This window comes from Frigoribacterium sp. CFBP 8754, assembly GCF_014841815.1.
GTDB lineage: Bacteria > Actinomycetota > Actinomycetes > Actinomycetales > Microbacteriaceae > Frigoribacterium > Frigoribacterium endophyticum.
In genome coordinates this window covers 1-54,665 of the sequence record NZ_JACYUO010000006.1, presented here as the reverse complement: position 1 = coordinate 54,665, position 54,665 = coordinate 1, and the positions used below count along the sequence as shown (strand labels likewise).

Below are 54,665 nucleotides of genomic sequence, written 5' to 3'. Positions count from 1 at the left end.
TCCCGGCACGGCCCCGGCGAGGTCGACCGGCGACTGGCGCAGGCCGGTCGCGCAGGTGCTCCAGGCGCTCGACAGCGAGCCCCACCGGTCGGGCCCGGTCTCGCCGCCGTAGCTCCAGGTCGCGCTCGCGGGCGGCACGCGCACGGGGTCGAACGGGGCCTCGGCCCCGCCGCCGGGCAGCGAACAGCCCGCCAGGGCCGCGACCGCCAGCCCGGCGCCCACGGCCAGGGGCAGCCGGCGTCGTCGTCGGCCGTCGGCTCGACGGTCGACCGTCGACCGGTCGTCGTTCCGGCCGCGCGCGGAGCGGGAGGCGGAGGGGGAGGAGGGGGAGGTCGAGGAGGCGCGGGGCACGTCGGATCCGATCGTCGAGCAGGTGCGGCGCACCTTGTGGAATCGGAATATCATACGTAGAGTCAGTGATGAAGAAGTTCACGGGCCCGGCCGAGAGGTCGGCACGGCCCGTCCCCGCCGGCACCCGCTCCGCGCCGGTCCCCCCGACCCGCATCCGCCCCACCAGCGGCCGCCCTCCCGAGAGGTCCCTCACCATGTACTTCGCCCACGCGCCCAAGCTCGTCCTCACCGGCTCCTCCGACCTGCTCCGCCCCCTGGGCGACCGGGCCGCCGTGCTCGGGGCCGAGGTCGTCGTCGTCGCCGCCGACCCCGGCCTCCCCGTGGGTGACGTCGACGGGTTCGACGTCGCCGTCGTCGGCGTCGGCGGCGTGGCCGAGGCCGCCCGCGACCTCGGGCGTGCGACCGAGGTGCTCGCGCCCGGCCTGCGGCGCGGCGCCCTGCTGATCGTCAGCTCCCCGGCCGGCCTCCGCTCGCTCGAGAGCGAGGGCCGGGCCTTCGCGGCCTGCCTCGCCGAGCGGTCCGGCCTCGACCTCGGCGACGAGTTCTCCGTCGTCGCGAAGGAGGGCGACGCGATCACGTGGCACACGGGCGAGGAGGGCGCCGAGGTCGCCCGGTACCTCGTGTCGCGCATCGCGGCCGTCCCGACGGTCTGAGCCCCTCGGGCTGAGCCCTGAGCCTCGCGGGCTGAGCCCCGCGGGCGCCGGTCGGCGTCGCAGGGCCGCCGCCTGCGCGAGGATGGACGCATGGGCGGAGTGCTGATCGGGTTCGCGATCATCGGCGCGGTCATCGCGACCGGCTGGGTGGTCGGGCGCATCGACCTGCTCGGCCCCACCGGCCACCAGGTGCTCTCGCGCCTCGTCTTCTTCGTGCTGACGCCCTGCCTGCTCTTCTCGACCATCTCGCAGGCCGACGTCCACGTCCTCTTCTCGCGCCTCCTCGTGGTGTCGGCTAGCGCCTCCCTGCTGGCGGCCGTGATCTCGGTGCTCGTCCTGCGCCTCGTGCTGCACCGCTCGGCGGCGGAGACGACCATCGGCACGATGGGCGGGGCCTACGTCAACGCCAACAACATCGGCCTGCCGGTCGCCACCTACGTGCTGGGCAGCGCGACCTTCGTGGCCCCCGTGCTGCTGTACCAGCTGCTCGTGATCACGCCGGTCGTCCTCGCGGTCATGGACACCGTCACGAACCGGGGCAGCAGCCTCGGCCGGACGATCGTGCGGCCCCTCACCAACCCGCTCCTGATCGGCTCCGCCCTCGGCGTGCTGGTGGCCGTCACGGGCCTCGAGATCCCGGCGCCGGTGCTCGAGCCGTTCCTGCTCGTCGGCGGGGCGGCGGTGCCCGTGGTGCTGCTCTCGTTCGGCATGTCGCTCTCGGGCACGCGCCCGTTGCAGGCTCGCGAGGGGCGCCCCGACGTCGTGCTCGCCACGGTGCTCAAGCTCGGGGTGATGCCGGTCGCCGCCTGGCTGCTCGGCGACTTCGTGTTCGACCTGAGCCGCGACGAGCTCTTCGTGGCCGTGGTGCTCGCCGGCCTGCCGAGCGCGCAGAACGTGTTCACGTACGCCCAGCGCTACCAGACCGGCGTGGTCGTGGCCCGTGACACGGTGCTCGTGACGACGGTGCTGTCGGTGCCCGTCCTCGTGCTCGTCGCGGGGCTGCTGGCCTAGGTGCCGGGGCTGCGGGCCACCGCCACCGCCACCGCCTCCGCTCCCGCCTCCGCCTCCGCCTCCGCCTCACGGTCGTGGCGGCGGGCGGCCGTCACCACCAGCAGCAGCAGCGCTCCGTAAGAGACCGTGCCGGCCGTGACGAGCGCCGCCACCGTCTGCACGGGGGTCGCTCCGAGCGTCGCCACGACGCTGACGCTGCCGAGCGTCGCCACGAGCCGCGCGGCGTCCCAGCAGAGCTGACGCCCCTGCCTCTCGAGCAGCGTCAGCACCCGCCCGACCGGCACGACCGCGAGCTGCGCCGCGCACGAGACGGCGAGCAGCTGGATGTACGGCACGGCCGGGGCCCAGGCCGCCCCGAACACCGGCACGACGACCAGGGGGGAGGCGGCGGCCACGACCCCGGCACCGGCGACGCCCGCCGTGCCGGTCCGGAGCACGCTCGTCACGACCAGCCGCGTGAGCCCCGCGCTCCGTCCCCTGACCAGCACCCCGACGCGCCCGTCGACGTGCTGGCCGAGCACCTCGGCCAGCAGCCCGACCGGCGTCGCGACGACCCTCGAGCCCAGCGCCACGAAGCCGAGCGCCACGGGCCCGGCCGCGGCCGCCAGCACCGCGGTGGGCAGCTGCAGGCCCGCGGAGTTCAGCAGGCCGGACCAGGTCGACACGAGGGGGAAGCGGCGGTACCGCCGGGCTGCGGTCGCGACGGCCCGGCGGGTGGGCACCGCGCTGCGCGCCGCCGGGTGCGGGGTCGACGGTCGGCGGGACCTCGCGCCCGCGGAGCCGAGCAGGCCCGCCGCCCGCCCGGCCGCGAGCCCGAGCACGAGCCCCAGCGCGCCTCCGGCCGGTGCCAGCAGCACGCTCGTGGCCACCTGGCCGAGGCCCTGCGCCGCCGACCGCGCGGCCGCCGACCGCCACGCGCGTCGACGGGTGAGCAGGGCGCCCACCGTGCGCTGCGCACCGATCAGCGCCACGACGAGGGGCAGCACCCACCAGAGCTCGACGAGGGCGGGCGAGCGGAGCCACTCGGCCGCCCGGTGCCGGAGGGCGCCGCTCAGCACGGCCACGACGACCGTCACGAGCAGCGTCGACAGCCCCGCGAGGCCGACCAGCGCGCGGGCGAGCGCGTCGGATCGCGCCGCCACCACGGCGCGGTCCCAGCCGGTCGTGGCCACGGCCCCGCCGATCGCCGCCAGGCTCGTCACGAGGGCGAGCACCCCGAGGTCGGCCGGCGAGTAAAGCCGGGTGAGCAGGGGGGAGGCGGCCAGCACGGCCCCCTGGCCCACCCCGGTGCCGAGGAGCAGCACGGCGACGGGACGCCGGGCGAGAGCGCGCAGGCGGGCGACGAGGCGACGATCGCGCGCGCTCATCGTGGCGCCCCGGCCCGACGGGGCGACCAGCCCGTGCGGGGCGCGACGGCGAGCAGCACGGCGGCCGCGAAGACGCCGTGCGTGAGCATCGACGTCAACAGGGCGGTCTGTGACAGGACGATGCTCGGCATCACGACCAGCACCGCCGTGACCGGCACCGGCAGGCCCGCCGAGCACCGGTCGAGGAACCTCAGGTAGACGGCGAGGACGGCGACGGCCCCGGCCACCCCGGCCCAGCCGAAGTTCGAGAAGCCGTCGGCCACGAGGTTGGCGTTCGCGGCGAGGCCCGAGCCGGGGAGGAGCTGGTCGCCCACCTCGAGAGACGGGGGCAGCCGCCCGTGCCCGCCCGTCCAGGGCCCGAGGACGGAGTGCGCCAGCAGGGCGGGAGGCGCGGTCGAGTAGTGCTCGACGAACGCGGCGGAGAGGGTGCCCGGCGTGACGAGGAACCTCCTCGACAGGACGCTCGTCCAGGTGTCGCCGCCCTGCGCGGCGTCGGCCGCCGTCGCGCCGACGAGCACGGCGACCGGGGCGACCGCGAACCCGGCGGCCCGGAGCCGGTCGAGGCGCAGCAGCACGAGGGCCCCGACCAGGATGAGGGGCGTGGAGAACAGGACCATCTTGAACCCGGTCGCCGAGAAGATCAGCACCTGCCCGAGCGCCCCCGCCGCCACGAGCCACGGACTGCGCGTCGCCACCCCGCGCACGACGAGGTAGGGGTTGACGACGTACGACTGCGGGCTGAGGAGGTAGCCGAGCGGCCCCGCGTCCGCCATGGCGTCGCGGAACTCGTCGCGCACGTCGTAGATGGAGTCGAGGCTCGGCACCCGGAGGCGCAGCCCCGTCGTCACGGCCATCAGCCCGTACGTCGCGGCGGAGAACGCCCCGAGGACGACGCCCAGGGCGCCCGGCGTCAGGGGAGGGACGAGGGGGGTGCTCGGCAGCGGGCGCCGCACCGTCCACCCCACGGCGGCCCACAGCGCCCCGACGACGAGCGTGAGGGTGAGCGCCGTCCGCGTGTCGAGGTAGCCGGAGTAGTGCGGCGTCAGCATGGTCGGCACGACGGCGACGCCGAAGACGATCCAGGTGACGGCGTGGGAGGGGCGCTCGACGCGACGGGGGAGGCTCGCCGCCACCGCGGCCGCGGCGACGACCGCGAGCACGGAGACCGCGGGAGGGCCCGGCACGTAGGAGTACCCGAGGTAGCCGAAGGTCGGCACGATCAGGTGCTCGAAGACGTGGCGGAGGGTGAGCGCGTAGACGACGAGGCAGCAGCCGACCGTGACGGCGTGGGCGGTCAGGCTCCGAGCCGCCGCGACCTCAGCGACGACGGGCACGGAGGGCACGGCCGGCTCGGCCGCCTCGACCGTTCACCGGGCGGGGCCGGGGCTGGTGGCGCCGGGGCGCGCCCGCACCGAGCCCGGGGCGACGGGGCCGTCGCCGACGGCCGCCCGGTCGGGGGCGCCGAGCGCGGCCCAGACGCCGAGCAGGGCGGGTTCCTCCTTCGCCCAGTCGAAGACCTCGACCGCGGCTCGTCGGGCCGCGGCGCCCTGCCGGGCCAGCTCGTCGGGGTGCTCCGCGTACCACGCGAGGGCCCGGGCGACGGCGTCCGGGTCGGTCGGGTCGACGAAGCGCACGCAGCCGTACGGCTCGACGACCTCCCGCCAGACGGGGAAGTCGGAGCACACCACCGGGAGGCCCGCGGCGAGGTACTCGAAGAGCTTGGTCGAGAAGACCTTCTCGTAGGCCGTGCCGGGCTGCAGCACCACCACGCCGACGCGGGCGTCGAGCAGGAGGTCGCGGGCGTCCTCGGGGGAGAGCAGGCCGTGGACGGTCGCCCGCCCGGCCGCCACGGCGTCGTCGAACACCGAGAGGGCGTCGTCGGGGTAAGGCCCGCCGGCCACGTCGAGGTGCCACCCCGCGGGGAAGGCCGGGCTCGTGGCGGCGTCGGCCATCACGCGGGAGCCGCGGGCCTCGCTCACGACGCCGATGAACGCGGCGCGCGGCGCGCGGTCGGCCAGGGGCCGGAGGGCCTCCTCCTGGGCCCGCAGCCGCGGGAAGTTGTGCACCACGGTGGTCTTGTGGGCCGGGTAGTCGCGGGCCGTGATGGCCGTCGCCACCACGACGTGGTCGCAGGCCCGGCCGGCGAACCAGACGAGGAGGCGTGACAGCAGGACGAAGGGCCGGCGGAGAGCCTCGGGAACGTAGTCCTTGTCGGCGGTGGCCTCGCTGATCACCTCGTGGGCGTCGAAGACGACCCGTCGGCCGGCGAGCTTCAGCACGGGGACGACGAAGAGCAGCTCGGGGTCGTGCAGGTGGACCACGCCGGCGCCGGAGCGGAGGGCCAGGAGCGCTGCCCGCGACGTCGAGAGCACGACCCTCGCCGCTCGCCGACGTCGGGGCAGCAGGACGACGTGCACGCCGGTCTCGGGGACGGTGGTGGGGCTGTCGACGGCCACGAGGAGGGTCCGGTGGTGCTTCGCCGCGGTGGCGGCCTCGCGCATGTGCACGCGGTTGTCCGTCCAGCGGTGGACGCTGCTCAGGTGGGCGACGTCGAAGGCGGGCCCGCGGCGGCCGCGGAGCAGGCGCCGCAGCGCTCGAGCGATACCGGGTCGACCGGCCTCGGGGACGGCGAGGGCGGGAGGGGACGAGGTCATGCGGGCTCCTGGTGGGCGTCGGCGGGGGGCTTCGGGGGGAGGAACTCGGCGGAGGTCGCCTGGCCGTGCTGCGCGGTGCCGCGCCGCCCGAGGACGACGCCCACGGTGCGCGCGAGGACCAGCAGGTCGAGCCGGGTGCTCCGGCCGTCGACGTACGCGACGTCGAGCGCGAGGCGCTCGGGCCAGTCGAGGGCGTTGCGCCCGCCGACCTGGGCGAGGCCGGTCACCCCGGGGCGCACGTCGTGGCGCCGCGCCTGCTCGGGGGAGTACCGGTCGAGGTAGCGGACGGGCAGGGGGCGAGGCCCGACGAGGCTCATGTCGCCGCGCAGGACGGCGACCAGCCCGGGCAGCTCGTCGATGCTCGTCGACCGGAGCAGGGCCCCGAGGCGGGTGAGGCGCTCCGCGTCGGTCTCGTGCCCCCGCGAGGGGTCGACCTCCCTCATCGTCCGCAGCTTGGCCAGCGTGAACGGGGAGCCGTGCAGGCCGGCGCGACGCTGTCGGAAGACGACGGGCCGTCCCAGGTCGACGGCGACCGCGGCGGCGGAGGCGGCCAGCAGCGGAGCGGTCACCACCAGCACCAAGGTCGCCCCCGTGACGTCGAGGGCGCGCTTGGCCCCGTCGCGGAGGGCGGCGCGGACGCGCCCGCCTCCCGCGCGGGAGGCGTCACGCGCGGCCACGGTCACCGGCTCCGGGTCGGGAGAGGGCGGTCGCGAGCGCGGTCAGCACGTGGTCGAGGTCGTCGTCGTCGAGCGACGACCCGCTGGGGAGCGTGAGGCCCGTGGCGAAGAGCTCGTCGGCGACGCCGGAGACGCGGCTCCCGGAGGCGTGGAAGGCGCCCTGCCGGTGCAGCGGCTTCCAGAGGCGTCGCGTCTCGATGCCCTGCTCCGCGAGCGACCGGGCGACCTCCGCCGGTGCGAGGCCCGACGCCGGGTCGAGCACGACCGACGTCAGCCAGCAGTTGTCGTCGGCGTCGTCGTCGGCCGCGAACAGGTCGACGCCGGGCACGGCCCGCACGAGCTCGCGGTACGCCCGCCGCACCGACCGGCGCCGGGCGGCCATCTCGGGCAGCCGAGCGAGCTGGGCCCGGCCCAGCGCGGCGAGCACGTTGCTCAGCCGGTGGTTCCAGCCCACCTCGGCGTGCTCGTAGTGGTCGACGGGCAGACGGGCCTGCGCGGCGAGGCTGCGGGCCCGCCCGGCGATCTCGTCGTCGTCGCAGGTGACGGCGCCCCCGCCCGAGGTGGTCACGATCTTGTTGCCGTTGAACGAGATCGCGGAGGCGAGGCCGTGGGCCGCGGCGGGGCGGCCGGCGTGGCGGGCCCCCAGCGACTCCGCGGCGTCGACGACCACCGGGAGGCCGTGGCGCGCGGCGACGGCGGCGATGGCGTCGTGGTCGGCGGCTCGGCCGTAGATGTCGACCGGGAGCACGGCCGAGACGGGCACTCCCCGACGGCGGAGGTCGTCGAGGGAGTCGGCCAGCAGGGCCGGCGAGAGGTTGCCCGTGTCGCGGTCGACGTCGACGAAGAAGGGGCGGGCGCCCGCGTGGTGGATCGCGTTGGCGGTCGCGGCGAAGGTGAACGTGGAGGTCGGCACGACGGTGCCGGGGCCGACCCCGGCGACGACGAGCGCCAGGTGGAGGGCGGCCGTGCCGGACGACGTCGCGACGACGTGCGCCCGGTCGACGGTCTCGGCGAGCTCCCGCTCGAAGGCGTCGACCTCGGGGCCGAGCGGGGCGAACCAGCTGCCCTCGCCCACCCGACGGAGCGCCTCGCGCTCGAGCGGCCCGACGTCGGGCGGTGACAGCAGGACGGTTCGGCGCATGGGGCTCCTGACGCTCGGTCGCCCGCTCGTCAGGCTCCTCGTGATGCGTCAGTGTACTACGTGACATTTCACGCGTCGACCGATCCGTCTGCCCTGGCCCGCCGATCGTGCGGTCAGCCCGGCGCGCGCGGGGTCAGAAGATCATGGGCCGGTCGTCGTCGAGCTCCGTCTCGAGCTCGAGGTCGACCACCACGGGCACGTGGTCGCTCGGGGCGTCGCCCTTGCGCTCCTCGCGGTGGATCGCCGCCGCGGTGACGAGGTCCGCGAACGCCGGCGACCCCATCACGAAGTCGATCCGCATGCCCTCGTCGCGCGGGAACCGGAGCTGCTTGTAGTCCCAGTACGTGTAGCCCTCCGGCACGAGGGGCCGCACCACGTCGCGGAGGCCGACCCGCTCGAACTCGGCGAAGGCCGCCCGCTCGGGCTCGCTGACGTGGGTGTGCCCCTCGAAGACCGCGACGTCCCAGACGTCGGCGTCGAGCGGCGCCACGTTCCAGTCGCCCATCAGCGCGAGGGGCAGGTCGGGGCTCTCCTCGAGCCACCCGCGGGTGCGGTCGGCGAGCTCGGCGAGCCAGTCGAGCTTGTAGGCGTAGTGCGGATCGCCGAGCTCCCGCCCGTTGGGGACGTACAACGACCACATCCGCACGCCCTCCACCGTGACGCCGATGGCCCGCGCCTCCTTCGGCTGGTCGGGCCCTTCCTGGCCCTTCAGGAACCCGGGCTGGCCGGGGAAGGTCACCTCGACGTCGTCCATGGGCAGCCGGCTCGCGAACGCGACGCCGTTCCACTGGCTGAGGCCGTGCAGCTCGACCTCGTAGCCCGCCTCGCGGAAGGCCTCGTACGGGAACTGCTCCGGCTTGCACTTGATCTCCTGCAGGCCGACGACGTCGACGTCCTCGCGGACGAGCCAGTCGACCACCCGCCCTGCTCGGGCGCGGACGGAGTTGACGTTCCAGGTGGCGACACGCATGCGCCCACGCTAGCGGCGGGCGTGCCGATCGGTACGGGAGGCCCCCGGGGAGGCGCGGTGGCGGCCCCCCGGTCCAGACCGGTCCGACCCCGGCTCACAGCAGAACAAAAGATTTCACGTGACGGCGTGGCGAACGCCCGCTACAACGGTGACATGACAGCACAGGAGCGACAGGTGTCGCCGGGCCCCGCCGGGACGGTCGACGAGAGGCTGGCCCGGGTCGCGCAGGGGGTGGTGCGGGTCCAGGACTTCTTCTGGCCGCCCCTCACGCTGGAGGTGCTGGAGGCGTGCACGTCCCGGTGGCTCCGCTCCCGTCGCGACGGCGAAGGGCCCGACGTCGACGGCGGCGACGACGGCGACGGCGGCGGCCTCGACGGCGGACTCGACGGCGTCGCGGGCCCGGGGGGTGCGCCGTGCCCGTCCCGCTGACGCCCCGGCGGATCCCGAAGCGCGACGACGCCGCGGGCCGGGCCTACGGAGAGCTGCGCGACGCCCTGCTCTCCGGCGTCCTCCGGCCCGGCGAGCGGATCGACCTGGGGGCCGTCGCGCACTGGCTCGACATGTCGCGGACCCCGGTCGACCACGCCATCACGAGGCTGTGCACGGACGGCCTCGTGACCGTCGAGCCCTACCGGGGCACCTTCGTCCGGCCCGGCGACCCGGAACGGTTCGAGGCCACGGCGCAGGTGCTCGACATCGTCCACGACGCCGTGCTCGCGACCGTCGGGGCCGCCATGGGCCCGGCGGAGCGGGGGCGCCTGCTCGAGGTGACGGCGTCGGCGGCCGTCGCCGCGGTCGAGGAGGCGCCCGAGCGCCACGACCGCTGGCTCCTCCTCATGGCCGACCTCGCGGGCCGGGTGGGCAACGACGTCCTCGCCTCCGAGGAGGCCCGGCTGCGCACGCTCGTGCAGCACGCCCGGGTGGGGGCCCCACCGGAGGTGCTGACGGCGCACGCGCGGCGGCGCGTCGAGTCCCTGCGGGCCCGGGGCGCCGGGTGGCTCGGCGGCGGCCTCCCGGGCGACGTCGACGGAGCGTCCCTTCCGATCTGACACATCACATCCAGGATCCCGGGCTATCATCGCCGGACCGATCCCGGAGGTCCGATGTCCCGCAGGAGCCAGAGGTCCGCGTCGCCGACCCCGCCCGTCGAGGGGCCGTCCGTCGCGAGGTCGTCGAGGTCGTCCCTGCGCGACCACGTCGTGGCGGCCCTCTGCTCGGCGGTCCTGGTCGTCGGCGGCGTCAAGGGCAGCCCGGCCCTCGCGGCGGTGCCGGTCGACCTCACGGTCGCCCTCGCCGCTGCCCTGTGCATCGGGGCGGCGTTCCACCTCGCGCCCCGCCTCCGGGTCGTCCGGGTGCCCCCGGGCGCCGTCCTCGTCGTCGTCGCGCTCCTCCCCGGAGCGCTCGTCGAGGTGCCGCAGGGCTACCAGGGCGCGAAGCTGGCCGGGATGGCCCTGACGCTCGTCGTCGTGGCGACGAGCGTGGTGCTGCTCTCGACCCGTCGGCGGCGGAGGCTCTGGCTCGCCTGGACGGCGGGGTGGGGGCTCGCGACGGTGGCCGCCCTCCAGGTGCTCCCGCGCGACGAGTCGCAGTGGGGGCGAGCGGCGCTCGAGGGGTCGAACACCATCGCGGCGGGGCGGGCGACCGCCACCGCGGCGCTGATCCTCGGGGCCGTGCTCGTCCTGCCCGGCCGGCGACCCCGCCTGCGGCTCCTCGCCGGCGCGGTCGTGGCCGCGCTCGCCGCCGTGGAGACCGGCTCCCGGGGCCCCGTGCTCGCCGCGGCCGTCGCCCTGGTCGTCGTCGCGCTCGTCGTGCGGGAGGGGCGCCGCCGCCGGCTCGGGGGGCTGGCCGTCGCCCTGGTCGTGGCCGGCGTCGGCGTCGTCGTCAGCGACTCCCCGGGCGCCGACCGGCTGGGGCTCGTGCTGACGGGCGACGTGACCGGCGCGGAGGGCCGGCTCCCCCTCTGGCGAGCGGCGGTCCGGGCGATCCGGGAGGGGGGCCCGGGCGGCACCGGGTGGGGCGGCTTCGTCACGGTGCTCGGGGAGTCCGAGGCCGTGCCCACCTCCGGAGACCGTCAGTACGCCCACAACCTCGTGCTCGAGGCGTTCGTCGAGGGCGGCTGGCCGGCCGGCGCGGCGGTGCTCACGGTCGTCGTCGCCTCCCTCGTGCGGCTGCTGCACCACGCACGGCGCGGCGCGGAGGGAGGCGGCGTCGACGGGGTGGCCGTCGTCCTGCTCGGGGTCGCGGTGGCGGCGGTGCTCAACGCGTCGGTCTCCGGAGACCTCTCGGGCAACCGTCTCGCCTGGGTCGCCCTGGCGCTCGCCTGGTCGGGGCCCCCGGGCGGGCGGCCGGATCCGCGCCGCCGAGGGTCGACGACCGCCGGGCGCGCTCGGAGCCACCTGCTCTACGCTGGTCAACCGTGACCGACGCACGCACGCAGCTCATCCAGTTCATCGGCTCCGAGGCCGTCTTCCACGGCGACTTCACGCTCACGAGCGGCAAGAAGGCGTCGTACTACATCGACCTCCGGAAGGTGAGCCTCGACCACCGCGTCGCGCCCCTGATCGGCCGGGTCATGGTCGATCTGATCGACGAGGTCCCCGACGTCTTCGCCGTCGGCGGCCTCACGATGGGCGCCGACCCGATCGCCGCCGCCGTGATGCACCAGGGCGTGGCCCTGGGCAAGGACTACGACGCGTTCGTCGTCCGCAAGGAGCCCAAGGACCACGGCCGTGGTCGGCAGGTCGAGGGCCCCGACCTGGCGGGCAAGCGCGTGGTCGTGCTCGAGGACACCTCGACGACCGGCGGCTCGCCCCTCACCGCGGCCCGGGCCCTCGAGGCCGTCGGGGCCGAGATCGCGGCCGTCGCCGTCGTCGTCGACCGGAGCACCGGAGCCCGTGAGGTGATCGAGGCGGCCGGCTACCCCTACTACGCGGCCATCGGCTTGGCCGACCTGGGGCTGGAGCCGTGACCGACGATCGGCCCGGGCGCGACGAGGCGCCCGAGCCCGACGACGCCAGCGACTGGCTCGCGGCCCAGTTCGACGGCGAGGGCGTGCCGACCGACGAGGAGCTCCCGCCGGAGGGCGGCACCTCGACCGACGGGGGCGACGAACCCGACCTGCCCGACGAGCCCGTCGTGAGCCCCGAGCCCGACGCGGCGACGACCGCGCTCTCGTTCTCCTCCCAGGCCGACGCCGTCCCGACCGAGGCGCCCCGCGCCCCGCTCGCCGTCCCGCCGCCGCCCGCGGCTGGCGACGACGTCCCGCGGAGCGGAGGCCATCCCCTGGCGCTCGACCTGGGCGCCCTGGCTGGCATCGTCCCGCCGGCGACGCCTTCCGGGCCCGTCTCCGGGAGCGAGCCCGGCGGAGAGCACGAGCCGCAGCCCCAGCCCGAGTCCGCGCCCGAGCCCGGCCCCGACGGAGCCGCCGAGGTCCCCGGCCCGTTCACCGCCCTGCTCGCGGCGGCCCCGGCTGCGGGCTCCGCGCCTCCCGCGTCGTTCGACTGGGAGGCCCTGCCGCCCGCCTCGGCGCCCGCCGGCGAGGCCCCCGAGGAGTCGCGGGTCGAGACCGACCTGCCGACGCGCGCCCTCGAGGTGCCCGCGACCCCGCTCCCCGGGGCGGCGGCTGCGGCGACGCCCGAGCCCGAGCCCGAGCCGGAGCCGGAGCCGGAGCCGGAGCCCGAGCCCGAGCCCGAGCCCGAGCCCGAGCCCGAGCCCGAGCCCACCCAGGACGCCGCGGGCTCGACCGCCCCCTGGTGGGTGGAGGAGCACCACGAGATGACCCGCCGCGAGCGTCGCCTCGCCGAGGCGGCGGGCGTGGCCGTGCCTCCGGCGCAGCCCCTTTCGCCGCCGCCCCCGCCGCTGCTCGACGATGACGGCGCCCCCGCCCCCTCCGCCGCGCCGGTCGTCCAGCCAGCCGCGTCGGCGCCGGTCGTCGAGCCCTCGTTCACCCAGATCCTCGGCATCGTGCCGCTCGCGGGCGGGGCCGCCGAGCGTGACCCGTCCGGCGACCCGGGCGCCCTCGACGACGTCCCCGGCGAGGTCGAGTCCGACGCGGGCCGTGACGATCCGGTCGTCGAGGACGTCCCCCTCGAGGTCGACCGTCTCGACGCCGAGACGCTCGGCACGCCCGGCGCCGACGACGCGGTGACGAGATCGTGGTCGCTGGGCGGCGACGACGCCGCGCACGACGAGGCCACGCCGACCGACCTCGGGGGCGCGGCCCCTGCCGCGCCTCCCGCCGCCGCCGCCTCCGCCTCCGGGTTCCCGGAGCCCTACCGCCCGCCCGTGGCCCCGTCCGCTCCCGCCGAGCCCGTCGAGCGTGCGCGCACCGCGCCGCCCGAGGCCGCGGGCGAGCTCCCCGGCCTCTCGTTCGGGGCAGGGGCTGGTGCTGAGAGCCCGGCCCGCGCCTCCTCGGCCTGGGTGCCGCCGACGGCGGCGGGTGCTCACGACGAGCGCCGCGGGCGCCGGGAGCCCGCGGGCCGACTCGCCGCGGTCGTCGGATCGCCGCGCGGGCGACTCGTGCTCTTCGTCGTCGGCGCCGCGGTCGTCGTCGTGCTCGCGCTCGTGGCGCTCTTCTTCCTCGGGCGCTCGCTGTTCTCCGGCGACTCGGCCTCCGCCGACCCCGCCGCGACCAGCGAGCCCGCCTCGGCGCCGACCACGGTGACGGCCGACCCGGCCCCCGTCGAGAAGCCCGCGGTCGCGACCGGACCGCTCCCGGCGGGCAGCCACCCCTGGAGCGACCTGCAGGGCGGAGAGTGCTTCTCGTCGTTCGAGGACGCGTGGCAGCAGGACTACGACGTGGTGGACTGCGCGGCCCCGCACGTCGCCCAGTTGGCGTCGCAGGGCGCGCTGCCCGGCGACGCCGGGGCGCCGTGGCCGGGCTCGGAGACCCTGCAGAACCAGATGTCGGTGCTGTGCACGTCGCCCGAGGCCCTCGACCTCACGGCCGCCGGGGCGTACCGCGACGTCCAGTTCGTCGCGAGCTGGCCGGTCACGGCCGCCGACTGGGACGCGGGCGACCGCACCTACTCGTGCTTCGTGACACGCTCGAGCGGCGAGCCCTTCACCACGAGCCTCGCGCCGACGGCGGGCTGACGCCCCAGCCGGGGGTGTCGACGGCGCCTAGAGCTCGGAGGGGACGACGTCGCTCTCGAGCGGCTCGGCCCGGACGAGCTCGTGCACGCCGCTGAGCACCTCGTTGGGCCGGAAGGGGTACCGGTCGATCTCGGCCTGGTCGCTGATGCCCGTCATGACGAGGATGGTGTGCAGCCCCGCCTCGATGCCGGCCATGATGTCGGTGTCCATCCGGTCGCCGATCATCGCGGTGTTCTCGCTGTGCGCCCCGATGCGGTTCATCGCCGACCGGAACATCATCGGGTTCGGCTTGCCCACCACGTAGGGCGTCTTGCCCGTCGCGGCCTGGATCATCGCGGCGATGGCGCCCGTGGCGGGCAGCACGCCCTCGGCGCTCGGCCCCGTCGCGTCCGGGTTCGTGACGATGAAGCGGGCCCCGGCCCGGATCAGCCGGACGGCCTTGGTGATGGCGTCGAAGGAGTAGTTGCGGGTCTCGCCGACCACGACGTAGTCGGGGGCCGTCTCGGTCATGATGAACCCGGCCTCGTGCATCGCGGTGGTCATGCCCGCCTCGCCGATCACGAAGGCGGAGCCGCCGGGCATCTGCGACCGGCAGAAGTCGGCCGTCGCGAGGGCCGAGGTCCAGATGCGCTCCTCGGGCACGTCGAGGCCGGAGGCGCGGAGGCGCGCGGCCAGGTCGCGCGGCGTGAAGATCGAGTTGTTGGTGAGGACGAGGTACGGCGTGCCCTCGTCCTGCCACTGCTGGATGAGGTCGGCCGCCCCCGGCAGGGCGTGGTTCTCGTGCACGAGCACGCCGTCCATGTCGGTCAGCCAGCACTCCACGTCGCTTCGATCAGCCATGGCGACACCTTACTGATGCCCGGTGGGCCCGTGCCCAGCGGCTCGGGGGCATCTAGGCACAGTGCCTCCAGGGGGCTACACTATGTTTCACATGTCACCGGAGGAGAACCATGCACACGTCCGACCTGCTCGACACCCTCGCCTCGGCGGCCCTCATCGACCGGGAGCGCGTCCGGCCCGGGGTCGCGCTCGCCGACCTCGGCTGGGACTCACTCACCGACGTGACCCTGATCGTCGAGCTCGAGGTCGGGCGCGGGCTCGTCGTCCAGCCTGCTGACCTCGCGGCCTGTCGGACGGTCGACGACGTCCTGGCGGTCGTCCGCGCCGCCGGCCCGACGGTCGACGGCGCCCCGTGACCGCACCCGTCCACGCCCAGCTGGCCGCCCTCTCGTCGTACCTCCCCGAGGCCGTGCTGACGGACGACGACCTCGCCGCCCAGCACCCCGGCTGGGACGTCGCGCGCGCTGCGGCGAGCACCGGCGTCCACGCCCGGCACGTCGCGGCCCCGGGGGAGTGGACGTCGCACCTCGCGGCGTCCGCCGTCCGGCGGCTGCTCGCCGAGCACGACCTCGACCCCGCGAGCGTCGACGCCCTGATCGTCTGCACCCAGAGCCCCGACCTCGTCCTGCCCGCCACGGCCTGCCTCGTCCAGGAGCGCGCGGGCCTCGGCTCCCACGTGGCGGCCCTCGACGTCTCCCTCGGCTGCTCGGGCTGGGTCTACGGGATCGCCCTCGCGCGGGGCCTCGTCGAGACGCGGCAGGCCGAGCGCGTGGTGCTCGTCACCGCCGACGCGCTGACGCGCCTCGTGAACCCGGGCGACCCGCAGCTCCGGGTGCTCTTCGGCGACGCGGCGACGGCCGCCCTCGTCACCGGGGGCGCCGAGGGCCCGCGGTTCCTCGGCGCCACCTTCGGCACGGACGGGCGGGGGGCCCGACACCTGCTCGCGGTCAACGGCGGCCTCGCGCCGGGGGAGGAGCGCGCGCCGGGGTCGTCGCCGGAGGCGCGGGGCCTGACGCCGTCGGGCCGGGACGTCTACATGGACGGCCCCGAGGTGTTCGCCTTCACCCTGCGCACGGTCCCGGGGGCCCTCGACACCTGCCTGCGGCGAGCCGGGCTGACCGTCGACGACGTCGACCTCTTCGTCTTCCACCAGGCCAACGCGGTGATGCTGGAGAGCCTCCGGCGTCGCATCGGCCTCCCCCCGGAGAAGTTCGTCGTCGACCTCGCCACGACGGGCAACACGGCCTCGTCGTCCGTGCCGCTCGCGCTGCAGGCCGCCGTCCGCGCCGGGCGCGCGGGGCCGGGCGACCGCGTCGCCCTCGTGGGCTTCGGCATCGGCTACTCGTGGGCCGCCGTCGTCGTCCAGCTCTGAGAGCTACCGGTCGGTCGACCCGCCTGCTAATGTATCAATTGCACATCAGCCATGTCCCCACGCGGGGCTCGACCCGAAGGGCCCTCCCGTGGAGACCTCCGACCTGCTCGCCCTCGTCCACGACCTCGTCGAGGCCGACGACAGCGCCACGGCGCTCTCGCTCGACGACGAGCTCGACGACCTCGGGTGGGACTCCCTCTCGAACGTCGAGTTCATCGCCCGGGTCGACGTCGCGCTCGGCGTCACGGTCGACGCGCAGCGCCTCGCCGACTGCACCACCATCCGCGACCTGCACGACCTCACCCTCCCGTCCGTCGCGTGACCGCGTCGCCCGCCCCGCTCGTCCTCGTCACCGGCGCCTCGTCGGGCATCGGGCGGGCCACCGCGCTCGACCTCGCCGCGAGGGGCCACCGGATCGCCGCCGCCGGCCGTGACGTCGACCGGCTCGCCGCCGTCCTGGCGGAGCTCCCGGGCGAGGGCCACGCCTCCTGGGTCGCCGACCTCGCCGAGCCCGACGCCTGCAGCAGCCTCGTCGACCGCGTGGTCACCGAGCAGGGGCCCCTGAGCGGGCTGGCACACTGCGCCGGAGTCCAGGCCGTCCAGCCCGTCCGCGCGTCGTCGGCCGAGCTGGTCGACCAGATGCTGACGATCAACGTGCGGTCGGCGCTGCAGCTGACGCGGGCCTTCCGTCGGCGGTCCTGCCGGGTCCAGGGCGCCTCCGTCGTCCTGGTCTCGTCGGTGCTCGGCCTCGTCGGCCAGCCCGGCGCAGCCGCGTACTCGGCCTCGAAGGGGGCCGTCGTCACGATGACCAAGTCGTTGGCGCTCGAGCTGGCGCGGGAGTCCATCAGGGTCAACTGCGTCTGCCCGGGCACCGTGGTGACGCCGATGATCGACCAGCTGCGGCGCGCCATCGGGCCGGAGGGGCTCCAGCGGGTCGTCGACGCCCACCCTCTCGGCCTGGGCCGCGCGGAGGACGTCGCGGCCGCCGTGCGCTTCCTGCTCTCCGACGACGCGAGGTGGATCACCGGCAGCTCGCTCGTCGTCGACGGCGGGTACACCGCGCGATGACCCCGTCACCGTCCGCCTCCGGCGCCGCCCGTCTCGTCCTCGTCGGGGCCGGGGGCGCCGGCCACGAGGTCGCCGCGATGATCTCGTCCGCGGTCGGCTGGCGTGACGCACGGGGCATCAGCGACGTGGTGTTCGTCGACGACGTCGCCCGCGGGCCGGGCGTCGTCTCGACCGTCGAGGCGCACGTGCCCCGGCCCGGCGACCTCGTCCTCTGCACCATCGCCGACCCGTCCGCCCGGCGCCGGGTGACGGGGGCGCTCGCGGAGAAGGGCGCCGTCTTCACGACCTTCGTGCACGAGACCGCCATCCTCCTGGCCGGGGCGGAGCTCAGCCACGGATCGGTGCTCTTCCCCCACGTGGTCGTGTCGACCTCGACCCGCATCGGCCGTCACGCCCTGCTCAACACCGGGGCCCTCGTCGGCCACCACGTCGTCGTCGGCGACCACGTCTCCGTCCACGGGTACGCCCAGCTGCTGGGCGCCGTGACGGTCGGCGACGGCGCGGTGGTGGGCAGCTCGGCCACCGTCCTGCCCCGGGCACGCGTCGGGGCCGGTGCGACGGTCGGGGCCGGGAGCGTCGTGCTCCGACGGGTCGCGCCCGGCGACACCGTCTTCGGCAACCCGGCGGTCGTGGTGACGCCCGCCGGCCGCGCGGCAGGGCGACCGTGACCGCGCCGAGGCGGTTCGCCGCCCTCCGAGCGGTGGCGGGGCACGTCCCCGACACCGTCGTCGACAACGCCCGGCTCGATGCTGAGCTGGCCCCGGTCAGCGTGGCGAAGATCGCGGCGAAGACCGGGATCGACAGCCGCCGCGTCGTCGCGCCCGGCGAGACGACCGCCGACCTCGCCGTGGCCGCCGCGGAGGCCCTCTTCCATGAGCAGGGGCTGGAGAGGGCGAGCATCGACTTCGTGCTGCTCTGCACCCAGACGCCCGACTACGCCATGCCGTCGACCTCGTGCCTCGTGCAGGACCGCCTGGGCCTGCGCACCGACGTCGGCGCGTTCGACCTCGGCATGGGCTGCTCGGGCTACGTCTACGGCCTCGGCGCCGCGTCCGCGCTCATCGACTCGGGGCAGGCCGACTCGGTCCTGCTGCTCACCGCCGACACCCTGAGCCGCTACGTGAACCCCTCCGACGCCCCGCTCCGCACGATCTTCGGCGACGGGGCCAGCGCGACCCTCGTCGCCGCGTCGGCCGGGTCGCCGACGTTCCGGGGCTTCAGCTACGGGACGGACGGCTCCGGCGCCCGGCACCTCATCGTGCCCACCGGCGGCCTCGCCGACGGCGATCGTCTGGCTCCTGCGGCGTCGCCGGGGGCGCGGGGCCTCGAGAGCAACGGCCACGACCTCTTCATGGACGGCGCCGAGGTCTTCGGCTTCGCGCTGCGGGCGGTGCCGCGAGCGATCGCGGAGACCCTCGCCCGCGCCGATCTCACCCTCGACGACATCGACGCCGTCGTGCTGCACCAGGCGAACGCCTTCATGCTCGAGACGCTGCGACGCAAGCTCGACCTCCCGACGGAGAAGTTCGTGGTGGAGATGAGCGACGTGGGCAACACGACGTCCTCGTCGATCCCCCTGGCCCTGGCGGCGGCCCTCCGGACGGGCCAGGTCCGCCCGGGCATGCGGCTCCTCCTGGTCGGCTTCGGCGTCGGTCTCTCCTGGGGGGCCGTGGTCGTCGACCTCTGACGCCCGCTGAGCCAGGAGGAGGATCGACGCCGCGCCCGGTTCGTCAGCGCGGATCGAGCACGAGTCGGGCCGGACCGTCAGGCACGGCGCTCGTCGTCGGCCCGGCGCGGTGCCGCGCGGCGACCGCGGGCGCGACGCTCGGAGCCCGTGGAGGCGGGGCTGGTCACCGGGGGCTCAGACGCCGCCGAGACCGGCGCGTAGGGGGCGCTGTAGGCACCTCCCCGGCCGACCGGGTGCATGGTGAGGACGACGCCGACCACCCGCGTTCCGATGCGGTGCAGGTGGGCGAGGGCCTCCTCCAGGCGGGCCCTCGGGGTGTGGCCGAGCGCGGCGACGACGAGGGCTCCGTCCGCGACGTGGCTCAGGACGGCGGCGTCCGTGACCGGCAGCAGCGGGGGTGCGTCGAAGAGGACGTAGTCGTAGGTCGCCCTCAGCTCGACCAGGAGCTCGCGCATGCGCGTCGAGCCGAGCAGCTCGCTCGCGTTCGGCGGCACCTGGCCCGCGGCGACGACGTCGAGGCCGTCGCGGCCCCAGGGCTGGGCCACGTCGCGGAGCCCCGCCCGGCCGATGAGGACGTCCGTCAGGCCCGCGGCGCCCTCCAGCCCCATCATCTCCGCGAGGCGTGGCCGGCGGAGGTCGGCGTCGACCAACGCCACCCGGGCGCCGGTCTCCGCCAGCGTCACGGCGAGGTTCGCGGTGGTCGTGGTCTTGCCCTCGCCGGGCAGCGCCGAGGTCACCACGACCACGCGGGCGTCGCTGCCCGCGTCGGCGAACTGCAGGCTCGTCCGGAGCGAGCGGTACGCCTCCGCCCGCGTGCCGCGGGGGTCGTGCTGCACGGTCAGCGGGCGGAGCTGGGCGTCGGGGTCGTGGAGCGTGGCCCCGAGGACGGTCTCGCCCGCCGCCTCGACGTCGTCGCCGGACCGCACCCGGGTGTCGAGCAGGTGCCGGGCGAGGGCGCCCAGGTAGCCGACGGCGGCGCCGAGGGCGAGGCCCAGGGGCAGGTCGCGGGAGGTGCGGGGCGAGACGGGCGCGCTGCTCGCGACCGCGGGCTCCAGCACCTCGAGGCCGACGAGGCTCGCCCCGCCGTCGGGCGAGGCCTCGAGGCTGCCCACCACGACGTCGCGGAAGCTCTCGCTGACCGCGTCGGTGATGAGGGCCGCGCGGGCGGGGTCGGTGTCGCGGACGCTGATGGTCAGGGCGACGCTGTTCGCGGCCACCGTCGCGGTGACGGCCTCGGCGAGCTCGCTCGTGCTCATCGGCAGGGCGAGCCGCAGCACGACCGGCTCGAGCACGCGCGAGCTGGTGACGACGTCGGTGTAGCTGCGGACCTTCTGCTGCGCGGCGGCGCTGCCCTGCCCGACCTCGATCGCGGTGCTCGTGCTCGTGCCGCGCACCGAGACGAAGAGCTGCGTGCTCGACTCGTACACCCGCGGGGAGGCGCCCGAGACGACGGCCGTGACCGCCAGCCCCAGCAGGGTCACGAGCGCGACGAGCCACCAGGAGCGGCGCAGGACGTGGAGGTGGTCGGACAGGGACATCGGCTCTCGCTCCGATCGGGTGCGGACTCTCGACGGCGAGCCGAGCAGTCGGTATTGTACATGTGCAACATCACAGGCGGGGGAGTGCCCACGACCTGCCGTCTCCGTCGGAAGGCCGTCGTGCGCGTCGTCTACCTCCACCAGTACTTCCTCACGCCTGCCCAGGCCGGCGGGGTGCGGTCGTTCCACGTCGCGACGGCCCTCGCGCGCCGCGGGCACGACGTCCACGTCGTGACGGCCACGCCGCCCGTCGACGCGGCCCCCGCGAGCGCGCACGGCGCTGACGCCGACGAGGTCCACGACGGCGTGACGGTCCACCGCGTCCCCGTCGACTACGCCGCCGCCATGGGCGACGGACGCCGCATCGTCGCGTTCGTCGCCTTCGCCCTGCGCTCCTCGCTGCTCGCCCGGTCGCTCCGCGGCGACGTGGTCGTCGCGACCAGCACCCCGCTGACGATCGCCGTGCCGGGCATCGCGGCGACCCTCCTCCGCCGGGCGCCGCTCGTCTTCGAGGTGCGTGACAGCTGGCCCGAGGTGCCCATCGCGATGGGGGCGCTGCGGCACCCCCTCCTGAGGGCGGCCGCGCGCCTCCTCGAACGCGCGGCCTACGCGTCGTCGTCGACCGTGGTCGCCCTCTCGCCCGGCATGGCCGACTCGGTCGTCCGCGCGGGTCACCCGCGCGACCGCACCGTGGTCGTGCCGAACATGAGCGACCTCGAGCGGTTCGACCCGGCCCGCGCCCGGCCGGAGGCCTTCACGGGCCGCCACCCGCGCCTCCTCGGGCGTCGCCTGGCCGTCTACTGCGGCACCTTCGGGCGGGCCAACGGGCTCGACCACCTGGTCGACGTCGCCGTGGAGCTCGACCGGCGGGGCCACGACCTGGTCGTCGTGCTGCTCGGGGCGGGGGCCGAGAAGGAGGCGGTGCGCGAGCGGGCGCGCCGGCTCGGGGTCCTCGACCGGTCGCTCGTCGTGCTCGACGCCGTGGCCAAGGCCGACCTGCCCGACGTCCTGGCGGCGTCGACCATCGCGCTCAGCTCGTTCGCCGACGTGCCGGCCCTGCGGGCGAACAGCGCGAACAAGTACTTCGACGCGCTCGCCGCGGCGCGGCCCGTCGCGGTCAACGTCGGCGGCTGGCAGGCGGAGGCGCTGGTCGAGACGGGCGCGGGCCTGCAGCTCGACCGTGACCCCGCCCGTGCGGCCCGTGCCCTCGCCGACTTCGTCGACGACGCCGCCGGGCTCCGGCAGGCCGGGCGGGCGGCCCGGCGGCTCGCGGAGGAGCGCTACGCGCAGCCCCTGCTCGTCGCCCGGCTCTGCGACGTCGTCGAGCGCGACGCGGCGACCGCGGCGACCCGTCCGCGTCGGGGCCGAGGCCGCTCAGCCCGCCGCGACTAGGCCGCCGCGACTAGGCCGTCCCGCTCAGGCCGTCGCGACGCGGCGCTCGCCCGCGGGGGGAGGACCGTTCGTCATCGACCGGACGTCGAGGTCGTCGGCGGCGAGGGGCGGCACCACGGTGTGCGAGATGAGCGGGTGGACCGGCCGCTCGTCGACCTCGCCGACGCCGGTGAGCTCCTCGTGGAGCTTCTCGCCCGGGCGCAGGCCGGTGAACACGACCTCGACGTCACGCCCCGACAGCGCGATCATCCGCTCGGCGACGTCGAGCACCCGCACGGGTTCTCCCATGTCGAGCACGAGGACCTCGCCGGGCCCGCCGATGGCCCCGGCCTGCAGCACGAGCTGGCACGCCTCGGGGATGGTCATGAAGAAGCGCGTCGCCTCGGGGTGCGTGACCGTGAGGGGTCGACCCGCCGCGATCAGGTCGCGGAACAGCGGCACCATGCTGCCGCGGCTGCCCAGGACGTTGCCGAACCGCACCGAGAGGTAGCGACGGCCGGTGGCCTCGGCGGCGTGCGCCGTGAGCCGTTCGGCCACGCGCTTCGAGCGGCCGAGCACGCTGGTGGGGTTCGCCGCCTTGTCGGTCGAGATGGTCACGAACGTCTCGACGTCGACGGCCTGCGCGGCCTCCAGCACGTGGAGCGTGCCCATCACGTTGGTCTGCCAGGCCTCGCCGGGGTACTGCTCGAGCAGCGGCAGGTGCTTGAGGGCTGCGGCGTGGAACACCACCTCGGGGCGACGGGCCCGGAAGACGGCTCCGAGCGCCACGGGGTCGCGGATGTCCGCGAGGACGACCTCGCGGGTGTCGAGCAGGCCGTGGCCGGCGAGGGACACCTGGACCGACTGCAGGGCGGTCTCGTCACGGTCGAGGAGGATGAGCTCCGCCGGGCCGAGCGCCGCCAGCTGGCGGCAGAGCTCGCTGCCGATCGAGCCGCCCGCGCCCGTGACGAGCACGCGACGGCCCCGGACGCTCGCGGCGACGGCCGCGACGTCGGTCTCGACCGGGCGTCGCCCGACGAGGTCCTCGAGCGAGACGTCACGGAGGTCGGTGACGCCCGACCTGCCCTCGAGGATCTCGTCGATGGTGGGGACGGTCAGCACGCGGAGGCCCGCCGACTCGCCGTGGTCGGTCAGCTCGCGGACCAGGGCGGCGTCGGCCCGGGCCATCGCGAGCACGAGGGTGCCGGCGCCCGTGCGGGCCGCGGCCTCGGCCAGCACCTCGCGCCCGCCGAGCACCTTCAGCCCCGCGATCCGCATGCCGTGCGTGGCCGGGTCGTCGTCGAGCAGCGCGACCGGGCGGTGGCGGCAGCTCGGGTCGGTGAGCATCCGCCGGACGACGTGCTCGCCCACGGAGCCCGCACCGAGCACGAGGGCCGGCGTCGGAGCGCCGCGGGGGCGGAGCCGCGCCTCGAGACGGCCCCGGAGGAGCGCCCGGGCCGAGCCCATCGCGAGGGCGGCGACGCCGAGCGCGACGAGGGGCAGGGCCGGCGGCCAGTCGATCCACGGGCCGAGCCGGGAGGGCGAGACCAGGGGCAGGAGCGAGACCGCGGCCGCGGCCACCGCGGCGCAGGCGACGAGGCCGCGGGCCTCCGCGGCGCTGCCGGCGACCCACCGGGGGCGGTAGAGGCCCCAGGCCGTGCCCACGGCGAGCTGTGCGACGGCGGCTGCGCCGGCGCAGGCGGCGACGTGCGGTGCGGTGCCCGGCCCGACGAGGTCGACGAGCAGCGCCACGGTCGCGACGGCCACGAGCCAGGCCGCCGCGTCGGCCGCCACCAGCGCTCCGCGGACGGCGGCGGCGCTGCCCGGCCAGCCGTGACGCGGAGGGGGAGAGGGGTCGAGGTCGGTCTCGCTGATGGGGCACCTCTGCGGGTCGGGCCGGCGCTCGTCGATCGGCTCGAGCAGGGTAACATTCCACGTGTCACACGTGCAATGACCGATCGGTCTGCGGGCCACGGCACCGGCCGACGTACCCTGGGGTCGTGCCCGTCGACGACCCGCGTCCCTCCCCGCTCCCGGACGACCCCGACGAGCCCCGTCTCGCCCACGGCGTCGGCCCGTGGCCCGGGGGCGAGGCCGCCTGGCCCGACGACCCCCGCTACGACCGCGAGCTCCTCCGTGACGGCGACTCCCGCAACGTCGTCGACCGGTACCGCTGGTGGAGCATGGAAGCGATCGTCGCCGACCTCGACGAGCACCGGCACCCCTTCCACGTCGCCGTCGAGAACTGGCAGCACGACATGAACATCGGCTCCATCGTGCGCAGCGCGAACGCCTTCGCGGCCGACACCGTGCACATCGTCGGTCGCCGCCGCTGGAACAAGCGCGGCGCGATGGTGACCGACCGCTACCAGCACGTCGTCCACCACCCCGACGTCGAGACGTTCGTGGCCTGGGCGCGCGACCACCGCCTCCCCGTGCTCGGCGTCGACAACGTCGAGGGGTCGGTGCCCGTCGAGACGTTCGACCTGCCCGAGCGCTGCGTGCTGCTCTTCGGCCAGGAGGGCCCGGGCCTCAGCGAGGAGGCGGTGGCCGCCTCGGAGGCGCTGCTCGCGATCTCGCAGTTCGGCTCGACCCGCAGCCTGAACGCGAGCGCGGCGGCGGCCGTGGTGATGCACGCCTGGGTGCGGCAGCACCGCTTCTGACCCGCGCCGCGGCGGGCCGGGGGGAGTCGCGGGCCGGGTCGTCCGGGAGCACGGGCTACCGTGGGGGCATGCCCTCCCAGAACCTCCTCGGCGTGCCCGAGACGCTGCTGCCCGCCGAGCCCGACGTGCTCGCCGACCTCGACACCCTCGAGCTGGCCGAGGTCGTCGTGGCCCACCCGACGTCGTCGCTGGCCTGGGCGCTGCTCAGCGACGAGGCCGCCGCGCGCGGCGCCGATCTCGAGGCCTACGCCTACGCCCGCGTCGGCTATCACCGCGGTCTCGACTCGCTGCGCCGGGCGGGCTGGCGGGGCCAGGGGCCCGTGCCGTGGTCGCACGAGCCCAACCGCGGCGTGCTGCGCTCGCTCTGGGCCCTCCGCCGCGGCGCCGCCGCCATCGGCGAGGCCGACGAGGTCGAGCGCCTGACGACCTTCCTCGACGACGCCGACCCGGCCGCCGCTCCGGCGCTGGAGGCCGAGCGCGCCTGAGGCCCGGCCGCTAGCCGATCAGCGACGGCCGCAGGTCGCGCAGCGTGCGGCGACGGGTCATCCGCCGCGCCGCGAGCAGCGAGAGCAGCAGCGCGCCGAGGCCCCACAGGGCGAGGACGCCCGCGTCGCCCCAGGCGGTGGCCGTGCTGCCGCCGTACATCAGCTGGCGCAGGCCGTCGGTCGCGTAGCTCATCGGCAGCACGAAGTGCAGGGCGGCGAGCGGCGCCGGCAGCGTCTGCCAGGGGAAGGTGCCGCCCGCGGTCACGAGCTGCACGACCATGAGCACGAGGCCGAGGAACTGCCCCACGCTGCCGAGCAGCACGTTGAGCGTCATGATGATCGCCGCGAACGTGACCGAGGCGAGGGCCATCAGGCCGATGGTCGCCCAGGGGTGCACGACGTCGAAGCCGAGCGCGAACCGCACGATCGTGAAGAGCGCGAGCATCTGGACGACGCCGAGCAGCGCGGGGGCCGCCCAGCCCGCCACGACCACGCGCCCGGGGGCGCGCACGGCCGTGACGGCGCGCTTCGAGAAGGGCTTGACGATCAGGAACAGCGCGTAGATGCCGATCCAGGCCGCGAGGCTGATGAAGAACGGCGCGAGCCCCGCGCCGTAGGTGCCGGCGCTGGTGACGGCCTGGTCGGAGACGGACACCGGGTCGCTGATGGCCTCGGACTGCGCGTCGCGGGTCTGCTCGGTGCTCGCGGGGATCTCGCCGAGGCCGGTCTGCAGCCCGTCGCGGAGCTGCGTGGCGCCCGTGTCGAGGGTGCCGAGGCCCTCTCGGAGGCTCACCGTGCCGTCGCTGAGGGTGTGCAGCCCGCTGGAGAGCCCGGCGGCGCCGGTGTCGAGCGTGCCGAGCCCCGTGGCGAGCGTGTCCGCGCCCGTCGCGGCGGACGCGGCGCCCGTGTCGAGCTGGCGCGCCCCGGCGGCGGCGTCCGAGATGCCCGTGGCGAGGGCGGGGGCCTGCGCGTCCAGCGCCGCGGCGCCGTCCGAGACCTGTCGCGCGCCGGTGGCGAGCTGCCCGACCTGGGCGTCCAGCCCCTGCACCTGGGCGTTCGCGTCGCTCAGCGACTGCGAGAGCGGGGCGAAGTAGCTCGCCACCTCGGCCGCTGACGCCGCCGCCTCCTCGGGGGTCTGGCCCTGCCCGACGAAGTACTCGACGAGCTGCTGCCCGATCGCCTGCTGCGTGGCCGGGGCGGCGTCGATCGCGGCCTGGCTCGCCGTGGCGGCCTGGGCGACGCCGGCGGCCAGGGCCTCGTTCCCGTCGGCGACCTGGTCGGCGCCGGTCGCGAGCTGGTGTGCGCTGCCCGGCAGCGTCGACGTCGCGGTCTCGAGCTGGTCGAGCCCGCTCGACAGGGTCGAGGCGCCGGCGCTCAGCTGGTCCGTGCCGTCGGAGAGCGCCCGGGCGCCCGCCGCGGCCGACGAGGCCCCGGCCGAGAGCTGGTCGGCTCCGGCGGACGCGTCCGAGGCGCCGGTCACCAGCTGGTCGGTGCCCTGCTCCGCGGAGACGACGCCGCCGACGAGCTGGTCGGCACCGTCCGCCGCGTCGCCGAGCGACGTCCGGATGTCGGCGAGCCCGACGAGCAGCTGGGCCGCCGCCTCCTTGCCGACCTTCTCCGTCACCGAGGCCCGGATCGTCTTGCCGGCCTGCCCGGCGATCGTCGTCGCCAGGTAGCTGTTGGTGTCGTTCGTCGCGAGGGTGATCTGCGCCCGCGTCGGGTCGTCGGTCGTGGCGCTGGTGAGGTCGGCGCTGAAGTCGCGCGGGATGGTGAAGGTGAAGTCGTACGTGCCGTCTCGGAGGCCGGCCGCGGCCTCCGCGGCGCTGACCGTGTGCCAGTCGAAGTCGCCGCCGTCGACGACCTCGTCGGTCACCTCGTCGCCGTAGTTCGTCGCCGTGCCGTCGACGGTCGTGCCGGCGTCGTCGTTGACGAGCGCCGCGGGCACCTGGTCGAGCTTCGCGTACGGGTCCTGGTTCGCCCAGAGGTAGAGGCCGCCGTAGAGCAGCGGCACGGTCATCAGGGCGACGAGGGCGAGGCGGGCGAGCCCGGTCGACGTGAGCCGCTGCAGCTCGGAGCGGACGAGGGCGATGATCTTCACGAGCGGGAGCTTCCTGGGGTCGGGGCAGCGGTGTCGTCGTCGGGGCGGGCGGCGGGGTCGTCGTCGGGACGGGCGTCGAAGTGGGTGTCCTCGTCCTCGCCGGGCGCGGCCTCGGCGTCGTCGTCCTCGTCCTCGCCGAGGTCCGGGGCGGGCAGGGCGCGGACGGTCGCCAGGGCGGCGACGCCGGTCACGGTCAGCACGACGACCCCGCGGCGGGCCAGGTCGTGCACGACGCCGAGCCAGGCGGCGACGTCGCCGCCGTGCCGCTCGGGGCTGGTGAGCACGAGGCCCTCCACGCCCGGGCGCAGCAGCGCCAGCTCGCAGAGCAGCCGGACGCGCAGCTCGGTCGGCAGCGACGCGAGTCGGGTGCGGCGGTGCTCCGTCAGCCCGACGACGTCGAGGAACTCGGCGACGGAGGCGCGGTCGGCCCGGTGGCCGGCCAGCGCCAGCTCCTCCCGGGTCACCTGCGCCACGGTCAGCGTGCTGAAGGGCTCGGCCACCGTGGGGGTGTCGACGAGGGCGAAGGAGGCGCGGACCGCGTCGGCGTCCTCGCTCCCGTCGAGCGTCACCCGGCCGCGGTCGGGGGCCATCCGCCCGCCGGCGACGAGGGAGGCGAGCGTGGGGGCGCCCTCCGTCTCGACGGCGACGAAGCCGGGGGCGCGGCGGTCGGCCACCACCGAGACGGCGGGGAGCGGAGCGCCGGGGCCGTCGCCGAGGGCGACCTGGTCGAGTTCGAGTCTCATGCGGAGGGCTCCGGGGTCGGGGTGGGGCGGGGGTCGGCGGTCGAGGGGTCGGCGGGCGGCGGTGCGAGGGCCAGTCCGGGCGTCGCCCTCACCAGCTCGTCGGCCTCGCGCCAGCCGAGCCCGACCATGGCGAGCACGGCGAGCATCACGAGGCGGTGGCCCTCGGCGCGGTCGAGGTCGCGGCCGGTCGCTTCGTCGAGCACGGTGAGCGCAGCGCCCTCGACGAGCCGGGCCAGCGTGTCGACCGCGATGTCGTCGCGCATGCGCCCGTCGGCGACGCCGCGACGCACGGTCTCGCGGAGGAAGGCCCGCAGCGGCGCCAGCGCGCCGCCCACCTCGGCGGCCAGGGGCCCGCGCACCGTCAGCTGGGCCAGCACGCGCACGTGCTCGACCTCCGACCACAGCCGCGCGCCGAGGGCGGCGAGCTGGACGACCGGGTCGTCGACGTGGTCGGGCAGCGCGGCCACGCCGATGCGGGCGGCGCCGCGCAGGGTGACCTCGCGCACGAGGTCGTCGCGGGTCGCGAAGTGCCCGTAGACGCTGCGACGCGACAGGCCCGCCTCGGCGGCGATCGCCTCGAGGGGGGCGGCGGCGTCGACGTTGAGGAGCCGGACCGCGGCGGCCATCAGGGCCTCGCGGTTGGCGGCGGCGTCGCGGCGGGGGGCTCGCGGGGTCTGCTCGGTCGTGGTCACGAGGTCCATCGTACGATCTTGCACACTGCTGTGCAAGATCAGATCGTGGACGCGGCGACAGGGCAGGGACATGCCCCCAGTTGGCGGGGTGGGTGGATGGTCGCCGAGGCGCGTCCCGCGGGGCGCGCCCGCGCCTCCTCGGGTCTTCGTGGGGCTCTGACCTGGACTTTCCCTCGAGGCGTGTCCTCCTTTCGGCCGACCCAGGTCCATGCGTCCGCATTGTCCAGGAAGCGCACCGGCCGCCCGCGGCGCCCCTCCGGCGGCGACACTCGAGACGGGCCCCAGGACGGGTCCGCCGAGGAGACTCGGTCACCGCACGGACGCAGGACACGATGGACCACCGCACCGCCCCCGACGACGCCCCGACCCCGCTCGTCGCCCCCCGCCGCCACCGAGGCGTGCCGGCGCCCCTCGCCGCGCTGCTCGTCGGCGCGGCTCGACCGCTCTTCCGCGTGCACCTGGAGCTCTACCGCCGCGAGATGGCGTCGTCGATCTTCCCGCGCGACGAGCGCGCCCCCCTCATCGCCGGGCCCCGGCCCGAGCGGCTCGCCTTCATCGGCAGCGTCGCGGTCTCCGGCCTCGGCGTGCTGAGCCACGGCATGACGACGTCGAGCCAGACCGCGGCGCGGGTCGCCGACCGGCGCGGCCGCGGCCTCAGCTGGAGCGAGCTCACCTCGCCCGTGCTCACGATGCACACGGCCGCGACGATGCCCTCCCTCACGACGGAGGGCGCCGACGTCGTCGTCGTGCTGCTCGGCATCGCCGACGTGCTCGCGGCGACCAGCGCGACCTCGTGGGAGGCCGACCTGCGCCTGCTCGTCGACCGCGTGCGCCAGGAGGCCGGCCCCGAGGTCGGGGTCGTGGTGGCAGAGCTGCCGCCCATGGCCGAGTTCCGTCCGATCCCGCCCGTCGCCCGCCGCCTCATCACCGCGCAGATCGCGCGCCTCGACGCCGCGAGCCGTCGGGTCGCCGCCGACGACGACGCGGTCACCGTCGTGCCCTTCCCCTCGTGGAGCCTCGACGGCCTCTACGTCCAGGAGCTCTTCTCCTGGGCCTCCATGCACCGCAAGTGGGCCGAGGCCCTCGCCCCCGGGGTGGTGGCCGCCCTCGAGGCGGTCGACGACCGTCGGGCCGCCCCGACGGGGCGGCACCGCGCGGCGTCGGCGCTCGCCGGGGCCGTCGCTGCGGAGCTCGCCGGCCTGGCGAGCGAGGTCGGCGCCGGTGATCCGGCTCCCGTCCGGCGCCGCGCACGGCGACGCGCTGCCCGCGCCGCCGCCGGGGCGCTCTCGGCGTCCTGATCGCCCGCGTCGAGGCCGCTCTCCCCTGACCCGCACGACCTGCTCCCCTGCCCGGAGCGTCCGTGCTCCCCGGCGGCCGGTCGGCCGTGCCGGTCGGCCGTGCCGGATGGGTACGGTCGATCGATGACCCTCGCCGACGCCGCCCAGCAGCTCTACGCCCTGGTGCCCGGCGAGTTCGTGGCGGCCCGGGACGCGCTCGCCGCCGAGGTGCGCCGCTCCGGCGACCGCGACCTGGCGGGCAGGATCCGCCGGCTGCCGCGTGCCGCCCCCGCGGCCTGGGCGGTGGACCTGCTCGCCCGCGACGACGCCGGGCGGGGCCTCGCCGGCGCGGCGGCCCTGGGCGACCGGTTCCGCGCGGAGCAGGCGGAGGGCGACCGGGCAGCGCTCGCGACGCTGGCCGACGAGCGGAAGGCCACGCTCGCGCAGCTCCTCGCCCGTGGCCGTGAGCTCGCCGAGCAGGCGGGCGCGCCCCTGGCCGGCCCGGCCGTGGTGGCCCTCGAGCAGACCCTGCGAGCCGTCGTGGCCGACGCCGACGCGGCGGAGGCCGCCCGGTCGGGTGTGCTCGTCCGCCCCCTCGCGGCGGACGGCCTCGAGCCCGCCGACCTCGACGGGGCCGTGGCCGGCGAGGCCGTCGACCGGCCGCGGCCGCGCCGCGCGGGTGCCGGGGCCCCCGGCGGGCCCGAGTCCGCGGGCGGCCCCGACCGACGGAGCCGGCAGCGGGACGCACGGCGCGTCGCGCGGGAGGAGCTGCGGCGCGCCGAGCAGGCCGCCGACCGGGCCGAGGCAGACAGGGACGAGGTGGAGTCGCGGGTCGCGGAGCTGGACGACGCTCGCGACCGCGTCGCCGACGACCTGCGTCGGCTGCGCGACGAGTTCTCGGCCGCCGAGGCTCGTCGGGCCGAGCTCGACGACCGCGAGCGGTTCCTGCGCCGGGAGCGCCGTCGGGCCGTCGAGGACGCGACCGGAGCCCGGCGTGAGGCGGAGCGGGCCCGCGAGGCGCTCGAGGGGCTCGACGCCGACTGATCGACGCGGCCACGGGTCCAGACTCCCGCCGACTGGCCGGGGGAGAGGTCAGTGGGCGTGCAGCCACGCTCCGAGGCGGGCCCGCCAGCCCCGGGGAGGCGCGGTGACGGCCTCGCCCGCGTCCCGCTCGGCCCGCGGCGGGAACGAGATCGCCTGGCACCGAGTGCAGACCTGGATCTGCCGGTGCACCGAGAGCCCCGTGCCGAAGTAGGGGTTGTCGGCGAGGCGGGCCGGTGCCCGGCAGATGCGACAGCGGAGCTCCGCAGCAGCGCCCTCGACCATGCGACCTCCTCGTTCGAGGGACACCATCGGACGCCCTGGTCGCTCGGTCAGCAGCGGAGGGGGATCGTACGCATCCCGGACAGGCCGTGCGCTGCCGTGCGGGACGGCGGGCGTGGCGACGCCCGGCCCCGAGGGTCGGGGCCGGGCGTCGTGGGTGTGGCTGGCGCTGGCGCGCCTGCTCCTAGCTCCGTCTGACGCGCCAGGGCGCGTCAGCGCACGCGGCGCAGTCGCTGGCGCGCCTGCCCTCAGTCGCGTCTGACGCGCTGGGGCGCGTCAGCGCACGGAGCGCAGTCGCTGGCGCGCCTGCTCCTAGCTCCGTCTGACGCGCTGGAGCGCGTCAGCGCGCGCCACGCAGTCGCTTCGCGCCTGCTCTCAGTGGCGTCTGACGCGCTGGCGCGCGTCAGCGCACGCGACGCAGCCGCTTCGCGCCTGCTCCTAGTCGCGCGCGCCCATCAGGTGCTCGAGGGCGAGCTGCTGCAGACGGACGAAGCCGTAGCCGTGACCGCCGAAGTGGGCGGAGGCGTCGTACTCCTCGTAGGAGGCACGGTCGGCCAGGAGCTGCTCGTAGCCCTCGCCCTCGCCCAGGGTCGGCACCGAGAGCTCGGCGACCTGGCTGGCGGCCAGCGCCTCCTGCACCTCGGGGTCGGCACGGAAGGCCTGCGCGCGCTCCTTGAGCAGCAGGTACATGCGCATGTTGGCGGCCGCGGACTCCCAGACGCCGTCGATCGACTCGGTGCGGGAGGGCTTGTAGTCGAAGTGGCGAGGCCCGTCGTAGGAGGGGCCGCCCTGGGGGGAGCCGTGCTCCAGCAGGTCGACGAGCGAGAACGCGTTCTGCAGGTCGCCGTGGCCGAAGACGAGGTCCTGGTCGTACTTGATGCCGCGCTGGCCGTTGAGGTCGATGTGGAAGAGCTTGCCCTGGTAGAGCGCCTGGGCGATGCCGGCGGTGAAGTTCAGGCCCGCCATCTGCTCGTGGCCGACCTCGGGGTTCACGCCCGCCATCTCGGGGTGCTCGAGCGTCTCGATGAACGCGATCGCGTGGCCGAGCGTCGGCAGCAGGATGTCGCCGCGGGGCTCGTTCGGCTTGGGCTCGATCGCGAAGCGCAGGTCGTAGCCCTTGTCGAGCACGTACTGCGAGAGCATGTCGACGCCCTCCTTGTAGCGCGAGAGCGCCGCCTGGACGTCCTTGGCGGCGTCGTACTCGGCGCCCTCGCGGCCGCCCCACATGACGAAGGTCTTCGCGCCCAGCTCGGCGGCGAGGTCGATGTTGCGGAGCACCTTGCGGAGCGCGAAACGGCGCACGCCGCGGTCGTTCGAGGTGAACCCGCCGTCCTTGAAGACGGGGGCGCTGAAGAGGTTGGTGGTGACCATCGGCACCACGATGCCGGTCGCGTCGAGGGCGCCCTTGAGGCGGTCGATCTGCGTCTGGCGCTCCGCGTCGGTCGAGCCGAAGGCGAAGAGGTCGTCGTCGTGGAAGGTGAGGCCGTAGGCGCCGAGGCGGTCGAGGTTCTCGACGGCCTCGACGACGTCGAGGTCGGGGCGCGTGGGGCCGCCGAACGGGTCCGCGCCCGTGTAGCCGACCGTCCAGAGGCCGAACGAGAACTTGTCTTCGCGAGTGGGGGTGACGGACATCGATGTCCCTTTCCGAGAGTGCGTCTGCGACGAGGCCTGGTCGTCGCGACGGGGCCGCGACGAATGTTGTGTGCCTCAACATATCCGGTCCGCGGCCTGAACGGAAGCCCGGTCGGCATTTGTCGTCCGCGGCAACGAAACACTTGCGCTGGCCGTCGCGGCTGTCGTAGTGTCTCGAACCGCGAGCAGTCGAAGCGCTTCCGCACCGAGCGGGAGAGCGTCGGTCTCGCGTCTCTCCACCCACCAGACAGCGAGGTCCCGATGGCGACGATCCACGACGTGGCAGAGGCCGCCGGCGTGTCCATCTCCACGGTCTCGTACGCCCTCTCCGGCAAGCGCTCGATCGCGTCGACGACGCGTCAGCGCGTGACGGAGGCGGTCGACCGGCTCGGCTACCGCCCCCACGCCGGGGCCCGGATGCTGGCCGGAGCCCGCACGAACATCCTGGCGCTGAGCGCCCCGGTGCGGCCCGACAACCACCAGCCCACGCAGATGCGCTTCGTCACCGCCGTCGTCGAGGCTGCTCGTCGTCGCGACTACGACGTGCTGCTGCTCGCCACCGACGACGAGGTCTCGGGCATCCGGCGCGTCGCGTCGAGCTCGCTGGTCGACGGCGTCGTCGCGATCGGCGTCGCCACGGTCGACGAGCGCGTCGACCTCGTCCGGGAGCTCGCGCTGCCGGCCGGCTTCATCGGCATCCCGCAGGGGGCCGACGACCTCGCCTGCATCGACCTCGACTTCGAGACCGCCGCCGCGATGAGCGTCGACCGCCTCGCCGACGCCGGCCACCGCGTCGTCGGCGTGGTCGGCCACCCCGCCTCCTACCAGGAGCGCGACACGGGCTTCATCCGGCGCTTCGACGACGCGTTCGCGGCGCGGGCCCAGGTGCGCGGCCTCGAGACCGTCACCATCCCGACCGACCTCAGCCGCGCCTCCGGCGGGCGGGCCTTCGACGAGCTGCGGGCCCGCCTCCCCGGCATGACCGCGCTCGTGCTGCACTGCAGCGAGCCGACGGCCGAGGCCGTGCTGCAGCGCATCCGGCAGCTGGGCCTCGAGATCCCCCGCGACCTCTCCGTGCTCGCCGCCGCCGCGAGCTACGCGGCCGACGAGCTCGAGCCGGCGCTCGACATGATCCCGCTGCCGATCGACGAGATGTGCCGCCGCGCGGTCGAGGCCGCCTTCGAGCGCATCGACGGCCGGCTCGACCGCGGGGTCGAGCTGATCGCCCCCGTCTACCTCGCGCAGGGCTCGGTCACCGTGCCGACCCGCGCCTCCTAGCCTTCCCTGTCCCTCATCCACCAGCACCACCGCACCACGCACCACCACCGCACGACACCGCAGATCACCGCCCCGCGACGATCGTCGAAACGCTTCGACGACGCGAGGGGCCTCTACGAGGAGGTAGAACCATGAAGAAACGACGCGTGCTCGCAGTCGGCACGGCCCTCGCGGCCACCGCCGGGCTGCTCACCGGCTGCTCGGCCGGCGGCGGGTCCTCCGACCCCGACACCCTGAAGCTCTGGCACTTCGAGAGCGAGACCAGCGCGATGGGCATCGCGTGGGACCAGGCCATCGAGACCTTCGAGGAGGAGACCGGCGCGACCGTCGAGTTCGAGGCGAAGAGCTTCGAGCAGATCCGCTCGACGGCCAGCCAGGTGCTGAACTCCGACGAGGCGCCCGACATCCTCGAGTACAACAAGGGCAACGCGACGGCGGGCCTGCTCGCCAGCCAGGGGCTGCTGGCGAACCTCGACGACGCCGTCGCCGAGTACGGCTGGGACGACGACCTCGCCCCGTCGATCGCCACGACGTCGAAGTACGACGAGCGCGGCATCATGGGCTCGGGCAGCTGGTACGGCATCCCGAACTACGGCGAGTACGTCGAGGTCTACTACAACAAGGACGCCTTCGCGGCGCAGGGCGTCGAGGTGCCCACGACCTACGACGAGTTCGAGGCGGCGCTGCAGACCTTCGCCGACGCGGGCATCACCCCGCTCGCCGAGGCGGGCGCCGAGTACCCGCTCGGGCAGCTCTTCTACCAACTGGCCCTCTCGCAGGCCGACCGCTCCTTCGTCGACGACTACCAGCTGTACGAGGGCGACGTCGACTGGCAGGGCCCCGAGCTCAGCTACGCGGCCGACAAGCTGCAGGAGTACGTCGAGAACGGCTGGATCTCGAAGGACGTCACCGGCATCAAGGCCGAAGACATGGGCACGACCTTCATGAGCGGCGGCGCGCCGATCATGGTCTCCGGCAGCTGGTGGGCCGGCCGCGTCGCCGACGAGGCGACGTTCGACTGGGGCACGTTCCTCTTCCCCGGCAGCGAGATGGCTCCGGGCTCGGGCGGCAACCTCTGGGTGATCCCCGAGAACGCCGCCAACAAGGAGCTCGCCGAGAAGTTCATCGACATCACGATGCGCCCCGAGATCCAGAACCTCATCGGCAACAACGGCGGCGTGCCCGTCAAGGCCGACCCGGCCGACATCACCGACCCGAAGAGCCAGGAGCTGATCGCGAACTTCAACACGCTCCTCGAGCGCGACGGCCTCGCCTTCTACCCCGACTGGCCCACGCCGACCTTCTACGACCAGCTGGTCGCCGGCACCCAGGAGCTCGTCAACGGCTCGGCCTCGCCGGAGGAGATGCTCGAGACCCTGGGCGGGCAGTACCAGAGCGGCGTCGACGACATCACCGGGGAGTAGCCGGCCATGACCTCCCTCGACACGAAGGAGGCGCGGGAGACCCGGGAGGGCCGGCGCGCGACGTCGGCCCTCCCGGGCTCCGGCCCCCGCGCCGCCCGCACCGCCCGCCCGGCCCGCCCGGCGGAGGAGAGCCTGCTGCCGGGCTCCGGCCGCCGTGGCTTCTGGCTGTACCTCGTCCCCGGCTTCGCGCTGTTCGCGGTCGTCGTGCTGGTGCCCCTGGTCTGGAACGTCTACCTCAGCTTCACCGACTACCGCGGCATCCGTCCGCCGACCTGGGCCGGGCTCGACAACTGGCGCGAGCTGATGGCCGACGAGCGCTTCTGGACGTCGTTCCTCAACAGCGTCTTCCTGATCATCGCCATGGTCGTCGTGCCGACCCTCCTCGGCCTGCTCCTCGCCGCGATGCTCTTCGACCTGATCGGGCGCAAGTTCGGCGGCCGCCTGGCGTCGTTCCTCCGGGCCACCTACTACCTGCCGCAGATCCTGCCCGTGGCCATCGCCGCGATCGTCATCGGCTGGATCCTCCGGCCCGAGAACGGCGCGCTCAACAGCGTCCTCGACGCCGTCGGGCTCGGCGCCCTCCAGCACAACTGGCTCGGCAGCCCCGACACGGCGCTGCTCAGCATCATGGTGGTGATGGTCTGGGTCCAGCTCGGCTACCCGGTGGTCATCTTCATGGCGGCCCTCCAGCGCGTCGACCCCGAGCTCTACGAGGCCGCCGAGCTCGACGGCGCCGGCTGGTTCCAGCGGTTCCGCGCGATCACGGTGAGCATCATCCGCCCCGAGATCTTCGTGGTCGTGCTCACCTGCACCATCGCGGCGCTCAAGGTCTTCGGGCCGATCTACGCCCTCACCCGCGGCGGCCCCGGCGACTCCACGATCGTGCCGAGCTACTACGCCTACAGCGAGTTCTTCCAGAGCCAGCAGGTCGGCTACGGCGCCACCATCGCGACGGCGCTGACCCTCGTCATCGTCGTCATCACGATCTTCTTCATCCAGGCCCAGAACCGGGTCGAACGAGCAGAGAGAGGCCGCTGATGGCCACGACCGTCGTCCCGCCGGTGGAGGGCGACCGCATCCGCCCTGCGGTGCCCAGCCCGCGCCTCCCGAAGGCCAAGCAGCGGAAGAGGAAGAAGACGGTCACCGACTGGGTGATCCTGGCCGCGGCCCTGCTCTTCGGGCTGCTGATCGCGCTGCCCTTCCTGCTGATCCTGGTGAACTCGTTCAAGTCGCCCGCCGACTACACGAGCGGCGGGCCGCTGAGCCTGCCGACGTCGCTGTACTTCGACGGCCTCGTGAACTTCTGGAACAGGGTCGAGTTCCCGACGAAGCTCTGGAACAGCTTCGTCATCGCGGGCCTCGTCGCCCTCTTCGCCGTCGTCATCTCGGTGTTCAACGCGTACGCCCTCGGCATCGGCCGGGTGCGCGGCCGCACCTGGATCATCGTGCTCTTCCTGCTCGCCAACATGCTCCCGCAGGAGGCGCTGCTCTACCCGCTGTACTTCCTGTTCAAGCAGGTGGGGCTCTACGACAACATCTGGGCCGTCATCATCATCTTCACGGTCATCCAGAGCGCCTTCGGCACGTACCTGCTGTCGAGCGTCTACGGCACCTTCCCGAAGGAGGTGCTCGAGGCCGCGTCGCTCGACGGGGCCAGCCGGTGGCAGATCCTCTGGCGCGTCATCGTGCCGATCAGCCGCCCGACGCTGTCGGTGCTCGCGATCTTCTTCTTCATCTGGACCTGGAACGAGTTCCTCATCCCGTTGACGTTCCTCGTCTCGAACGACAACCAGACGGTGCCCGTCGCCATCACGGCGTTGCAGGGCGACCGCCTGATGGACGTCACGACGACGAGCGCCTCGGCGCTGCTCGGGCTCATCCCGACGCTCGTCTTCTTCCTGCTGTTCCAGCGCACGCTCACCCGCGGCATCACGGCCGGAGCCGTCAAGTGACCGGGCTCCCCGCCCGCCGCGCTCCCCGGCCCCTCGCCCCGCGACTCCCCTCGAAAGGCACCGCATCGTGAAGTTCACCGACGGCTTCTGGCAGACGCGCCCCGGCGTCTCCTCCCTCTTCGCCCAGGAGGCCTACGACGTCGAGCAGGGCGCCGACGGCCGCTCGCTCGTCGTGACGGCCCCGACCAAGGTCATCGCGTCGCGGGGCGACACCCTCAACCGCCCGGTCATGACCGTCACGCTGCGCTCGCCGATGGAGGGCGTGATCGGCGTCACCGTCGAGCACTTCTCCGGCGGGCGCGACGAGATCGGCTTCGACCTCGTCGGGGCCGAGGGCGGCGAGGCCGGGGTCGGCACGGCGACGGCGACCGAGGGAGGCGCCACCCTGACCTCGGGCCGGCTCACGGCCACCGTGGGTCGCGGGGCCCCCTTCGACCTCTCGTTCAGCGACGGCGACACCGTCCTCACCCGCGCGGGCGCGAAGTCGGTCGGCTACCACTCGGTGGCCGCCGACGCGCAGCTCGACGGCGCGATGGTGGGCAACGCCCGGGCGGGCACCGCGCGGGCGTTCGCTCCGCACTACGTGTCGCAGCAGCTGTCGCTCGGCGTCGGCGAGTTCGTCTACGGTCTCGGCGAGCGCTTCGGCCCGCTGGTGAAGAACGGCCAGACGGTCGACGTCTGGAACGCCGACGGCGGCACGTCGAGCGAGCAGGCCTACAAGAACGTGCCCTTCTACCTGACGAGCCGCGGCTACGGCGTGCTCGTCGACCACCCCGGCCACGTCTCGTACGAGATCGGCTCGGAGGCCGTCGAGCGGGTGCAGTTCTCGGTCGCGGGCGAGGGGCTGACGTACTACGTGATCGCGGGGCCGACCCCGGCCGACGTCCTCGACCGGTACACGCGCTTGACCGGCCGCCCGGCGCACGTGCCGGCCTGGTCGTACGGGCTCTGGCTCTCGACGTCGTTCACGACCGACTACGACGAGGCGACCGTGACCTCCTTCGTCGACGAGATGGCCCGGCGCGACATGCCGGTCAGCGTCTTCCACTTCGACTGCTTCTGGATGCGCGAGTTCCAGTGGTGCGACTTCGAGTGGGATCCTCGGGTCTTCCCCGACCCCGAGGGCATGCTCTCCCGCCTGCACGAGCGCGACCTCCGCGTCTGCGTCTGGATCAACCCCTACATCGGCCAGCGGTCGGCGCTCTTCCGCGAGGCGGCCGACGCCGGCTACCTCGTGCGGAACCCCGACGGCAGCGTCTGGCAGTGGGACCTCTGGCAGGCCGGCATGGGCCTCGTCGACTTCACGAACCCCGAGGCCACCGCGTGGTTCCAGGGCAAGCTCCGGGCGCTGCAGGCGCAGGGGGTCGACGCGTTCAAGACCGACTTCGGCGAGCGGATCCCCACCGGGGTGGTCTGGCACGACGGCTCCGACCCCGAGCGCATGCACAACTGGTACACGCAGCTGTACAACGAGGCCGTCTTCGAGGTGCTCGAGGAGGTCCGCGGCGAGGGCGACGCCGTCGTCTTCGCCCGCTCGGCGACCACGGGCGGTCAGCGCCTGCCGGTGCACTGGGGCGGCGACTCGACGTCGACCTTCGAGTCGATGGCCGAGACCCTCCGCGGCGGCCTCTCGATCGCGATGAGCGGGTTCTCGTTCTGGAGCCACGACATCGGCGGCTTCGAGGGCACCCCCGACGCCGAGGTCTACAAGCGCTGGACGGCCTTCGGCCTGCTGTCGAGCCACAGCCGCTTCCACGGCAGCGGCTCGTACCGGGTGCCGTGGGCCTTCGACGAGGAGGCCGTGGAGGTGACCCGGCGCTTCACGACGCTGAAGCTCTCGCTGATGCCGTACCTCTACGCCGCCGGGCTCGAGGCCTCCCGCACCGGCCTGCCGGTGATGCGGCCGATGGCCCTGGCCTTCCCCGCCGACCGCGCCGTCGCCCACGTCGACACGCAGTACATGCTGGGCGACGACCTGCTGGTGGCCCCGGTGTTCTCCGCCGACGGCACCGTCGAGGTCTACCTGCCCGCCGGCCGCTGGACGAGCTGGTTCACCGGCGAGGTCGTCGACGCGGGCACCGGCACCTGGCGCACCGAGGTGCACGACGTCCTCTCGCTGCCGCTGTACGTCCGCGAGGGCGCCGTCGTCCCGGTCGGCGGTCGCGACGACCGCCCCGACCACGACTACCTCGACGGGCTCGTGCTGCGGGTCTTCCCCGGGGGCGACGGCGACCGCACGGTCACCGTGACCACGCCCGACGGCGTGAGGGCCGACTTCGTCGTCCGGCGTGCGGGAGGCGCGGTGACGGTCGAGACCACCGCCTCCGGCTGGAGCCTGGACGAGGTCGGGGGAGACCCCGCGTCGCAGTAGGGTCGGAACGACGAAGGGGGGGCGGCATCGTGACGATCGACCAGGTCGCGCGGACGGAGGGCGCTCGCCAGTCGAACCTGGCGGCCGTGCTCGGCCTCGTGCACGCTCGTGGCCCGCTCTCCCGGTCGGAGCTGACGCGCCTGACCGGCCTCAACCGCTCCACCATCGCGACGCTCGTCGGCGACCTCGTCGACCGGCAGCTGGCCCACGAGGCGGACCCCGTGGGGGTCTCGCGCGTGGGGCGGCCGAGCCCGGTCGTCGAGGCGCGCTCCGACGTCGTGGCCTGGTCGGTCAACCCCGAGATCGACGCGGTGACCGTCGGGGCCGTGGGCCTCGGCGGGGCCGTCCGCGCGAGGGTCCGTCGCGAGACGGCGAGCGTGCCCACGGCCGCCGAGGCCGCCGCGCTCGCCGCGGAGACCATCGACGAGCTGCGCCAGGTGCTGCGGAGCAGCGGGGGAGTGGTGGCCGAGGTGGGCGTCGGCGCCGCGGTGCCGGGCCTCGTCCGGGCCGATGGCGGCCTGGTCCGCCTCGCGCCGCACCTCGGCTGGGTCGACGAGCCGTTCGCGGCCCTCGTCTCGGAGGCGACCGGCCTGCCGACCGAGGCGGCCAACGACGCGTCGCTCGCGGCGATGGCCGAGGGCCGCTTCGGGGCCGGGCGCGGGGTCGACGACCTGGTCTTCCTCAACGGCGGCGCGAGCGGCGTCGGCGGCGGCGTCATCGCGGCGGGCCGACCGCTCGCCGGGGTGGGCGGCTACGCCGGCGAGATCGGCCACACCCTGGTCAACTCGGTCGGCCGGCTCTGCCACTGCGGCGCCACCGGCTGCCTCGAGACCGAGGTGGGCCAGGCCTCGCTGCTCGCCGCGACCGGCCTGTCGCGCGCGCAGGCCGACGAGCTCGACGCGGCCCTGCAGGAGGCGCGCCCCGGCTCCGAGGCGCGGGCCGAGGTCGAGCGCCAGGTCGACCAGCTCGCGGTCGCCCTGCGCACGGTCGTCAACGCCTTCGACCCGTCGATGATCGTGCTCGGCGGGTTCCTGGGGTCGCTGCTCGCCGCCGCCCCCGATCGCCTGCTCGACCGGGTCACGCGGCAGGCGCTGCCCGGCCCGGCCGACGACGTCAGCATCGTGCGGGCACAGCTGGGCGCGGACCGCCTGGTGATCGGGGCGGCCGAGCTCGCCTTCGCGCCGCTGCTCTCCGACCCGGCGTCGGCCTCGCTGCCGCGCACGGCGCGCTAGGCCCGGCCCCGGCCTGCGGCCCGGCCTGCGGCCCCGTCCTGCGGCCTGCGCCGGCCCGGTCAGGACGGCGGCCCGATCCGCCTCCGCCCGACGGGCGGCGTGGTCAGGCGTGCGTGTGCGGCTCGGAGTTCGCCCACACCGACGAGGCGGCCGCGCCCGCGAGCTCGACGGTGCCGAGCGGCCGGTCGTGCACGTCGGTCAGCACGACCTCCATCGACCCCGCGTAGTCGCGGCGCTCGCCGACGCGCACGTGGGCGCCGACGCGCAGGTCCAGCGAGGCGAGGTAGCGCAGCAGCTCGGGCTCGTCGTCGGAGACGCGGACGACGAAGCCGCACTCGCCGCTCGCGAACTGCTGCAGCGGGTGCGCGACGGGCCGGGTCACCGTGCCGTCGGCGGCAGGGATGGGGTCGCCGTGCGGGTCGGCGGCCGGGCGGCCGAGCTCGACGTCGAACGCCTCGAGGAGGCGGTCGCTGACCGCGTGCTCGAGCACCTCGGCCTCGTCGTGCACCTCGTCCCAGCCGTAGCCCAGCCGCTCGACGAGGTAGGTCTCGATCAGGCGGTGGCGGCGGACCATGCCGACCGCGACGCGCCGCCCGAGCTCGCTCAGCGCGATGCGCCTGTAGGGCTCGTAGTCGATGTAGCCGTCGCGCTCGAGCTTGCGCAGGTTGCCCGACACGGTCGAGGCGCCGACGCCGAGCGTCGCCGCGATCTCGTTGGTGGTGATGCCCCGGTCGCCCTCGCCGGCGGCCCACTCCTCGGCCTTCCAGATGACCTTGAGGTAGTCCTCGGTCATCGTGGAGGGGGTCGGCTGGGCGTCCGTCGGCATGTCACCGATCCTAGGTGTCGCCGCCCGGCCGACCCGGCCCGCGCCTCCTGGCCCGCCCGCTCGGCGGCCGACCCGGCCCGCGCCTCCGGCCCGCCTCAGCCGCGGGGCAGCGACCCGAGCTGCTGCGCCGCGCGGTACCGCGCCGCGATGGCGGGCACCGGCGACGCGTCGGCCGACGACCGGATCGCGACCTCCCACCGGGGGCGGCCCCCGGTGAGCGCCCACGCCGCCTGGCGTGCGGCCCCGTCGGCGACGTACTCGCCCGGCGACGGCACCGAGACGGGCACGTCGAAGACCTGGGCCGCGACGGCCTGCACGGCCGGGTTGAGCGCGGCCCCGCCGATGAGCAGCACGCGGTGCACCTCGACGCCCTGGTCGCGGACGGCGGCGGCGCCGTCGGCCAGCGCCGAGAGCATGCCCTCGACCGCGGCGCGCGCGAGGTTCTCGCGGGTCGTCGAGGCCAGGGTCAGGCCGGCGAGGGTGGCCGTGGCGCGGGGCAGGTCGGGCGTCCGCTCGCCCTCGAAGTAGGGCACCAGCGAGACCCCGCCCGAGCCGGGCTCGGCGGCGAGGGCCAGGCGGGCGAGCTCGTCGTGGTCGACGCCGAGCAGCGCCCCGATCGACGAGAGCACCCGGGCGGCGTTGAGGGTCGCGACCAGGGGCAGGAACCCGCCGGCCGCGTCGGCGAAGCCCGCGACCGTGCCGCTGGGGTCCGCCACGGGGTGGTCGGTGACGGCGAAGGCGGTGCCGCTCGTGCCGATGCTGATCACGAGGTCGCCGACCCCGGCGTCGAGGCCGAGCGCGGCGCCCGCGTTGTCGCCGGCGCCGGCCGCGACCACCAGCCTGGCCGGCACGCTCGCGTGGGCGACCGTCGTGCCCGCCGCCTCCGACGGGCCGAGCACGCGGGGCAGCACGACGCCCGTGCCGTCGCCGCCGGCCACCCGGCCGGGGCGGCCGAGCGCGCGCTCGAACAGCTCGAGGTCGTAGCCGTCGTCGGCCGGGCTCCAGTACGAGGTGCCGCTCGCGTCGCTGCGGTCGGTCACGAGCTCGTCGAGGTCGGGGCCGAGGGGCGAGGAGTCGCGGGGCCCGTACCCGAGCAGCCGCCAGGTCAGCCAGTCGTGCGGCAGCGCCACCGCGGCCACGCGCTCGGCGGAGGCCGGCTCGGCGTCGCGCAGCCACCGCAGCTTCGTCGCGGTGAAGGAGGCGACCGGCACCGTGCCGGTGCGCCGGGCCCACTCGTCGGCACCGAGCTCGTCGACGAGGTCGCGCGCGGCGTCGGCGCTGCGGGTGTCGTTCCAGAGGAGGGCGTCGCGGACGACCTCGCCCTCGGCGTCGAGGGCGACCATGCCGTGCTGCTGGCCGGCGACCGAGATCGCGTCGACGTCGTCGAGGCCGCCCGCCGCGGCGATCGCCTCGAGCAGCGCGGCCCACCAGGCCGACGGGGCGACCTCGGTGCCCTCGGGGTGCCGCGCGCTCCCGGAGCGCACCAGCGCACCCGACGACGCGTCGCGGACGACGACCTTGCAACTCTGGGTCGAGGAGTCGACCCCGGCGACGAGACTCATGGTGGGTAGTTTGTCGTACCGCGCAACGAATGCGCCAGCCCCGGCCCCGACCGGCGTGGCGCACCTGTCGGTAGACTCAAGTGCACCTCACCCGGTGCAGTCCCCCGACGTGAGGAGCCCCCCATGCCCGCAGTAGTGATCATCGGTGCCCAGTGGGGCGACGAGGGCAAGGGCAAGGCCACCGACCTGCTCGGCAGCCGCATCGACTACGTCGTCAAGTTCAACGGCGGCAACAACGCCGGCCACACGGTCGTCATCGGCGACCAGAAGTACGCGCTGCACCTGCTGCCCTCGGGCATCCTCTCGCCCGGCGTCACCCCGATCATCGGCAACGGCGTCGTCGTCGACATCGAGGTCCTCTTCGACGAGCTCGACGCGCTGATCGCCCGCGGCGTCGACGTCTCGCGCCTCAAGGTCAGCGCCAACGCGCACGTCATCACGCACTACCACCGCACGCTCGACAAGGTGACCGAGCGCTTCCTCGGCAAGCGCCAGATCGGCACGACCGGTCGCGGCATCGGCCCGACCTACGCCGACAAGATCAACCGCGTGGGCATCCGCGTGCAGGACATCTTCGACGAGGGCATCCTGCGGCAGAAGGTCGAGGCGGCCCTCGACCAGAAGAACCACCTGCTCGTCAAGATCTACAACCGCCGGGCCATCGAGGCCGACGAGATCGTCGAGTCGCTGCTCTCGTACGCGCCCCGCCTGAAGCCGATGGTGGCCGACACGGCGCTCGAGATCCACCAGGCGCTCGAGGCCGACAAGACCGTCCTGTTCGAGGCCGGCCAGGCGACGATGCTCGACGTCGACCACGGCACCTACCCCTTCGTGACGTCGTCCTCGGCGACCGCGGGCGGCGCTTCCACCGGCTCCGGCATCGGCCCGGGCCGCATCGAGCGCGTCATCGGCATCGTGAAGGCGTACACGACCCGCGTCGGCGCCGGGCCCTTCCCGACCGAGCTGTTCGACGCCTCGGGCGAGTTCCTGCGCGCCAACGGCTTCGAGTTCGGCACGACGACCGGCCGCCCGCGTCGCTGCGGCTGGTACGACGCCCCGATCGCCCGCTACTCGGCCCGCATCAACGGCGTCACCGACTTCGTGCTGACGAAGCTCGACGTCCTCACGGGCCTCGAGACGATCCCCGTCTGCGTCGCGTACGACGTCGACGGCGTCCGCCACGACGAGGTGCCCGTGTCGCAGAGCGACTTCCACCACGCCGTGCCGATCTACGAGGAGTTCCCCGGCTGGTCGGACGACATCACCGGCGCTCGCGAGTTCTCCGACCTGCCTCAGGCCGCTCAGGACTACGTGCTCGCCGTCGAGGCGATGAGCGGCGCCCGCATCTCCGCCATCGGCGTCGGCCCCGGCCGCGACGCCATCGTCACGCGCCACGACCTGCTCGGCTAGGCGACCGCCCGCCCCCGCGGCCGCGCCGTGCCCCCTCAGGAGGCGCGGCGCGGCTAGACGACGCTGAAGCCGTCGGTGAGGCGGCCGCGCCCCGTCAGCGCGAGCAGCACCTCCTCGCCGTGCCCCTGCATCGTGGCGGCGCGCGCCGCCAGCGCGGCCGTGTCGGCGACGGCGGTCGCGGGCAGCGTGTGCGGCAGCCCGGTCGCCCGCGAGAGGTCGATCGTGTGCACGACGAGCTCGAAGACCCGGGTGCGCAGGTACTCGTCGAGGGGGATGCCCATGCCGCCGATCGAGACGATCCGGTTCGAGAGCGCCCGGGCCAGCGCCGCCCGCGAGTCGGCGAGGGCCGCCGCGACGACGGTGGAGGGGGAGTCGCCGAGCCAGGCGCCGGCCTCCACGCCGCGCTGGAACACGCCGTCGGCGTCGGTGAACTGCGAGGCGTAGGCCGAGTACCAGGCCTCCGCCGAGGGGATCGTGACGTCGCCCGGCTCGTCGAGCGCGAGGTACGTCGAGACCGTGAGCACCGCGCGCGAGGCGTGGCCCGCGAGGTCGCGGACGGTCCAGCGGCCGAGCCCCGGCTGGCTCCACTGCTCGGGGCCGACGCGCGACAGGAGGTCGACGAACGACTCGGCGGACTGGCTGAAGGCGGCGGCGGGGCTCATGGCCACGATCATGCCGGACGCACGCCGGTGCCGCTGCCCGCTCGACGGCGACGGCGAGTGCTGGCAGCATCGGGGGATGACCGCCACGCGTCCGCCCCTCGTCCCGCTCGTGGGCCGCCACGTCGTCGTCGAGCCGATCACCCCCGACGACCTCGCCGAGCTGCACCCGGCCATCGCCCGCCCCGAGGTCTTCGCCGGCGGGTGGGGCGGCGGCTCGGCGGCGTTCCGCGCCGACCTCGAGGGCTGGTCGGCCTTCATGCGGGGCTACCTGCTGTGGGGCACGGGCAACGTCTACGGGGTCCGGCTCGTCACCGACGGAGAGCCGGGGCCCCTGGTCGGCACGACGACCCTCGCCGAGTTCCAGCTCGAGAACGAGAGCGCGCACCTGGGCTGGACGGCCTACGCGCCCGAGACCTGGGGCACGGCGGTCAACGTCGAGACGAAGCTGCTCGTGCTCGGCACGGCCTTCGAGCACGGCCTCGGCCGCGTGCAGATCCAGGCCGACGCCGCGAACGCTCGGTCGCGGGCCGCGATCGTCAAGCTCGGGGCGACCCCCGAGGGCGTCCTCCGGCGCACCCAGCCCCGGGCCGACGGCACGTGGCGGGACACCGCGGTGTACTCCGTGCTCGCCGATGAGTGGCCGCGCGTGCAGGAGGGTCTCACGGCGCGCCTCGCTGCCCATCAGCAACCGTCCAGACTCTAGGTCGACCCTGGAGCCATGACACTGGAGATCGCCTACACCGCCATCGCCCACGCCACCGGGGGCGGCCGCGACGGCCACGTCCGCAGCGAGGACGACCGTCTCGACTTCGAGACCCGCCCGCCGAAGGAACTCGGCGGCAACGGCGAGGGCACCAACCCCGAGCAGCTCTTCGCGGCCGGCTACGCCGCCTGCTTCCTCAGCGCGATGCACTCCGTCGCCCGTGGTCTCGGCGTCGACACGAAGGACAGCTCGGTCAGTGCGAGCGTCGGCATCGGCTCGAACGGCGAGGGCGGCTTCGGCCTCGCGGTCGAGCTCGACATCTACACGCCGAACGTCCCCGCCGAGCGTCGCCAGGAGCTCGCCGACGCCGCGCACCACGTCTGCCCCTACTCGAACGCCACCCGCGGCAACGTCGAGGTGACGCTGACGCTGGTCGACTGACCCGCCCGCTGCACCGCAGCACCGCNGCGCCTCCTCGTCCGTCCGCCCCCGTGGTGGCCCCTGCCCCACCGGACGCTCCGTGTCGAGCCCCTCGTCCCGCCCGTCGGGCGCGGGGCGTCGCCGCTAGGCTCGGCCCATGGCACTCGACAGTCCCCTCGGGGCGGACAGCCCCCTCAGCGACGACGACAAGACCGCGATCGAGCAGCTCTCCGGCATCCGGCAGAGCATCGACAACATCGACGCCGCGCTGGTGCACCTCCTCGCCGAGCGCTTCAAGTTCACGCAGTCGGTCGGTCACCTCAAGGCCGCGGCGGGCATGCCCGCGAGCGACCCCGAGCGCGAGCGCGTGCAGATCCAGCGCCTCCGCCAGCTCGCCGAGCAGTCGCACCTCGACCCCGCGTTCGCGGAGAAGTTCCTGAACTTCATCGTCGGCGAGGTCATCCACCACCACGAGCGCATCGCGGCGGACGCCGCGGCGACGCCGGGCGAGTGACCGCGGTGAGCGACGGCACGGCGCCCGAGCAGGAGCCGACGGGCCCGCAGGGGCCGGTCACGGCGGGCCCCGCGTCAGCGGCCGCTCCCCAGCGCCTCTACATCGGCTCGTACACCGCCTCGAGCGGGGGCTCGGGCACCGGCATCACCGTGCTCGAGCGCAGCGCGCCCGGCTCGCCCTGGCAGGCGGTGCAGACCGTCGAGGCCGACGACCCGTCCTTCCTCGTCGCGACGGAGGGCGCCCTGCACGCGGTCTCCGAGACGACGGAGGGGCGGGTGCTGTCGTACACCGTCTCCGCTGGCCAGCTGGTCGCCGCCTCGAGCGCCGCGGCGGGCGGGGCCGCTCCGTGCCACCTGCACCACGACCCGGCCTCCGGTGCGCTCGTCGTCGCGAGCTACGTCGGCGGCACCGTGGGCGTGCTGTCGAGCGACCCCTCGCACCCGAGCCGCGTCGTGCGCACCCTCGCGCTGCCCTACGGCCACGGCCCCGTCCTCGAGCGCCAGGAGCGGCCGCACGCCCACCAGGTCGTGTCGACCCCGTGGGGCACCACCCTCGTGAGCGACCTCGGCACGGACCGCCTCGTCGAGATCGTCGTCGACCCCATCTCGCTCGACCCCGAGATCGTGGCCGTCCACCCGTTGCCCTCCGGCGCCGGGCCGCGCCACCTGGCCTGGCTCGACGACGGCCGGCTGGTCGCCGTCGGCGAGCTCGACGCCCGGCTGCACGTGCTGCGCCGGGTCGAGGGCAAGCTCGTGCTCGACCACTCGATCGAGGTCTTCGAGGGCGCGGCGTCGACGCCGGGCGTGCTGCCCTCGCACCTGGCGGTCGACGCCGGCCGCGTGTACGTCGCGACCCGGGGGCGCGACACCATCAGCGTCTTCACGGTGGGCGACGACGAGCGGCTGCGCCTCGTCGGCGAGTCGTCGTGCGGGGGCCGGTGGCCGCGCCACTTCGCGATCACGCCGGGCGTGCTCTACGTCGCGAACCAGGGCTCCGACACGGTGGCGGTGCTGCCGCTCGACCCCGAGACCGGGGTGCCGGGCGAGCCCGTCGACGTGTTCTCGCTGGGCAGCCCCGCCTGCATCGTCGCCGTCTGAGGGCCAGGGCCGGGGGCCTAGACGCTCCGGCGCGCCAGGCCCTGCAGCAGGCCGATGACGTCGCCGATCGGCGCGCGGGCGGCCGCGGGGTCGACCGTCGCCTGGTCGAACGGGCCCGGGGTGAACCAGAGGCCGTCGGCGACGAGGCAGACGAGCCGGGCGACGACCGGGTCGCCCACCTCGTCGAGGACGACGTCGTACCACCGGCGCTGCATCGCGCTCAGCGCCTCCACCGCCCGGGGCCACCGGCCGCTCGACGCGAGGTTCGTGACGGCCGTGATGCACCGGTCGAAGGGGTCGTCATCGGCCACCGCGTCGGGCGAGGAGGTGCGGATGAAGTAGTCGACGGCACCGTCGGCGGCGCTCGTCATCGCCGTGACGTCGGCGTCGATCAGGGCCTCGAGCCGTTCGACCAGGCCGTCGACGAGCGCCTCGCGCGAGGGGAAGTGGTAGAGCAGGCCGCCCTTGGAGACGCCCGCCTCGGCGGCCACCGCGTCGAAGGTGGCGGTGCGCTCGCCGCTGGTCGTGACGAGGTGCTCGAAGGCGTCGAGCATCTGCTCACGGGCTGACGGACGGGGACTCATCCTGTTACTGTACCGTCTGGACGGTCTGCTGTACCGTCCGGACGGTACAGCTGGAGCGCGACGCCCCGCTGCACCCCGCTGCACCCCGACGAGCCACGAGACCGAGGACCGACCATGACCACGACCGCCCGCCGCCCCGCCGCCGTCCCCGAGCGCGCCGGCACGCGTCAGTGGGCCGCGCTGGTCGTCCTCATGCTCCCCGTGCTGCTCGTCTCGGTCGACAACACCGTGCTGAGCTTCGCCCTCCCCGAGATCTCGACGGCGCTCCGGCCCTCGGCCGCGGCCCAGCTCTGGATCGTCGACGTCTACTCGCTGGTGCTGGCCGGCCTCCTGGTGGCGATGGGCTCGCTGGGCGACCGCTTCGGCCGACGTCGGCTGCTGCTGATCGGGGCCTCCGGGTTCGCCCTCGTCTCGCTCGCGGCCGCCTTCGCCCCGACCGCCGAGGCCCTGATCACCGCCCGCGCCGTGCTCGGCTTCTTCGGCGCGATGATCATGCCCGCCACGCTCTCGCTGCTCCGCAGCACGTTCACCGACCGTGACCAGCGTCGGCTCGCCATCGCCATCTGGGCCAGCGGCTTCGCGGCGGGCTCGGCCCTCGGCCCCGTCGTGGGCGGGGTCCTGCTCGAGCACTTCGCCTGGGGCTCGGTCTTCCTCATCGCGGTCCCGGTGCTGCTGCCGCTGCTGGTCGGCGCCCCGCTCCTCCTCGTCGAGAGCCGCGACCCCGCACCCGGGCCGTTCGACGCGGTGTCGGTGCTGCTGTCGCTGACGGCCATGGCGCCGGTCGTCGCCGCGGTGAAGCAGCTCGCGACGCACGGGCCGGGCCTCGACGTCGTGCTCCTGGCGGTGCTCGGCGTCGCCTCGGGCTGGCTCTTCGTCCGACGCCAGCTGCGGCGCGAGCGCCCCCTCCTCGACGTGCGGCTCTTCACCTCGCCGGTCTTCGCGGGCTCGGTCGTCGTGAACCTGCTCGCGGTCGTGGCGCTCGTCGGCTTCCTCTTCTTCACCACGCAGCACCTGCAGCTCGTCGTCGGGCTCCGCCCGCTGCAGGCCGCGCTGACCCTGCTGCCCGGGCTCGGCGCGATGATCGTCGCCGGCCTCGTGGTCGTGCCGATCGTGCGGCACGTCAGCCCGCGCACCATCGTCGCGACCGGCCTCGCCGCGGCCGCCGTCGGGTACGCCCTCGTCTGGCTCTCCGGGGCGGGCGCCCCGGTCGGCGTCTTCGTCCTCGCGTTCGCGCTCGTCGGGGCCGGGGTCGGCGCCGCCGAGACGATCTCGAACGATCAGATCATCGCCGCCGTCCCCGCTGACCGTGCCGGTGCGGCGTCCGCGGTGTCGGAGACCGCGTACGAGGTCGGCGCCGTGCTCGGCACGGCCGTGCTGGGCAGCATGCTGACGGCGATCTACCGCGGCTCGCTCGTCGTGCCCGCCGACGTGCCCGCCGAGGTCGGCGACGCCGCCCGCGAGACCCTGGGAGGCGCGGTGGCGGCCGCCGACGCCCTCGACGGCTCCGTGGCCACGCGCCTCCTCGACGCCGCGACCCACGCCTTCGACGCTGGCCTCGTCACCACGGCGGCGGTGGGGGCCGGCGTGATGCTGCTCGCCGTGGCGGTGTCGCTGGTGTCGCTCCGGCGCGCGTCCGCGAGCGACTGACCCCGCGCCTCCCGCGGGCCCTCCGGGGCGGTCGGCGGCGTCGTCGCGGCGGGCTCCCCGGGGCGGGCCGCGGAGGTCCGTCGGCGTCGCCGGTCGTGGGTACAGTAGAGCCGTCCACCCCGATCCGTGCAGGAGCCCCATGTCGCGAACCGTCAGACTCGCCGCCGTCCCCGGCGACGGCATCGGTCCCGAGGTCGTGGCCGAGGCTCTGAAGGTCCTCGAGGTCGCTGTGGGCGACGAGGCGACCTTCGAGGTGACCCCCTTCCACCTCGGCGCGGCCCGCTACCTCGAGACGGGCGACGTCCTCACCGACGACGACCTCGCGGCGATCGCCGCGCACGACGTCGTGCTGCTCGGCGCGGTCGGCGGCGACCCCCGCGACCCGCGCCTCGCGGGCGGCGTCATCGAGCGGGGGCTGCTGCTCCGGCTGCGCTTCGCGCTCGACCACTACGTGAACCTCCGCCCCACGACGACGTGGCCCGGGGTCCCGTCGCCGCTCGCCGACCCCGGCACCGTCGACTTCGTCGTCGTCCGCGAGGGCACCGAGGGGCCCTACGTCGGCAACGGCGGCTCCCTCCGCACGGGCACGCCGCACGAGATCGCCAACGAGGTCAGCGTCAACACGGCGCACGGCGTCGAACGCGTCGTCCGGTTCGCCTTCGAGAAGGCCCGGTCGCGTCGCGGTCGCCTGACCCTGGTGCACAAGACCAACGTGCTCGTCTTCGCGGGCAGCCTCTGGCAGCGCGTCGTCGACGCGGTCGCCGCGGAGTACCCCGACGTCGCGGTCGACTACCAGCACGTCGACGCCGCCACGATCCACCTGGTCGTCGACCCCGCGCGGTTCGACGTCATCGTCACCGACAACCTGTTCGGCGACATCCTCACCGACCTCGCCGGCGCGATCAGCGGCGGCATCGGCCTCGCCGCCTCCGGCAACCTCAACCCCTCGGGCGAGTTCCCGAGCATGTTCGAGCCGGTGCACGGCTCGGCGCCCGACATCGCGGGGCAGCAGAAGGCCGACCCGACCGCCGCGATCCTCTCGGTGGCGCTGATGCTCGAGCACCTCGACCTCCCCGAGGCCGCCGACCGCGTGCACCGCGCGGTCGAGGCCGACATGGCCGACCGTGCCGCCGCCGGCGGCGGTGCCCCCGTCCGCAGCACCGCCGAGATCGGCACGGCCGTCGCCGACCGCGTCGCCGCCCTCACCACCTCCGTCGCCTGACGCCGCCCCGTCCGAGAAGAGCACCATGACCACGACCGACGACACCGCCTCGTCCACCGAGTTCGGGCTGAGCTTCGAGCTCACGCCGTCCGAGACCGTCCGCGCCGACGCCGAGCGCGAGGCGATCCTCTCCGACCCCGGGTTCGGCAAGCACTTCACCGACCACATGGTCTCGATCCGCTGGACGGTCGACGAGGGCTGGCACACGGCCCGCGTCCACCCGTACGGCCCCCTGCAGCTCGACCCCGCGGCATCCGTCCTGCACTACGCGCAGGAGATCTTCGAGGGCATGAAGGCCTACCGCCACGCCGACGGCTCGGTGTGGTCGTTCCGGCCGGACGCCAACGCCCGTCGGCTCCAGCGCTCGGCCCGGCGCCTCGCGCTCCCCGAGCTCTCGACGGAGGACTTCGTCGAGAGCGTGCGGCAGCTGGTGCGCATCGACGAGTCGTGGGTGCCGTCGGCGCCCGAGACGAGCCTCTACCTCCGGCCGTTCATGATCGCCAGCGAGAGCTTCCTCGGCGTGCGGGCGGCTCAGCAGGTCGACTACCACGTCATCGCCAGCCCGGCCGGCGCGTACTTCAGCGGCGGCGTCTCGCCGGTGTCGATCTGGCTCACGACGAACTACGCCCGGGCGGGCAAGGGCGGCACCGGCGCCGCGAAGACGGGCGGCAACTACGCGTCCTCGCTGCTGCCGCAGCAGGAGGCCTACGAGAACGGCTGCCAGCAGGTGCTGTTCCTCGACTCGTCCGAGAGCTCGTACATCGAGGAGCTCGGCGGCATGAACGTGGTGCTGGTCTACGCCGACGGCACCCTGGTCACCCCCGACAGCGACTCGATCCTCGAGGGCATCACCCGCGACTCCGTCCTGGAGCTGGCGGAGGCCCGGGGCCACCGGGTCGAGCGTCGACGGGTCACGATCGACGAGTGGCGTGACGGCGTGGCGAGCGGCGAGATCGTCGAGGTGTTCGCCTGCGGCACGGCCGCGGTCGTCGTGCCGATCGCCGAGCTCAAGGGCGAGGGCCTGCACATCGGATCGCCCTCGGCCGAGGGCGGTCCGCTCACGATGTCGCTGCGCGAGGAGCTCACCGACATCCAGTACGGGCGTCGCGACGACGTCCACGGATGGATGACGAGGCTCGACGCATGAAGATCGCACGGTTCGCGACCCCCGGAGAAGACCCCCGCTACGGCATCGTCGACGAGCGCGAGCTGATCGTGCTCGCGGGCGACCCGATGTACAGCGGCTACGAGACGACCGGCGAGCGGGTGTCTCTGCGCTCGGCGAAGATCCTCGCCCCGGTGATCCCGCGCTCGAAGGTGGTGGGCGTCGGCCTGAACTACCACGACCACGCCGACGAGCTGGGGCAGACCCCGCCGGAGGCGCCGCTGCTGTTCCTGAAGCCGAACACGACGGTCATCGGGTTCGGAGACTCGATCCAGCTCCCGCCCGACGTCGGCCAGGTCGACTTCGAGGGCGAGCTCGCCATCGTGATTGGCTCGATCGCGAAGCGGGTGAAGGCCGAGGACTACCAGAGCGTGGTGTTCGGCTACACGATCGCGAACGACGTGACCGCCCGCGACGTGCAGCAGTCCGACGGGCAGTGGACGCGAGCCAAGGGCTACGACACGTTCCTGCCGCTCGGGCCGTACATCGAGAACGAGCTCGACTGGACCGACGTGACGATCGAGACGCGGGTGGACGGCGAGGTCAAGCAGCGGGAGTCCACGCTGCAGATGATCCACAAGATCCCCGAGTTGATCGAGTACGTCACCGACGTGTTCACCCTGCTGCCGGGCGACGTGATCCTGACCGGCACCCCCGCCGGCATCGGTCCGTTCACGGCCGGCGAGACTGTCGAGGTCGCGATCTCGGGCATCGGCTCGCTGATCAACCCGGCCAAGAACCGGGTCTAGGCACCATCTCGTGACGACCCCGAGCAGTGCCGTCGAGCGCCCGCGCGCCGCATGGCTGCCCGGGGTCGCCGCCGCCGCGGGGGCCGCGGTCGTCGCCTGGCTCCTGCACCTCGCGATCCCGGCGGTGCCGGTGCTCACCGCGAGCGTCCTGCTCGGCATCGTCGTCGCCCAGGTCCGACCGGCTCGGCGGTGGCTCGACGGGGTGCTCGCCCCGGGGCTCGCGCTCTCGGCCCGTCGGCTGCTGCGCATCGGGGTCGTCCTGCTCGGGCTGAAGCTCAGCCTGGTCGACGTCGCGTCGCTCGGGGGCGTCACCATCGCCGCGGTCGTCGGCATCCTGGTCTCGACCTTCGCCGTGACGTGGGCGCTGGGCCGATGGGCGCGTCTCCCGGGTGACCAGCCGTTGCTGCTGGCGGCCGGCTTCTCGATCTGCGGGGCGTCGGCGATCGGAGCGATGAGCGCCGTCACCCGTGACCGCGGCAAGGACGCCGCCACCCCCGTGGCCCTCGTGACCGTGTGCGGAACGGCCGCGATCGTGGTCTTGCCGGTGGTCGGCCGTGCGGTCGGCCTGACCGACGTCGAGTTCGGTGCGTGGACGGGGGCCAGCGTGCACGACGTCGGCCAGGTCGTGGCCACGGCGCAGACCGCCGGCGCCACCGCCCTCGCGATCGCGGTCGTCGTCAAGCTCACCCGTGTGGTGATGCTCGCGCCGGTCGTTGCGATCACGTCCGCGGTGGTCCGTCACCGCGGGGGCAGCTCCGGCACCCGACCGCCGCTGGTGCCCCTGTTCGTGCTCGGCTTCCTGGCCGCGGTCGCCGTCCGCACGCTGGTGGACCTGCCGGAGTCGGTGGTCACCGGAGCCGACACCGTGCAGACCGCGCTGCTCGCGCTCGCACTCGTCGGGCTCGGCGCCGGCGTGCGGCTCGAGCGCCTCGCCCGTACCGGAGGCCGCGCGGTGCTGGTCGGCCTGGGCTCGTGGCTCTTCATCGCGGTGCTCTCGCTCGTGGTCGTCCGGATGCTGCCGCTCGGAGCCTGATCGACCCTCCTGCCGCTCGGCAGGAACGCCCCTGGGCGGCCGTGTGCGGCTCTCTGCCGAACGTTCACGCGTTGGACCCTTGATTTTCCGGGGTTGGTGGTTGCGAC

The 54,665-nt window shown here is 74.8% G+C and carries 53 protein-coding genes (1 of these 53 running past the window's edge); 34 read left to right on the top strand and 19 right to left on the bottom strand.

Annotation, left to right across the window (positions count from 1 at the left end):
* Window positions 1-405, bottom strand: partial view of a carbonic anhydrase gene (locus IFT72_RS14030; RefSeq protein ID WP_192046807.1) — the beginning only. It extends 732 nt beyond the left edge of the window; the window shows 405 of its 1,137 coding nt (coding positions 1-405); the start codon lies at window positions 403-405; its stop codon lies beyond the left edge, outside the window.
* A 14-nt stretch (window positions 406-419) separates the two neighbouring features.
* Between IFT72_RS14030 and IFT72_RS14025 the strand changes: the two genes are divergently transcribed.
* Both IFT72_RS14025 and IFT72_RS14020 read left to right on the top strand, forming a co-directional pair.
* Window positions 420-1,004: a hypothetical protein gene (locus IFT72_RS14025; RefSeq protein ID WP_192046806.1), complete on the top strand. Its 585-nt coding sequence runs from the start codon at window positions 420-422 to the stop codon at window positions 1,002-1,004.
* A gap of 90 nt (window positions 1,005-1,094) precedes the next feature.
* Entirely contained in the window at window positions 1,095-2,015 is a 921-nt protein-coding gene (locus IFT72_RS14020) for an AEC family transporter (RefSeq protein ID WP_192046805.1), read from the top strand.
* On the opposite strand, the gene IFT72_RS14015 is transcribed toward IFT72_RS14020, so the two are convergent.
* From IFT72_RS14015 to IFT72_RS13990, 6 genes are all read right to left on the bottom strand, one after another.
* Entirely contained in the window at window positions 2,012-3,382 is a 1,371-nt protein-coding gene (locus IFT72_RS14015; RefSeq protein ID WP_192046804.1) for a lipopolysaccharide biosynthesis protein, read from the bottom strand. The genes IFT72_RS14020 and IFT72_RS14015 overlap by 4 nt on opposite strands.
* Entirely contained in the window at window positions 3,379-4,725 is a 1,347-nt protein-coding gene (locus IFT72_RS14010; protein ID WP_185231032.1) for a hypothetical protein, read from the bottom strand. The genes IFT72_RS14015 and IFT72_RS14010 overlap by 4 nt, the downstream gene beginning before the upstream one ends.
* 24 nt (window positions 4,726-4,749) lie before the next feature.
* Complete coding sequence (locus IFT72_RS14005; protein ID WP_192046803.1) at window positions 4,750-6,036, bottom strand: glycosyltransferase; 1,287 nt, start codon at window positions 6,034-6,036, stop codon at window positions 4,750-4,752.
* Complete coding sequence (locus IFT72_RS14000) at window positions 6,033-6,713, bottom strand: sugar transferase (RefSeq protein WP_192046802.1); 681 nt, start codon at window positions 6,711-6,713, stop codon at window positions 6,033-6,035. Before IFT72_RS14000 ends, IFT72_RS14005 begins: the two co-directional genes overlap by 4 nt.
* Complete coding sequence (locus IFT72_RS13995; protein ID WP_192046801.1) at window positions 6,700-7,854, bottom strand: DegT/DnrJ/EryC1/StrS aminotransferase family protein; 1,155 nt, start codon at window positions 7,852-7,854, stop codon at window positions 6,700-6,702. Before IFT72_RS13995 ends, IFT72_RS14000 begins: the two co-directional genes overlap by 14 nt.
* A gap of 133 nt (window positions 7,855-7,987) precedes the next feature.
* Window positions 7,988-8,824 (bottom strand): exodeoxyribonuclease III, encoded by an 837-nt coding sequence (locus tag IFT72_RS13990; RefSeq protein WP_056056065.1) that lies wholly within the window; start codon window positions 8,822-8,824, stop codon window positions 7,988-7,990.
* Window positions 8,825-8,977: 153 nt separating this feature from the next.
* Between IFT72_RS13990 and IFT72_RS13985 the strand changes: the two genes are divergently transcribed.
* The 5 genes from IFT72_RS13985 to IFT72_RS16745 are packed head-to-tail and all read left to right on the top strand — an operon-like array spanning window position 8,978 to window position 13,918.
* Window positions 8,978-9,253, top strand: a complete 276-nt coding sequence (locus tag IFT72_RS13985; RefSeq protein WP_192046800.1) for a hypothetical protein — start codon at window positions 8,978-8,980, stop codon at window positions 9,251-9,253.
* Window positions 9,238-9,873 (top strand): GntR family transcriptional regulator, encoded by a 636-nt coding sequence (locus IFT72_RS13980; protein ID WP_192046799.1) that lies wholly within the window; start codon window positions 9,238-9,240, stop codon window positions 9,871-9,873. The genes IFT72_RS13985 and IFT72_RS13980 overlap by 16 nt, the downstream gene beginning before the upstream one ends.
* A 54-nt stretch (window positions 9,874-9,927) precedes the next feature.
* Window positions 9,928-11,244, top strand: a complete 1,317-nt coding sequence (locus IFT72_RS13975; RefSeq protein ID WP_192046798.1) for an O-antigen ligase family protein — start codon at window positions 9,928-9,930, stop codon at window positions 11,242-11,244.
* Window positions 11,241-11,792, top strand: a complete 552-nt coding sequence (pyrE, locus tag IFT72_RS13970; protein ID WP_056056073.1) for an orotate phosphoribosyltransferase — start codon at window positions 11,241-11,243, stop codon at window positions 11,790-11,792. The genes IFT72_RS13975 and pyrE overlap by 4 nt, the downstream gene beginning before the upstream one ends.
* Window positions 11,789-13,918 (top strand): septum formation family protein, encoded by a 2,130-nt coding sequence (locus IFT72_RS16745; protein ID WP_192046797.1) that lies wholly within the window; start codon window positions 11,789-11,791, stop codon window positions 13,916-13,918. Before pyrE ends, IFT72_RS16745 begins: the two co-directional genes overlap by 4 nt.
* A 27-nt stretch (window positions 13,919-13,945) precedes the next feature.
* Here the strand turns inward: IFT72_RS16745 and IFT72_RS13960 are convergent, their stop codons facing one another.
* On the bottom strand, window positions 13,946-14,758 hold the full coding sequence (locus tag IFT72_RS13960) for an HAD-IIA family hydrolase (RefSeq protein WP_056056078.1): 813 nt from the start codon (window positions 14,756-14,758) through the stop codon (window positions 13,946-13,948).
* A 110-nt stretch (window positions 14,759-14,868) separates the two neighbouring features.
* Between IFT72_RS13960 and IFT72_RS13955 the strand changes: the two genes are divergently transcribed.
* From IFT72_RS13955 to IFT72_RS13935, 6 genes are all read left to right on the top strand, one after another.
* The gene (locus tag IFT72_RS13955; RefSeq protein WP_056056082.1) at window positions 14,869-15,114 is read left to right on the top strand and encodes an acyl carrier protein; all 246 of its coding nucleotides are present in this window, start codon (window positions 14,869-14,871) and stop codon (window positions 15,112-15,114) included.
* The gene (locus IFT72_RS13950) at window positions 15,111-16,130 is read left to right on the top strand and encodes a beta-ketoacyl-ACP synthase 3 (RefSeq protein ID WP_192046796.1); all 1,020 of its coding nucleotides are present in this window, start codon (window positions 15,111-15,113) and stop codon (window positions 16,128-16,130) included. Before IFT72_RS13955 ends, IFT72_RS13950 begins: the two co-directional genes overlap by 4 nt.
* Window positions 16,131-16,218: 88 nt before the next feature.
* Window positions 16,219-16,452, top strand: a complete 234-nt coding sequence (locus tag IFT72_RS15715) for a phosphopantetheine-binding protein (protein ID WP_185231048.1) — start codon at window positions 16,219-16,221, stop codon at window positions 16,450-16,452.
* Entirely contained in the window at window positions 16,449-17,198 is a 750-nt protein-coding gene (locus tag IFT72_RS13945; RefSeq protein WP_056056087.1) for an SDR family NAD(P)-dependent oxidoreductase, read from the top strand. Before IFT72_RS15715 ends, IFT72_RS13945 begins: the two co-directional genes overlap by 4 nt.
* Entirely contained in the window at window positions 17,195-17,866 is a 672-nt protein-coding gene (locus IFT72_RS13940; protein ID WP_056056089.1) for an acetyltransferase, read from the top strand. Before IFT72_RS13945 ends, IFT72_RS13940 begins: the two co-directional genes overlap by 4 nt.
* Window positions 17,863-18,885 (top strand): beta-ketoacyl-ACP synthase 3, encoded by a 1,023-nt coding sequence (locus IFT72_RS13935; protein ID WP_192046794.1) that lies wholly within the window; start codon window positions 17,863-17,865, stop codon window positions 18,883-18,885. Before IFT72_RS13940 ends, IFT72_RS13935 begins: the two co-directional genes overlap by 4 nt.
* A gap of 77 nt (window positions 18,886-18,962) precedes the next feature.
* On the opposite strand, the gene IFT72_RS13930 is transcribed toward IFT72_RS13935, so the two are convergent.
* Window positions 18,963-20,423, bottom strand: a complete 1,461-nt coding sequence (locus tag IFT72_RS13930; RefSeq protein WP_192046793.1) for a polysaccharide biosynthesis tyrosine autokinase — start codon at window positions 20,421-20,423, stop codon at window positions 18,963-18,965.
* 60 nt (window positions 20,424-20,483) lie between these two features.
* On the opposite strand from IFT72_RS13930, the gene IFT72_RS13925 reads away from it, so the two are divergent.
* Window positions 20,484-21,815: a glycosyltransferase family 4 protein gene (locus IFT72_RS13925; protein WP_192046792.1), complete on the top strand. Its 1,332-nt coding sequence runs from the start codon at window positions 20,484-20,486 to the stop codon at window positions 21,813-21,815.
* Window positions 21,816-21,839: 24 nt separating this feature from the next.
* Here the strand turns inward: IFT72_RS13925 and IFT72_RS13920 are convergent, their stop codons facing one another.
* On the bottom strand, window positions 21,840-23,588 hold the full coding sequence (locus tag IFT72_RS13920; RefSeq protein WP_192046791.1) for a nucleoside-diphosphate sugar epimerase/dehydratase: 1,749 nt from the start codon (window positions 23,586-23,588) through the stop codon (window positions 21,840-21,842).
* A gap of 206 nt (window positions 23,589-23,794) precedes the next feature.
* On the opposite strand from IFT72_RS13920, the gene IFT72_RS13915 reads away from it, so the two are divergent.
* Both IFT72_RS13915 and IFT72_RS13910 read left to right on the top strand, forming a co-directional pair.
* Window positions 23,795-24,457 carry an RNA methyltransferase gene (locus tag IFT72_RS13915; protein ID WP_056056098.1) on the top strand — a complete coding sequence of 221 codons (663 nt, stop codon included), beginning with the start codon at window positions 23,795-23,797 and terminating at the stop codon, window positions 24,455-24,457.
* Between the two features lie 68 nt (window positions 24,458-24,525).
* On the top strand, window positions 24,526-24,942 hold the full coding sequence (locus tag IFT72_RS13910; protein WP_192046790.1) for a DUF3151 domain-containing protein: 417 nt from the start codon (window positions 24,526-24,528) through the stop codon (window positions 24,940-24,942).
* Window positions 24,943-24,952: 10 nt separating this feature from the next.
* On the opposite strand, the gene IFT72_RS13905 is transcribed toward IFT72_RS13910, so the two are convergent.
* Genes IFT72_RS13905 through IFT72_RS13895 form a run of 3 tightly spaced genes read right to left on the bottom strand, consistent with a single transcriptional unit; the run spans window position 24,953 to window position 28,475 of the window.
* A complete protein-coding gene (locus IFT72_RS13905) occupies window positions 24,953-27,040 on the bottom strand; it encodes a YhgE/Pip family protein (protein WP_185231057.1) in 2,088 nt (695 codons plus the stop codon).
* Complete coding sequence (locus tag IFT72_RS13900) at window positions 27,037-27,783, bottom strand: hypothetical protein (protein WP_192046789.1); 747 nt, start codon at window positions 27,781-27,783, stop codon at window positions 27,037-27,039. The genes IFT72_RS13905 and IFT72_RS13900 overlap by 4 nt, the downstream gene beginning before the upstream one ends.
* Window positions 27,780-28,475 carry a TetR/AcrR family transcriptional regulator gene (locus IFT72_RS13895; protein ID WP_235491228.1) on the bottom strand — a complete coding sequence of 232 codons (696 nt, stop codon included), beginning with the start codon at window positions 28,473-28,475 and terminating at the stop codon, window positions 27,780-27,782. Before IFT72_RS13895 ends, IFT72_RS13900 begins: the two co-directional genes overlap by 4 nt.
* Window positions 28,476-28,807: 332 nt before the next feature.
* On the opposite strand from IFT72_RS13895, the gene IFT72_RS13890 reads away from it, so the two are divergent.
* Window positions 28,808-29,773 carry a GDSL-type esterase/lipase family protein gene (locus tag IFT72_RS13890; protein WP_192046788.1) on the top strand — a complete coding sequence of 322 codons (966 nt, stop codon included), beginning with the start codon at window positions 28,808-28,810 and terminating at the stop codon, window positions 29,771-29,773.
* Between the two features lie 123 nt (window positions 29,774-29,896).
* Window positions 29,897-30,796 carry a hypothetical protein gene (locus tag IFT72_RS13885; RefSeq protein ID WP_192046787.1) on the top strand — a complete coding sequence of 300 codons (900 nt, stop codon included), beginning with the start codon at window positions 29,897-29,899 and terminating at the stop codon, window positions 30,794-30,796.
* A 48-nt stretch (window positions 30,797-30,844) separates the two neighbouring features.
* Here the strand turns inward: IFT72_RS13885 and IFT72_RS13880 are convergent, their stop codons facing one another.
* A complete protein-coding gene (locus tag IFT72_RS13880) occupies window positions 30,845-31,078 on the bottom strand; it encodes a hypothetical protein (protein ID WP_185231065.1) in 234 nt (77 codons plus the stop codon).
* 435 nt (window positions 31,079-31,513) lie between these two features.
* A complete protein-coding gene (xylA, locus tag IFT72_RS13875) occupies window positions 31,514-32,707 on the bottom strand; it encodes a xylose isomerase (protein ID WP_056056114.1) in 1,194 nt (397 codons plus the stop codon).
* A 63-nt stretch (window positions 32,708-32,770) separates the two neighbouring features.
* Here xylA and IFT72_RS13870 point away from each other — a divergent pair, with 63 nt between their 5' ends.
* From IFT72_RS13870 to IFT72_RS13845, 6 genes are all read left to right on the top strand, one after another.
* Window positions 32,771-33,985, top strand: coding sequence for a LacI family DNA-binding transcriptional regulator (locus IFT72_RS13870; protein ID WP_371741301.1), 1,215 nt, complete (start codon window positions 32,771-32,773; stop codon window positions 33,983-33,985).
* 131 nt (window positions 33,986-34,116) lie between these two features.
* Window positions 34,117-35,409 (top strand): ABC transporter substrate-binding protein, encoded by a 1,293-nt coding sequence (locus tag IFT72_RS13865; RefSeq protein WP_185231067.1) that lies wholly within the window; start codon window positions 34,117-34,119, stop codon window positions 35,407-35,409.
* A 6-nt stretch (window positions 35,410-35,415) separates the two neighbouring features.
* The gene (locus tag IFT72_RS13860; protein ID WP_192046786.1) at window positions 35,416-36,447 is read left to right on the top strand and encodes a carbohydrate ABC transporter permease; all 1,032 of its coding nucleotides are present in this window, start codon (window positions 35,416-35,418) and stop codon (window positions 36,445-36,447) included.
* Window positions 36,447-37,361 carry a carbohydrate ABC transporter permease gene (locus tag IFT72_RS13855; protein ID WP_056056121.1) on the top strand — a complete coding sequence of 305 codons (915 nt, stop codon included), beginning with the start codon at window positions 36,447-36,449 and terminating at the stop codon, window positions 37,359-37,361. The genes IFT72_RS13860 and IFT72_RS13855 overlap by 1 nt, the downstream gene beginning before the upstream one ends.
* Window positions 37,362-37,428: 67 nt before the next feature.
* On the top strand, window positions 37,429-39,732 hold the full coding sequence (yicI, locus tag IFT72_RS13850; protein ID WP_192046785.1) for an alpha-xylosidase: 2,304 nt from the start codon (window positions 37,429-37,431) through the stop codon (window positions 39,730-39,732).
* Window positions 39,733-39,761: 29 nt separating this feature from the next.
* The gene (locus IFT72_RS13845; RefSeq protein ID WP_235491229.1) at window positions 39,762-40,964 is read left to right on the top strand and encodes an ROK family protein; all 1,203 of its coding nucleotides are present in this window, start codon (window positions 39,762-39,764) and stop codon (window positions 40,962-40,964) included.
* A 103-nt stretch (window positions 40,965-41,067) separates the two neighbouring features.
* Here the strand turns inward: IFT72_RS13845 and IFT72_RS13840 are convergent, their stop codons facing one another.
* A complete protein-coding gene (locus tag IFT72_RS13840; RefSeq protein ID WP_167261663.1) occupies window positions 41,068-41,790 on the bottom strand; it encodes a metal-dependent transcriptional regulator in 723 nt (240 codons plus the stop codon).
* A gap of 95 nt (window positions 41,791-41,885) precedes the next feature.
* Window positions 41,886-43,352, bottom strand: coding sequence for a xylulokinase (gene xylB, locus IFT72_RS13835; RefSeq protein ID WP_192046784.1), 1,467 nt, complete (start codon window positions 43,350-43,352; stop codon window positions 41,886-41,888).
* A 123-nt stretch (window positions 43,353-43,475) separates the two neighbouring features.
* Between xylB and IFT72_RS13830 the strand changes: the two genes are divergently transcribed.
* A complete protein-coding gene (locus IFT72_RS13830) occupies window positions 43,476-44,762 on the top strand; it encodes an adenylosuccinate synthase (RefSeq protein WP_056056131.1) in 1,287 nt (428 codons plus the stop codon).
* Between the two features lie 53 nt (window positions 44,763-44,815).
* Here IFT72_RS13830 and IFT72_RS13825 read toward each other — a convergent pair whose 3' ends face one another.
* The gene (locus IFT72_RS13825) at window positions 44,816-45,424 is read right to left on the bottom strand and encodes a maleylpyruvate isomerase family mycothiol-dependent enzyme (protein ID WP_162240268.1); all 609 of its coding nucleotides are present in this window, start codon (window positions 45,422-45,424) and stop codon (window positions 44,816-44,818) included.
* Window positions 45,425-45,500: 76 nt separating this feature from the next.
* Here IFT72_RS13825 and IFT72_RS13820 point away from each other — a divergent pair, with 76 nt between their 5' ends.
* From IFT72_RS13820 to IFT72_RS13805, 4 genes are all read left to right on the top strand, one after another.
* Window positions 45,501-46,127, top strand: a complete 627-nt coding sequence (locus IFT72_RS13820) for a GNAT family N-acetyltransferase (RefSeq protein ID WP_192046783.1) — start codon at window positions 45,501-45,503, stop codon at window positions 46,125-46,127.
* Between the two features lie 21 nt (window positions 46,128-46,148).
* The gene (locus tag IFT72_RS13815) at window positions 46,149-46,568 is read left to right on the top strand and encodes an organic hydroperoxide resistance protein (RefSeq protein WP_056056163.1); all 420 of its coding nucleotides are present in this window, start codon (window positions 46,149-46,151) and stop codon (window positions 46,566-46,568) included.
* Window positions 46,569-46,704: 136 nt separating this feature from the next.
* Window positions 46,705-47,061, top strand: a complete 357-nt coding sequence (locus IFT72_RS13810; RefSeq protein WP_056056136.1) for a chorismate mutase — start codon at window positions 46,705-46,707, stop codon at window positions 47,059-47,061.
* Window positions 47,062-47,066: 5 nt separating this feature from the next.
* Window positions 47,067-48,158, top strand: coding sequence for a beta-propeller fold lactonase family protein (locus tag IFT72_RS13805; RefSeq protein ID WP_162240269.1), 1,092 nt, complete (start codon window positions 47,067-47,069; stop codon window positions 48,156-48,158).
* Between the two features lie 17 nt (window positions 48,159-48,175).
* Here IFT72_RS13805 and IFT72_RS13800 read toward each other — a convergent pair whose 3' ends face one another.
* The gene (locus tag IFT72_RS13800; RefSeq protein ID WP_185231079.1) at window positions 48,176-48,742 is read right to left on the bottom strand and encodes a TetR/AcrR family transcriptional regulator; all 567 of its coding nucleotides are present in this window, start codon (window positions 48,740-48,742) and stop codon (window positions 48,176-48,178) included.
* Window positions 48,743-48,856: 114 nt separating this feature from the next.
* Between IFT72_RS13800 and IFT72_RS13795 the strand changes: the two genes are divergently transcribed.
* From IFT72_RS13795 to IFT72_RS13775, 5 genes are all read left to right on the top strand, one after another.
* The gene (locus IFT72_RS13795; protein ID WP_192046782.1) at window positions 48,857-50,389 is read left to right on the top strand and encodes an MFS transporter; all 1,533 of its coding nucleotides are present in this window, start codon (window positions 48,857-48,859) and stop codon (window positions 50,387-50,389) included.
* A gap of 139 nt (window positions 50,390-50,528) precedes the next feature.
* On the top strand, window positions 50,529-51,611 hold the full coding sequence (locus tag IFT72_RS13790) for a 3-isopropylmalate dehydrogenase (protein WP_056056142.1): 1,083 nt from the start codon (window positions 50,529-50,531) through the stop codon (window positions 51,609-51,611).
* Window positions 51,612-51,636: 25 nt separating this feature from the next.
* The gene (locus IFT72_RS13785; RefSeq protein WP_056056143.1) at window positions 51,637-52,758 is read left to right on the top strand and encodes a branched-chain amino acid aminotransferase; all 1,122 of its coding nucleotides are present in this window, start codon (window positions 51,637-51,639) and stop codon (window positions 52,756-52,758) included.
* Entirely contained in the window at window positions 52,755-53,525 is a 771-nt protein-coding gene (locus IFT72_RS13780) for a fumarylacetoacetate hydrolase family protein (protein WP_056056144.1), read from the top strand. Before IFT72_RS13785 ends, IFT72_RS13780 begins: the two co-directional genes overlap by 4 nt.
* 10 nt (window positions 53,526-53,535) lie before the next feature.
* Window positions 53,536-54,558, top strand: a complete 1,023-nt coding sequence (locus tag IFT72_RS13775; RefSeq protein WP_192046781.1) for a putative sulfate exporter family transporter — start codon at window positions 53,536-53,538, stop codon at window positions 54,556-54,558.
* The last annotated feature ends 107 nt before the right edge of the window (window positions 54,559-54,665 follow it).

What these genes read in the sequence shown, in the direction of transcription:
- IFT72_RS13995 (WP_192046801.1), bottom strand. Translation starts at nt 7,854, where the DNA reads ATGCGCCGAACCGTCCTGCTGTCACCGCCCGACGTCGGGCCGCTCGAG.
- IFT72_RS13870 (WP_371741301.1), top strand. Translation starts at nt 32,771, where the DNA reads ATGTTGTGTGCCTCAACATATCCGGTCCGCGGCCTGAACGGAAGCCCG.
- xylA (WP_056056114.1), bottom strand. Translation starts at nt 32,707, where the DNA reads ATGTCCGTCACCCCCACTCGCGAAGACAAGTTCTCGTTCGGCCTCTGG.
- IFT72_RS13990 (WP_056056065.1), bottom strand. Translation starts at nt 8,824, where the DNA reads ATGCGTGTCGCCACCTGGAACGTCAACTCCGTCCGCGCCCGAGCAGGG.
- IFT72_RS13810 (WP_056056136.1), top strand. Translation starts at nt 46,705, where the DNA reads ATGGCACTCGACAGTCCCCTCGGGGCGGACAGCCCCCTCAGCGACGAC.
- IFT72_RS13910 (WP_192046790.1), top strand. Translation starts at nt 24,526, where the DNA reads ATGCCCTCCCAGAACCTCCTCGGCGTGCCCGAGACGCTGCTGCCCGCC.
- IFT72_RS13795 (WP_192046782.1), top strand. Translation starts at nt 48,857, where the DNA reads ATGACCACGACCGCCCGCCGCCCCGCCGCCGTCCCCGAGCGCGCCGGC.
- IFT72_RS13955 (WP_056056082.1), top strand. Translation starts at nt 14,869, where the DNA reads ATGCACACGTCCGACCTGCTCGACACCCTCGCCTCGGCGGCCCTCATC.
- IFT72_RS13825 (WP_162240268.1), bottom strand. Translation starts at nt 45,424, where the DNA reads ATGAGCCCCGCCGCCGCCTTCAGCCAGTCCGCCGAGTCGTTCGTCGAC.
- IFT72_RS13985 (WP_192046800.1), top strand. Translation starts at nt 8,978, where the DNA reads ATGACAGCACAGGAGCGACAGGTGTCGCCGGGCCCCGCCGGGACGGTC.
- IFT72_RS13925 (WP_192046792.1), top strand. Translation starts at nt 20,484, where the DNA reads ATGTGCAACATCACAGGCGGGGGAGTGCCCACGACCTGCCGTCTCCGT.
- IFT72_RS13865 (WP_185231067.1), top strand. Translation starts at nt 34,117, where the DNA reads ATGAAGAAACGACGCGTGCTCGCAGTCGGCACGGCCCTCGCGGCCACC.
- IFT72_RS14025 (WP_192046806.1), top strand. Translation starts at nt 420, where the DNA reads ATGAAGAAGTTCACGGGCCCGGCCGAGAGGTCGGCACGGCCCGTCCCC.
- IFT72_RS13855 (WP_056056121.1), top strand. Translation starts at nt 36,447, where the DNA reads ATGGCCACGACCGTCGTCCCGCCGGTGGAGGGCGACCGCATCCGCCCT.
- IFT72_RS14005 (WP_192046803.1), bottom strand. Translation starts at nt 6,036, where the DNA reads ATGACCTCGTCCCCTCCCGCCCTCGCCGTCCCCGAGGCCGGTCGACCC.
- IFT72_RS13900 (WP_192046789.1), bottom strand. Translation starts at nt 27,783, where the DNA reads ATGAGACTCGAACTCGACCAGGTCGCCCTCGGCGACGGCCCCGGCGCT.
- IFT72_RS13785 (WP_056056143.1), top strand. Translation starts at nt 51,637, where the DNA reads ATGACCACGACCGACGACACCGCCTCGTCCACCGAGTTCGGGCTGAGC.
- xylB (WP_192046784.1), bottom strand. Translation starts at nt 43,352, where the DNA reads ATGAGTCTCGTCGCCGGGGTCGACTCCTCGACCCAGAGTTGCAAGGTC.
- IFT72_RS13830 (WP_056056131.1), top strand. Translation starts at nt 43,476, where the DNA reads ATGCCCGCAGTAGTGATCATCGGTGCCCAGTGGGGCGACGAGGGCAAG.
- IFT72_RS13960 (WP_056056078.1), bottom strand. Translation starts at nt 14,758, where the DNA reads ATGGCTGATCGAAGCGACGTGGAGTGCTGGCTGACCGACATGGACGGC.
- IFT72_RS13860 (WP_192046786.1), top strand. Translation starts at nt 35,416, where the DNA reads ATGACCTCCCTCGACACGAAGGAGGCGCGGGAGACCCGGGAGGGCCGG.
- IFT72_RS14015 (WP_192046804.1), bottom strand. Translation starts at nt 3,382, where the DNA reads ATGAGCGCGCGCGATCGTCGCCTCGTCGCCCGCCTGCGCGCTCTCGCC.
- IFT72_RS13975 (WP_192046798.1), top strand. Translation starts at nt 9,928, where the DNA reads ATGTCCCGCAGGAGCCAGAGGTCCGCGTCGCCGACCCCGCCCGTCGAG.
- IFT72_RS13880 (WP_185231065.1), bottom strand. Translation starts at nt 31,078, where the DNA reads ATGGTCGAGGGCGCTGCTGCGGAGCTCCGCTGTCGCATCTGCCGGGCA.
- IFT72_RS14020 (WP_192046805.1), top strand. Translation starts at nt 1,095, where the DNA reads ATGGGCGGAGTGCTGATCGGGTTCGCGATCATCGGCGCGGTCATCGCG.
- IFT72_RS13885 (WP_192046787.1), top strand. Translation starts at nt 29,897, where the DNA reads ATGACCCTCGCCGACGCCGCCCAGCAGCTCTACGCCCTGGTGCCCGGC.
- IFT72_RS13800 (WP_185231079.1), bottom strand. Translation starts at nt 48,742, where the DNA reads ATGAGTCCCCGTCCGTCAGCCCGTGAGCAGATGCTCGACGCCTTCGAG.
- IFT72_RS13790 (WP_056056142.1), top strand. Translation starts at nt 50,529, where the DNA reads ATGTCGCGAACCGTCAGACTCGCCGCCGTCCCCGGCGACGGCATCGGT.
- IFT72_RS13940 (WP_056056089.1), top strand. Translation starts at nt 17,195, where the DNA reads ATGACCCCGTCACCGTCCGCCTCCGGCGCCGCCCGTCTCGTCCTCGTC.
- IFT72_RS13820 (WP_192046783.1), top strand. Translation starts at nt 45,501, where the DNA reads ATGACCGCCACGCGTCCGCCCCTCGTCCCGCTCGTGGGCCGCCACGTC.
- IFT72_RS13840 (WP_167261663.1), bottom strand. Translation starts at nt 41,790, where the DNA reads ATGCCGACGGACGCCCAGCCGACCCCCTCCACGATGACCGAGGACTAC.
- IFT72_RS13930 (WP_192046793.1), bottom strand. Translation starts at nt 20,423, where the DNA reads ATGTCCCTGTCCGACCACCTCCACGTCCTGCGCCGCTCCTGGTGGCTC.
- IFT72_RS13780 (WP_056056144.1), top strand. Translation starts at nt 52,755, where the DNA reads ATGAAGATCGCACGGTTCGCGACCCCCGGAGAAGACCCCCGCTACGGC.
- IFT72_RS13890 (WP_192046788.1), top strand. Translation starts at nt 28,808, where the DNA reads ATGGACCACCGCACCGCCCCCGACGACGCCCCGACCCCGCTCGTCGCC.